The following is a 52,859-nucleotide window of genomic DNA, read 5'->3' as shown; positions in this document are numbered from 1 at the left end:
CATTATCATTTTAGGCACAAGCACTGGCAAACCTATGTCTTAAATTTATCAAATAATCCTATTCGACGAGTTTTTACACAAAACTTATTTATACCTTCCAAATTATCTCTCAACGAATTATCGTAATTATCGCTCAAATCACCTAAAACAGCTTTGCTAGTATCAGTACTGTTATTATTGTCATTGTCATGGAATGTACAGGCGAATGGCAAAAAGTATCGAGCGGGTAATCGTAGTGATGCAATAATATTACTATCCGAACCATTACCAGCGGAGCCAGTTATGCCAGTTATCAAGTATGTAAGGCCGAATCTATATCAGGGTGAGGGAAAACACGCAGGCCCTGCTAACATATGGAATCCTAAGAAGGGCTTTTTAGTTCAATCAACCAATCCAGGATCATATAACCTCAATTTTCCAACTACAGGTGCGGATAATTTATATTTTGATTTACTCATTACAGGAATAGATGTAAGAGAATTGACATGGGCACCTGTCACGCATGAGGGAATTACTGCAAGCGTGATAAATGTTGTACCTAATGATTACTGGATTCCTTATGAAGATAGGGGACAAGTTGTAGCACGTGTTAAGCTAACAGGTCCAGAGGCAAGAAATCAAAGGTTTAACCCTAGCCGAATTACTGTACCAAGGTTACCGCAGACGTTTGAGTTAGTGGGTAGAGATAAAGATGGTTATGAGTTAGTAAAATATGGATTTGTGTTGAAGAAGTGGTTCATCAGTAGTGGGGCCGTAAGAAGATATTATAATGAACAATCTGGATGGTGTAGAGGTTTGGGTTATCACATGCCGGGGACAAGTGATTTAACCAATGCGAAGTGTGGTGTAAGAGGAGATCATTTTTTCCCATGTATAAAAATAAAAGTGGGTAGAGATTATATCATAATGAACGATGGCGCCAAGCCATCGTCAGGACATGGGGAATACCAACGTCAAATAGGCGCTGGATTTTTCACGGAGTGGGGCAGCATGAACAGCTACGCTGATGCGGGTTTCATCGGCAGCGGCTACTGGTTAGGTGGCAGCCGATCAGGTGATAATATGATGCTCGCTGTTAGCTCGAGCAAAGGCTACGTCTATAGGCACAGTGATAACTTCGGCGGTAACGATGGTCTTTGCTTAAGTGGTGGTTAATTAATCCTTATGGCGCGGAAGGTGGTTATGGTGTCTGAAAGAACAATATAAAAAAGAATAAAGCCCCAGTATAAGTTTGGAGCAAACCCCTTAGGGTTGAGCAGTTGCGGTAAAGCCACAATCGCGCCCCCCCGCCACCAACGCTGAAAGTGTCGATGGCGGTGGCACAAGGGTAAAATTAAATAAAGAGGGTCATGCAATGGAAATAGAACAAAGATTAGCATTAAGTGACAACCCGATACATTTTTTGAGAGAAGGACTTTTTTAAAGACCTACAACCAATCGTTTTATGTGATGACTCAATTATTAGAATTCAACATAAAACCGATAATCAAACACATAAAAAACTCGACCAAATGTGCGAGCGCATCAACGTAGCTCAGATTTAGCAACTTAGCATTCACATCAGATAGGAAAAAGCTATGGGGCAACTCAGCTAAAATCCACTTTGTTGTTGATAGTGGTGGTCTACCGATTTGTTTCGAGCTTTAGCAAGGATAACATTATGTTATTGCTGGTATTTATACTTATGTGGTTACCAATGTATTGTTGATTAATATATAAACACAAAAAGTAAAGAGTCCTAATAATTCACTTAAAAAAACATTTAGTTAGCAATACAACAAGCTTTAGAAAAATGGACTATGCCAAAAACTAGAAAAATACAATGAGTCGGTTTATTATAAAATTTTGTGACAAAATTAATTATCACCTTTAATGGGCAAATATACAAATTTAGTATGGATTTATAAAGGGATATATTTTGAATCAGCAAATATTTGCAGATTCACCATATAGAGAATAAAATTTTAGGCGATTTATTAACTTTTATAATATGGTTAAAACGCATCATGAATTTTTAAAGAGTTATTTTAATTATGAAGTGTAAACAATCCAGAGGTTTCTTAGCTGTAAGTTTATTTATTCTACAAAAGGAGCAATTTAAATAGATGAAACAAGTCGGAAAGAAGAAAATGATTTTCTTTTTTAGTCCTGATCATTATCTATCTCAGTGGTATCCTTGTCATTTTGTTATTAATGAAATAGCATTTACTAGTGCAGAACAATGGATGATGTATTCTAAAGCGTTGTTATTTAAAGATATAGAGAGTGCCAATGCTATTCTATCTATTCCGTCATCTAAAATGCAAAAAAAGCTGGGGCAAACTGTGCGTAATTTTGATGAAAATATATGGAATAAGCATAAAAAAGAGATTGTTTTTGAGGGTAATTATGCAAAATTTTCTCAAAATGATGAGCTTAAAAAATATCTATTATCAACCAAAGATAAAGTATTAGCAGAAGCAAGCCCTTATGACAAGATTTGGGGAATTGGTTTAAGTATTGATGACGAAATGAGATTTAATATGGCTAAATGGCGAGGCAAAAATTTACTTGGTGAAGTTTTGATGCAAGTGAGAGAGGCTCTAAAAACGTAATTTAAACTAAATTTATTCATTAAAAAAGATGATGAATATTTGCTTTTTTAGGTCTATTTTTTGCCTAAAAAACAGTTTTTATACTTAAACGTATAGTTACCTGAAACTTTTTGACAAGATTTTTGACTTTGGCTACTCACCCTCTTTTGGTTAATACGTTGCCGTTAAATTCATTTTTTCACTAAAATTCAAAAATATCCCAAGTCAAATCCAACTCGTTCCTAAAATAATAAGTCTTGAAGCGTGTTGAAAAATATGTCGGGATATTGTATTCGTTATTATGGAATAATCGGTGCTTATTCTGTCCAATCAAGCTTGGTTACAAAACTTTAGCAACCTTATTCAGTTGCAACAGTAAAACGTTGCTTAATATGCTTGGCTTTTTCTGCTTCATCAATCATGGCAATGGCATAATCGGCATAACTGATTTGGCTTTTTCCTTGGCTGTTAAATAACACCTCTTCACCGCCCAAGATATAATGCCCAGTTCTTTTCCCATCAGCATTAAACTCAATGGCTGGGCTTAAATAAGTCCATTGCACATCATCGCACGTTCTAAGCGCATCAAGTGCTTTGGCCATATTGGTGGCTAATGGTTTAAATGCCTCAGGAAAATCAGGTGTATCAACCAAACGTAGTGAATGCTGTGGATTAACATATAAACTGCCTGCTCCCCCAACCACTAATAGGCGATTTGTTTTACCGCTCAAGATATCAGTTAAATGTTTTAAACTGGTTTGATGCAATGGCAGTAATTCCTGTGCCCAAGTACCAAATGCATCGATAATCACATCAAAGGGTTTTAAATCAGTATAGGTTAATTCGAACAGATCTTTAATTAGCACATTTGCTTTGGGATCGAGCGGTTGACTCGCTTTGCGCACAATTGCGGTAACATCATGCCCGCGTGAAATCGCCTCTTTTACTAAAAGTTGCCCTGTTTTACCACTAGCACCAATGACTGCAATTTTCATACTTTGCTCCTTTCAAGCGTTTAATGATTAACATGATATAAGAATGGTTTTAGATTAGTCTTTAACGTTTCTACTGTAAAGTAGGTACCAAATAGTGCTATAGTAACTTTTTTGAAACTATTGTTGAATTTTAAGGATTAATGATTAAATTAAATAATGATTTGCCTATTTGCCCTGTTGAAATAACATTAATGTTAATGGGTGATAAGTGGAAAGTCTTAATTGTGCGAGACCTGCTTACGGGAACCAAGCGCTTTGGTGAACTAAAAAAATCGCTGACTGGTATATCACAAAAAGTTTTAACTCAGCACCTGCGAGCTATGGAAAAAAATGGGTTATTAACCCGCAAAGTGTATGCCGAGGTTCCCCCCAGAGTTGAATATACATTAACCGAGGTTGGACAAAGTCTAAAACAGGTGCATGATGCCATGTTAGAGTGGGGAAAGGCTTACAAATTAAAAGCGGATGAGTCATCTTTTCCTCATCCGTCAATCAATCATAATTAACTATCAAATTCTTCGCAGCCAAAATAAAACTCATCTGAGTTGGCATTTTTGTCACGACCGATAAGAATGATACTAGGAAAATGATTTTCTTCTGTGATTGGGGCTGTATATTGATAATATTGTCCTATATCACCCCAAGACATTTCTTCTTTTAAATGGGCAGGGATTGGGATTGCCCCCATTGCTTTGGCAAATGTATCTATATCACCTTTGGCAACAGCATAAAAATATGAACCGCTATCGCCTTGGTATTTAATTTGCGATACAGTCGTATTCATTATTTCCAGCGGTTTGGCAAAGTGATACTCTAAATTAATCAGCCCATCATCTTCTAAGTTTTTTATGGTAATGTTTTGTTGGTTAAGTTGTTTAACCACTTTTGCATCACGACCATCAATTGGAGCAACCTTGCATAATAAAGCCGCTTTAAATTGTGCTTCAATTGTATTATTTGTTTCGGTCGCTAATGCATATCCTGAGAAACCCAAAATGAGCAGTGAACTGCATAAAAATTTGTATGACACCTTTATTTTTTTCCTTTTTAAGGCTTTGTTTAAATTATTTACTATTGTTACAAAAAATAACTGCATTAGATAGTATTTGTCAGAATTTAGTTAAATAAAATTATTTTAATATCAATGGGTAAATGGTCAATTTTATATTAAATCTTAATATAGCTATTAGTTAACAAAACTTATTTACCAACTGGTATAAATAATCTCAAATCGCTATTTTTTATAAAATAGATTAGTATGATTTTATTGATTTTTGTTGGCTAAATTATTATGAGTATATCTTCAAACAACTTAACCATTAAAGATATTGCAAAGCTTTGTTCGGTAAGTAAATCTACCGTGTCTCGAGTGATTAATCATGATCCTATGGTTAAAGAAGCTACGCGTAATAAAGTTTTGGCAATCATTGAACAGTATCACTTTACGCCGTCTAAATCGGCAAGAGCGATGCGTGGTTATGGAAATAAAGTGATTGGGATTATTGTAACTCGCCTTGATTCTCTTTCTGAAAATCAAGCTGTTCAAAGTATGTTGCCTATTTTTTATCGGCATGGTTATGATCCTATCATTATGGAAAGCCAATTTAGTACAGTCAAAGTCAAAGAATATTTATCTCTGCTTAAAGGTAAACAAGCTGATGGCGTAGTTATCTTTGCATTTACTGGACTAGAGCAGTCATTATTATCCACCTGGCAAAATAGTAGTGTAGTAATCGCAAGAAAATTCCAAGATCATACTTGTATTTGTTATGATGATATTGGTGCAGTTAGATTATTGCTTGCTCATTTATATCAATCGCAACAACATCAAAATATTGGTTATATCGGTATTGAGCAACAAGACCAAACTACTGGCGCATTGCGTTATCAAGCCTATTTGGATTTTTGCCAGCAATATCAACTTAGCCCCAATGCAGTTTTAGGTCAATTAAGTTATCGTTCAGGTTATGATCTTGCCCTGTTGGTGTTAACTAAAAATCCATCGGCTATCGTTTGTGCAACTGATGGTATTGCATTAGGATTAAATAAGTATTTACACGAAAAACAGCTTGAACATATTACCGTAGCTAGCATTGGTAATAGTGAGCTACTGAGTTTTCTTTTTCCTAAGACTTGTGCAGTTGAACTCGGTTTTGATCAAGCAGGTAGTTGTGCGGCTCAAGAGTTACTTAATATGTTACAAAATCAGTTTGAACTGAAAAGTATCACCATTCCTTGCCATTTAATAAGCTAACCAGTAGTTATTTTTATTTAATTTGTGCTTATTTTGCTCTAATTTGTGATATTAATCACAAAAAAGGGAACGTTCCCATTTATTAATTTATCAATTCAATCTATGCTTAATCTATATTCAAAATAGCCAGATTATTAGTGAAATACAAAGGCTAATTCTAATTTAAAGGAGACCTTTTATGGCTAAAAATTCCCAATTAACTAGCCAATCGATAATGCAATTAATTGAGTTGATTGGTGGGAAAGAAAATATTGCCAGTGTCACTCACTGTTTAACAAGATTGAGGTTTGCCTTAGTTGATCCTAAGCTAGCTGATGTCCAAGCTATAGAAGAACTGCCTTTTGTGAAAGGTTGTTTTAATAATGCTGGACAGTTTCAAGTTATCATTGGCACCAATGTTGATAGTTATTACAAAGCATTGATCCAGCAATTAAATTTAGATGAAGCAAGCAAAGAGCAAACTAAAGTAGCAGCTAAAAAGAATATGTCTTTTTTTGAAAGGTTTATTTCTAACTTAGCGGAAATTTTTGTGCCATTATTACCAGCTTTAATCGCTGGTGGTTTATTACTTGGGTTACGTAATATTATTGGTGAAATGCCAACTATTGATGATAAGCCGCTGATACAAACCTATCATTGGCTAGCGCCAATTTACAGTATACTTTGGTTACCTTGCGAGGCGATTTTCCACTTTTTACCAGTTGCCATTTGTTGGTCTACCGTGAAAAAGATGGGAGGATCGCCAATTTTAGGTATTGTTTTAGGCATCACTTTGGTTTCACCACAATTGATGAACGCTTATGACCTTGGCAGTAAAATACCTGATGTTTGGGATTTTGGTTGGTTTAGTATCGAAAAAGTCGGCTATCAAGCGCAGGTGATTCCGTCTATTTTTGCAGGTTTAGCGTTGGGTTGGATCGAAACACGATTACGCAAAATTGTACCTGATTACTTGAATCTAGTGATTGTGCCGATTGTTGCGCTTCTTGTTTCTGTGTTTTTAGCACATTTCCTTTTAGGTCCAATTGGAAGAATGTTAGGTAATGGTATTGCTTTTATTGTTAAATATTTAATGACTGGTGATTATGCCTTTATTGGCGCTGCTGTTTTTGGTTTCTTTTATTCACCATTGGTTATTACTGGTATTCACCATACAACCCTTGCAATTGACTTACAAATGACTGAAAGCATGGGCGGTACGCCGATTTGGCCAATTATTGCTTTATCTAATATTGCTCAAGCTTCGGCTGTTGTGGGTATTATTTTAGTTAGTAAAAAACATAATGAGCGTGAAGTGTCGGTTCCTGCTGCCATATCAGGTTATCTTGGGGTAACCGAGCCTGCTATGTATGGTATTAATTTGCGCTATAAATTCCCGATGCTGTGCGCCATGGTTGGTTCAGCTTTAGCCGGGTTAATTTGTGGTTTATTTGGTGTGTTATCTAATGGTATTGGGGTTGGCGGTTTGCCGGGTATTTTATCGATAAAGCCGATATATTGGTCGATTTATGCTTTGGCGATGATTGTGGCAATTGTGGTTCCGATTGTTTTAACTTCGATCGTTTATAAAATTAAACTTAAAAAAGGTACGTTAGATATTCGTTAAACACGAGCTAATAACCATTAACCGTTCTTGTTATTGAGCGGTTAATTTATGAAAAATAAATAATAAATAATAAATAATAAAGAGCAAGCAATGAATAAAATCGATATCCCTTGGTGGCAAAATGGTACTATTTACCAGATCTATCCAAAAAGTTTCCAAGCTAGTGGCGCTGGTTCGACGGGTGATTTATTAGGTATTATTAGCCGATTAGACTATCTTGAAAATTTAGGAGTTAGTGCTATTTGGTTAACGCCGATTTATCCATCCCCACAAATTGATAACGGTTATGATGTGTCGGATTATTATGATATAGATCCGAGCTATGGTTTAATGGCTGATTTCGAACTACTGGTTAAACAAGCGCACGAGCGTGGTATTCGCATTATGATGGATATGGTGTTTAATCATACTTCAACACAGCACCCATGGTTTAAATCAGCCTTAGATAAGTCAAGTCCTTATCGCTCATTTTATATTTGGAAAGACGCTAAAGCCGATGGCTCAGAGCCTAACAATTGGCGGTCAAAATTTGGCGGTAAAGCATGGCAATGGCATGAACAATCAAAACAGTACTATTTGCACTTATTTGCTAAACAGCAAGCCGATCTTAATTGGGAAAACCCAACTGTTCGTCAAGAAATCAAAAAAGTATGTCAATTTTGGGCTGATAAAGGCGTTGATGCATTAAGGCTTGATGTGATTAATTTAGTTTCAAAACAGCAAGATTTTCTGGATGATGAAAATGGCGATGGTCGTCGATTTTATACCGATGGTCCAAAAATTCATGAATTTTTACAAGAGATCAGTCGTGATGTTTTTCAACCCAACCAACTTAAAACGGTTGGCGAAATGTCATCCACCACATTAGAAAACTGCCAAAAATATGCTAGCTTAGATGGTAAAGAATTGACCATGACGTTTAACTTTCATCATCTAAAAATCGATTATCCAAACGGTGATAAATGGACGCTGGCTAAACCTGATTTACTTGAACTTAAAAAAATCCTTGGCTATTGGCAAACAGGCATGCAAGATAAGGCTTGGAATGCAATTTTTTGGTGTAATCATGATCAACCTCGTATCGTTTCACGCCTTGGTAATGAAAACCAATATCACAAACAATCTGCCAAAATGTTAGCCATGCTACTGTATGGTTTACAAGGCACACCTTATCTTTATCAAGGTGAAGAAATCGGTATGACCAATCCTCATTTTACTGATATTTCACAATATAAAGATGTGGAAAGTCTTAACATTTATCAAGAAAAAATAGCAGATGGTATGCCTAAATCAGAAATTTTAGCAATCCTTGCTAGCAAATCCAGAGACAATAGCCGAACGCCGATGCAATGGGATAATTCAGCCAATGCTGGCTTTACTAAAGGTAAGCCTTGGATTGAGGTTGCTAATAATTATCCTCAAATTAATGTCAAAGCGGCACTCGATGATCCTGATTCGATATTTTATTGCTATCAAACCTTAATTAAATTACGCAAAACGTACCCGATTTTTATTTTTGGTGATTATCAAGATTTAACGCCAGATATTGCTGATTATTGGTGCTATATCAGGCGGTGGCATAATCAAAAATTACTAGTGATAGCAAATCTGACCGATAAAACACTGACATGGTCATTACCTAATTCGTTACAACTCTTGAATTGGCAACAATTATTTAGCAATTATCAAGATAACCATCGGCTAGGCTCTGAAATAAGATTAAGACCTTATGAAGCCATATATTGGTTGCAACAGGCGGATTAAGCAAGCGATATGGGCAATCTATAAAAAGATTGTCCATTTTAATGTACGATAATTGTCCCATTTTAAAGCCAACCAGTTGATCGATTTAATTAAAATATCTTTTAAAAAATAGCCTAAAAGTTATAATATTTTGCTTAAAAAATGGGTAAATAAAAAATTAAAGAGGAATGAGGATGGAAGACAAAACGATTTTATTAATGAATCAGTATTTAGATAGAGATTATAGTGTTTTTCCAATGGCTGAAGATAAAATAGTATTGCAAGATATTCGCAATATTGAAAATAGTTTGGCAATTAAATTTCCTGATGAATATGTTGCTCATTTACTTGGTGAAGATTGTGATGCTATTCCCCATAGAGGTATTTATATTGAAGTAAAAGAGGAGATTTGGCGTCGTCCTCAAGCAATGGCAGTGGGACCTTTTTGGACATTTTTATATGGTTTTCATACTTATACAGCCTCTAAATTAAGTGCTGATTGGATGAGGCTTGATTTTATTGGCCATCAATTTATGCAGGAAACAGGGCTTAAAGCAATCCCAATCTTGAAAATTATTAATGATGCTGATATGTATTGTGTTAATGAATTTAGTGATATTGTAAAATTTAATCACGAAATGAATGTTTTGGAACCAACAAATATGGATTTTTGGCAGGTTTGGGAATTTGAATTAAAAGAGCTAAAAGAAAGAAAAGAAACCAAAAAATCTAAATTAAAATAATTTCATACTTAAATTAGAGTATCACAAGGAAGTGAAATAAATTAACATAATGACATGTATTGTAAATAACTCATTGAATTATTTTTATAATTCAATCATGAACTGTTATTGTTTTGCGATATCATTAGTGGTTATATAATAATTCACGCATTTTTACTAACTGTGCAATCGCTTTAGTAAAATTAGGTGCTTCTGGCAACATTGAAGTGATTGATGCGGTTTCAATTTTGCTTAACAATGTTTCTGCGATATGCATAATCTCATCATAGCTTAATTGACCATTTTTAATTGCAAGCAGCTCATCGCGATTAGCGCATTTATTGGTAATGGTGCCTTTAGTCATTATTTCATGCGCCACTTGCAATAAACGAATAGTATGCATCATATTTTTAGCATCAAAATCATTGCCACTTTTAATATTACTTTGATAACGCTGTTCATTACGCTTTTCGACCCATTGCCAATAAGCTTTATAGTCACGGCAATGCGATGAAAAACCATCACGATTAAAACTTAAATAAGCGATAACTGGCGTATTAATAGCAACCGATGATAAACACAGTTCGGTCGAATCTTGCTGTTGTATTATCCCATGATAACCACAGCTTCCTGATGGATCGTAAAACAGCGCATATAAATCTCTCCCATGCCTCACATTCACTAATCCACATAAATGTTGCTTAAAACTATGTTGAGCTAGCCAATCATTTAATGGATAAGCTTGTTGACCTTCGATAATATAACAAAAATCCAGTACAGTTTTACGTGTTACTGCAACGGGATTATTAATCTTTTTATTTAATCCTTTGGCTTTCTTTATTTGCGACATGGCGTAGAGGGCAAAGGTCTGCTTGGTCTGTTTGGATAAAAACAGATCGAGTGTTAAATACTGCATTATTGGATGCTGATAAACAATACAGCTTGGATCCGAGGCTAACACTTCTAAAATATTCGGGTTGTTTTTCAGTAACAGTTCCACAAATCGTCCTAATTCATAATAAACAATATCATTAGTTTCATTATTAATTTGTGGAATATAATCCAATCCATAAAACTTATTTTTAGGTAGATAAAAAACTCCTTTAATATCGGTATCTGATGTTTCAGTAGCCAAACCAAATGCACGGCTACCGCTGATCACTTCAAATAAGATTAAGTTTTGTGCTTTTAAATCGTCGATTGTCATTTAGTTTTCCTTGTCTTATTTTAAGCTCATTAATGTTTGTATAAAAAAATAATCTAACTTATCAGCCTTAAAATGTTGTTCGTCTATAGCCTGTAAACTTTCTTTAATCTCAATCATGGATTGTTCAATAAACAATAAGATTTTTGGATCGATAGTGATAGGTGTTGATTCAGTCATGGTTGCTTTTAAGGCAATAATATCATTGATTTGTTGGCTTAAATCATCAGGTAATAGTGTCAATAATGGCGTAATGGCCATGGGGGCGATTTGCTGTTTTTCTAAACACCATTTGGCACTTAATAAAGGTCTTAATACATAAAACAGTTTTTTGATACCGATCTGCTGCCCTTCACTGCTTTGTAAGGCGCTTTTAGCAATCCCTAAATAGTGATGAATATTGCCACGAGCATTAAAAAAATCAGCACAAAGTTGCCATAATTGGTTAGCAATTGGTGCATTTTGTTGATAAATAATGGGTGATTGCAACCATTCAAACGGGGTAGTATTTGATTTGCGGATCAATTGTAAAGTTTTTTTTAAATCCCAACCATGCAAATCCAGCTCATCATCAATAGGAAAAGTTAAATGTGAAGCAGGGTTATCAATGGCTAAGTATTTCTCAAAACGATGCACATAAATAAAACGCACATCATAATCACTATTCGGCGATGGAAACCCCCACGCCCGACTGCCTGATTCGCAAGCGTAAAGTATATGGATATTATGTTGTTGTGCTAATTCTGCTAACTTTTGTTTTATGCGGTTTTGCATTGCAACTATTCCTTTAGGTTATTTATTTTACTTTATATCTGAATTTTTAACGCATTTAAAGTCTTTTGCCTATTACCATTAACAAATCATTGAGCATGATGATTTAGATCTAAAATGCGATTTGCCTGCAGGTAAAAACGTGTCACCTGTGTGAATGTCTAACCATGTTTGACGGTAACGTTGATATCGCTTTACTTGACAATAGTTAGCCAATGTCACATATCTTTTATCCTCCATCAGATCAATAAAATAGAGTTGCTATTTGGTTAATTAACGCAATATAATCAAGCACATGTTTAAATAAGAAACAGAGGCATCATTATGCGTAAGTGGCAACCAAAAGTCCTATTTTTGTTGGTGTAAAAATGACATATATAACAATTTAACCAATAAAGTAGAAAAAATAGTCAGCAAGATGTCGAAGCTAATTTATTTACTACAAGGATGGACAATTTCACACAGCTAGGTACACATTTTGCATGAATATGGTCTACAAGAACTTTATCGGTTACCTAGCTCTTTGGAAGAAGCGGTAAAAGAGATTGAAGATAATAAGGGCAAACTAATGAAAATAATTAATTTATTAATTATCGTATTGTTTAACTTTATAGGTGCCTATCTAAGTTACCAATGGTGTTATCGAATGATTATCGCAAAACATCGCACACCAGAATTATATTATTTGATATGTTATGGTTTGTGTTATTTCTGTTTTATTCTGATTTCAATCTTTCTTTTAAATAAAATAAAACAACCGATAGTTTTAGTGATTTGCGCAGTGCCAATTGGTTTTATCATTACCTTAATGTCTCCAATTTTATTTATGTTAATTGTGGAAGATACTAATAAATTGATTTTTAATCTAAATTTTATTATGGAGATGTTAGGTGTCACATCAATGATAACCCTTAATTTTATAATATATCCGGCAATTTTATTATGCTGCCATTATTCTATTGGTGGGATACAAAAAATATCAAGTAAGCTTACTTTGAAGCAATAATTAATTGCCTAAATCAGCCAGAAAATCGCTCAACTATTTTATACTTTGAAAAATGTAAATACCCCATAGTTAGTACACAACTCAAGTAGAAAATTATGCTATCTGTTTTAGTGTTTTAAATTTAATGGTTATATCATGTGATTTTTCCTGTTGGTAAACGCTTTTCTAATTTTCAGATTCAAATCCTCTTTTAGTTTTATCATAGAAAATTTTCTACTTTTGGGCTGTACTATTTTAAGGAATAGTTACATTTAACTATTGTGCGAGGCAAGTAGCGTTACTAACCTTTTTTTAATTTCATCATTAGGTTCATTTGCAATAAGTTCTTGCAGGGCAAGCGTTATTTTATCTGTCCAACATTGTCGATCCCAAGCTTCAATGGCATTTAATGCCATGTTTCGGTTGCGTATTACTGGGCTGTTTAGACCAATTAATATAAGATCTTCACCCATACTCGGAAATCGATTGAGCTCTTGTAAAATAGCATCCAATGCACGGTGTGCTTTATATTTGATGCCAAATGCAGATTCTAGCGCTGGCCCAGTTGCGATTTTTGTAAAGTCATATTGTTGCCTAGCTAACTGTATAACTTGTTGTACTCTTTGTATATCATCGGCTTGCATTAAATAATACCACTGTTCACCCTGATGATTTTTTTGATATGCAAAACGCGCATCCCATGCATCAAATCCAAATTGTGTGTAAAGATCAGCAGCTAGGTAAAATTTACTGCTATCATCAGTCATTAAATCATGTTCAATTAATGCTAACCATTTATCTTGATGGATAAACTTATTTGCTTTTTCAATAATTGCGTTTTTTATTTTTTTATTCCAATTAGGATAGCTTTCATTAAGCTGGTTGCTAACAAAATCACGTATAGTCAGTACTGTTCGTAAAGGGGGGAGTTCAGCTAATGAGGGTAGTTTTAGTAAATGTTTTAAATAATTTAAACAAACAATAGCACCTTCTTCATAACAATGCATATCTTCGGCTGGTCCGCCCATGATGAGTGCCTCTAAAATTTCACCCGCAGATTCTAATAAAGGTAAATCAACATAATCTTGTTCTAAAACCTGATTTAATTCACCTGTGGTTGCGCAAGTATAAGCAAGATATTCGTTCATAACGCTATTTTGATAACCCGCTCTTAATAACCAATCTTTAGTTGTTGATGATAATTGATATTCGGCTAATCGTTCAACAATATGGATCCTACCCCAACCATCCACTTTTTTAGCTAAAGTAACTAAGGCATTTTCGACTTGTTCGGGTGATGATAAGGTGTTTTGTAATGCAACTGCTGAATATAAGGTAAACTCTTCATGCATGCCTAATAATAAAAATAAGTCTGTTTGTTCGGTAGTAAAACATCCTAATACAGCAATACTAAACTTAATGATTTCACGATCAGGGCTATTTGTTGCTAACCAATAGGTAAATTCATATAACTTATCAAAATCAATGTCAATTTTTGGTATTGCATCACTTAAATCATCAATAAAACTTAAAGTACCTTCCGTATTTATTAAGGTGTAAAGTTTTTCGATATCGTGTTTATTGGGTTGTGTTGATATTGTGATTAGTAACGTTAAAATTTCTTCAACACATGTGTGTTCCGATGATGCGCCATGATGATTGCTAACCCCATCCATCGCCCCTGCTGCCCATTTTAATTTTGTATCATCAGATGATTCATCAGGAAGTGTTTGGGCTATTTCAGGCAGTTTTTCTGCATGTTGATAAGGCAGTAAAAATTGATAAATACTGATTTTATTGTTATCCCATACCATTGGAAATGGTTGAGTCGTCGCCATATTTGAGGGTTCTGTCGTTGAATTTTGAGTAGTTTCTTTCATCGTTAATCCTTTAAATATTTTATTGTTAGAATGATTAATTAGTTATTTAAATCAAATTGAATAATCATGATAGTAATGCATTATTTTAGATTTATCATTGATATAATTAAGGTTTTTAATATTTTTATTTCCACCAATATTGAGGATTGCTCCTCAATATTTTTTACCCTTTCACACACACAACTTGCCGTAATTGATGGACAATTTCGACCAGTTCATTTTGGGCTGTCATTACCGCATCAATATCTTTGTATGCCATTGGGATTTCATCAATCACGTTGGCATCTTTTCGGCATTCAACGTGTGCTGTTGCTTTAATTTGGTCTTTAATGGTAAATTTCTTTTTAGCTTCTGTTCGGCTCATAACTCGCCCTGCACCGTGCGAGCATGAACAGAAACTTTCTTCATTACCAAGTCCTCGCACAATATAGCTTTTAGCTCCCATTGATCCCGGAATAATCCCTAGTTCACCTTTTCGAGCAGACACTGCACCTTTACGTGTAATGAAAATGTCTTCACCAAAATGTTGCTCTTTTTGCACATAGTTATGGTGACAATTTACCGCCGACATGTGCGTGGTAAATGGTTTAGTAATGACTTTACGCATTGCTAAGATAACATTATTCATCATGGCTTCACGGTTGAGCTTTGCAAATTCTTGCGCCCAATGCACAGCATCAACATAATCATGAAAATGTTCGGTTCCTTCTTCCAAATATGCTAAGTCTTTATCAGGTAGATTTTTGTTATGGACTTCCATATCTTTTCGTGCCATTTCTATAAAAAAGTTACCAATAGCATTACCTACACCTCGTGATCCACTATGCAACATAATCCAAACTCGATCGGCTTCGTCCAAACAAATTTCGATAAAATGGTTGCCAGTGCCAAGTGTGCCTAAATGCCGGTAATTATTGGTTTTTAAAAAATTTGGATATTTTTCTGTTAACTTTTCAAAACCGGGTAATAACTGTTGCCAATACTGGTCAATGAGTAATGGTGGATTTTGCCAGCTACCAATATCTTGTCGACGATTATGAGGCGATCGGCCATGCGGTACTGCTTTTTCAATTTCATTTCGTAACGGTAATAGATTGTCAGGTAAATCACTCGCTATTAAAGACGTTTGCACAGCAATCATGCCACAACCAATATCCACCCCTACAGTTGCCGGTATAATTGCGCCTATCGTTGGGATCACACTACCGATAGTTGATCCTTTACCGACATGCACATCAGGCATGACGGCGATATGTTTAAAAATAAACGGTAATTGTGCCGTTTTGGTTAATTGTGTTTTGGCTTCTTCTTCAACAGGCACGCCTTTTGTCCACATTTTTATTGGTTTGGCATTATCTGTTTGTAATAAGTTATATTGACTCATTTTTAATTCCATCTAAATTTTATGTAACGTTAAGTTTCTAAGTTTACAAGTTCAGTTTTATTTTGGGATGTTATCCCTTTTCTCTTGGGCGATAAAACCTTTTTTCTTATTCATTATTATAATTTGCTAAAAGTGTGCCAAAAATTAAAAAAAGATAAAAACAATTAATATCAATTTGATTTAAAACAAAAAAATAAATTTAAAACAGATGAATCTAAAAATTAGATAGATTTAAATAAGTTTGTTTTTTATAATTTTATCTATTAATTTATAAATTTTTATAAAAATGAAAAAGAATGTAGTGTTTGGTTTTTTAGGAAATGTATTGGATCAACGTGGTAAAGGTAAACGACGATGGTTGCAATGGCGACCGACTATCGATTTATGTCATCAATCTGATCTACCATTAACTCGATTTGAATTACTCTATTATCAAAACGATTATCATCTGCTTTGCGAAGTTGTTAAAGATATTAAAATTTTATCACCACAAACCGAAGTAAGGCCAATCGCAGTAAATATAGATGATCCATGGGATTTTGAACAAGTTTATACCTGCCTTTTTGATATTTCGAAAAACTACTCATTTAATTCAGAACAAGAAGAGTATTATTTGCATATCACAACAGGTACGCATGTCGCACAGATTTGTTTGTTTTTACTAGCAGAATCGCGCTATTATCCAGCTAAATTATTACAAATGTCTCCACCATCCAAAAAGGAGGTAATAGAAAAAAATTATAACTTAGAGGAAGCAGATCTTATTGCGCAAGTACCTTACGGTAATATGAATATCATCGATTTGAATTTGCATCGTTATGATAAAATCTTAACCCGTTTTCAACAATATGCCATTCAAGCAACAGATCTGTTAAAGTCAGGTATCGCTACTCGTAACCAACAATTTAATCAATTAATTGCTGAAATAGAACAGGTTGCTAGCCGATCGCATGCCCCTATTTTATTGTGTGGGCCAACTGGTGCAGGTAAATCATTTTTAGCTAAACAAATTTATTTGCTAAAACACACTAATCATCAAATTAACGGTCAATTTGTCGAAATTAACTGCGCCACCTTACGAGGTGATAGTGCAATGTCAACCTTATTTGGCCATGTGAAAGGAGCATTTACGGGTGCAAATCTCGCTCGTACCGGTTTACTTAAAAATGCTGATGGGGGATTATTATTTTTAGATGAAATTGGTGAACTTGGGCTTGATGAACAAGCAATGTTATTAAAAGCGATCGAAGAGAAACAATTTTATCCATTTGGTAGTGATAAACCGATTCAGAGTGATTTTCAATTAATTGCTGGGACTAATAAAGATCTTAAATTGGCGATTGAGAATGGTGAATTTCGTGAAGATCTGTTTGCCAGAATCAATTTGTGGAGTTATCAACTGCCGAGTTTAGCCGAACGAAAAGAAGATATCGAACCGAATATTGATTATGAATTGGCGCGTTATGCTAAAGAATACGGCATTATGCCACGTTTCAATCAACAATCAAGACGTGCTTATTTAGCTTTTGCTACCTCTCAGGAAGCCTTATGGCAGGGTAACTTTCGTGAATTAAATAGCTCGATTATTCGAATGGCAACGTTAGCACCACAAGCTAATATTACGTTGGAACAAGTAGAAAAAGAGATTCTACGCTTAAAACAAAACTGGGGGAAACACAAATCAGATGACTCTTTAATTCCATTAGAAATAGATGAATTTGATCGCTTCCAATTGGAAAAGGTGATTGAAATCTGCCAAAAAAGTAGCTGTTTATCTGAAGCTGGCAGAAAATTGTTCGCTGTGTCTCGCATAAAAAAACAACGTAGCAATGATGCTGATCGATTAAAAAAATATTTGGCAAAGTTTGGTTTAAGTTGGGATATGGTTAATAAAGCTTAATCAATGTATTGGTAAAATCTATTCCATAAATGAAAAGATTTTTACTGACAACTGTATTTATACATTTAAACTAATTAAACGAGATTGTTCATCAAATTTAGCAACTACTCTTTGCTCACCTTTTATTGCAACAAGCTCTGTTTGAGCTGTCAAATCGCTTTGTTTGACTTGATAATCTTTAGCAATTAGATAGTACTTAAGTGCCTGGTAATGATCCACATCAAAGTTTGAAATAAATTGAGAAAATATTTCAAAAATTTGGGTTTGATTATTTTTCTGCTCATGGTTATCACTTTCAGATGAAGAACTCCCAAACAGATTTGTTATAAATTTTGGCAAAATTTTAGAGATTTTATTCTGGTTATTATTTTTTGAGTTAATATGATCTTTTTTTATGGTTACCAATGCTATTCCTTGCCCAAAATCAGCCAGATAATATCCATCGGTATTAAACATTCCTGTAGCAATTACCCCTATTTTGTATAAATCTTCTTGTGTAGTGTCAAATTGAGCAGAAGTGAATAAATTAATATCATTTTCTTCACCATAGCTTTTTAAATTCAACGCTTGTTCAATAACCGATGTGGGTAACTGCGATGCTTCGTTATTCCAAGACCAAAGCCATGTTTCAGAAGATAAAGAAAAAGTACCTAATAATTGAATAGAAAAGGTTATATTATCACCAAAATAGATAACACCTTGATTGATATCTATTTGCCAATTGCTATCGCCAATTATTTCATAAAAATTGAGCTGTTTTTCAAATCCATAACAACCAAAGTGCTCTAACAATTCTTTTTCTGATTTGCATGGTGTTAGCATAACTTTTTGTATCCCCATACCCATAATAATTCTTTATTTTCTCTTTTAAATTTTATGTTTTGATTTAATACTGATATGTAATCCATAATATTAATATATGGTTTATCAAATCTCAATATCTTTACAGATAAAGATTTTTTGTATAGAATGTGCCCGCTTTCCTGAATAGTGCTGCTGCAGGAAAACAGTAATTATCTTCTCAATATGAGGAGACACTATTTTATTGTTTTCTAGGTGGCTATTATGTCTACATTTACCCGTTTACAAAAACGTTTGTCCCGCCTTGGGATTGAAAGTCATTTTAATAATGATATTTATACTTTTAATAAAGAAAATACTACTGCTCAGGTATTATTGCCTAATCCTTTACCATTAGAGGAAAAAGCCGTAGAACAACTATTAAATTTTGCTTCAGTTAAAATACCTAATAGTTTAGGTAAAGTTTGTACTGCGCGTGCAACACCCGATTTTCATCCGGGTACTATTGCACCAGTAGGTAGTATTGTCGCTACCACGCAGAATTTTATTATTCCAGCTGCAATTGGCACTGATATTAATTGTGGTATGCGGCTTTTTACAACGGGCTTAAGTTATGAGCAAGTGTGTAAACAAAAGTCTTCAATTATTGCGCAATTAAAACGCGTATTATTGCAAGATGAACGTGATGTTCCTGTTACGCCGCGATCTTTTCAAGCATTATTTGATCAAGATATTTCGGCATGGTTATCTGAATTACCTCAGCATGGGCTATGGAATTCGGTTAATTATGAACGGTTACGGGCAGAGCTTGATAAAATATCTGGTAATCATTTAATTGTGGCAGATAGTAAATATGCACCTGAAGCCTTTTTTGAAAAGCGAGATATTATCCGTCCTGCTAGCTTAGGTACTGTCGGTTCTGGTAACCATTTTGTTGAGTTACAAATTGTTGATGAGATAATGGATCGTCATTTAGCTTATCAATTAGGTCTTCAAAAAAATAGTATTGTGGTTATGATCCATACTGGATCACGTGATGTTGGATTTTATATTGGTCAACGTTGGCAAGATAGAGCAAAAGCCCTATGGCCAGCTAATGAAAAACAGCCTAAATCAGGATTGTTTGGCTTGACTGATAATGACGCTAAAGCTTATTTACAAGCAATGGGCGTTGCTGCTCGATATGCTTGGATAAATCGTATTGTCATCACCGAGTTAATACGTAAATCGTTATCAACGATCTTTCATCAAGATGATAGTCAATTAGTGGTTGATATTTCTCATAATATTATTTTACCAGAGCAAGGCATGAATATTCATCGTAAAGGTGCTACGCCTGCATATACAGGTCAAATAACATTAATTCCTGGGTCGATGGGTGATCACTCTTATGTAGCAGTTGGTAAAGGTAATGAAGAGTGGTTATGGTCTTGTTCACATGGTGCAGGAAGAGCAGAAAGAAGGCAAAACATGCGTAATAAAAAGGTAGAGTTTGAAAAGACTACCTTACCATGGCAATGCATTACTCTCAAAGAAGAGCGGCTACGCGAAGAAGCGCCTATAGCATACAAACCAATTACACCAGTAATTGAGGCGCAACAAAAAGCCGATTTGATTCAAACCATAGTTAAACTTAAACCTTGGATTACGTTTAAAGTATAATTAGGAAAATATTTTGTGCTAGAATTTATTATTTAATCAAAATATTAATATAAAATTTTAGCACAAAATACTTATTGTTTAGAAGAATAACATAGAAATGATATTCTTTTATAACATCAACTCCATCCCCCGATACCGTAAATCTGGTTTTTTAATCCACGCTTGAGCATCAATAATTGCCAATTCTCGAGCCTCTTTTTGTTTGGTGACCTCTAGCACGTGATTAGCGGCATTGGCGGCTAATTCAAACGCCATTAATTGGGATTGTCCATTAATTAGATGCGCTGTAAACAAGCTACAAATTAAATCACCCACACCTAATGGACGATGTGGAAAGTCATATAGTGGGCGGGCAAGATGATAGTTTTGGGTTGGCGTTGCTAACACCATTTCAAATAGGTCGGTTGTTTTGCCAGCGTGCACCAAATTTTTTACTAATATAGCTTTAATAGACTGTTTTTGTAGTGTTTTTATTGCATTTAGTACATCGTTAAATGTTTTAATTTCGATATCAGAAAGTATTTGTAATTCTAATAAATTTGGTGTGATATAGTCGGCTTGTTTAACCGCTTGCTTAGTGAAGAAATCAATAATACCTTGTGGCAGTGAACTACCTTTATTAATATCGCCCCCCATAACAGGATCACAAACATAGATAGCATTAGGATTATAGTATTTAATTTTGTTGACTGCTTCTAAGATTTCTTCGCCTTGTTCAGCAAGACCAATATAGCCCGAAATAATGGCGTCAATAGACTTTAAGATCCCAATTTTTTCTAGACTATTAACTATTCGTGTAATTTGTTTAGCACCAAGCACTATGCCATCATAATGAGGATAAACCGTATTACTGGATAATTGCACGGTATGGATCGGCATAACTTCAACGCCTTGTAGCTGCATGGCTAATGTCGATACCTTGTTACCGGCATAACCATAAACAACATTTGATTGAATTGATAATACTGTTTTCATATGTTTGCCTTATTATTCGTCATAGTAATGATAGCGGTTTAGGAGATAGATACAGATGATAGATATCAATGCTAAACAACAATAAAACAAGGCTAATGGTATCCAAAAAGCTTTGTAAGTATAAATAATATATGCCCCTATCATCGGAATTAGGCTACCAAAAATGGCAGCGCAACCTTGATAGCTGATAGATAACCCTGTGTAACGTATTCTGGTAGGAAAAACTCGACTTAAATAGCCCGCTATTACGCCATAAAAGCCACTGTAGCAAATTACGTTGAGCGAAATACCAATAATAAAGCTATTTTTTGTGCCTAGCTGAATGATTGGGAATAATAAAAATACCGATCCCATTGCTAAGATTGCCGAACAAATTAAAAATCGTGTTGCCGAGTATTTTTCTGAAAAATAGGCAATAAAAGGTTGCACAACAAAATGCACAATCGCAATCCAAAATAGAGCATCAACAATTATCTTGTCTTCAATACCTAGTGCAATAGTGGTATAGCCAATCATTAATGTATTAGAAAATATTCCACTAAATGACAATACATTAGCGCCAATGCTTAAAATTAATAGTGGTGTTGATTTTTTTAAAACTTCAATAATCGGTATTGAGTCTTGCTTTAAGTTTGCTTGCTTTTTGCATGATTCGATAAAGACAGGTGACTCGGTTAAGGTGACTCTAGCAATAATGCCAATAATTAATAAAATAGAACTGGCTAAAAATGGAATACGCCAGTAGCCACTATTAATAAGCTCAGCTATAGGTGAACGGATAATATAAGAAAAGACCAATAATGCTAAAATATTTCCTGCTGGGCTTCCCCACTGTGCAAAGGAAGAAAAGAAGTTTTTTAACCCTTTTGGGGCATGTTCATTGGTCATAAGCACTGCACCGCCCCATTCACCACCAACCGCAATCCCTTGTAATATGCGTAATGTAACTAATAATATTGGTGATAAAATGCCTGCTTGTTGATAAGAGGGTAATAAACCAACACAGGTGGTGGCACACCCCATTAAAATCAACGTAGTAATTAACGATTTTTTACGCCCCAAACGATCACCAATATGACCAAATAGTAACGCTCCTAAAGGACGTGATAAAAATCCCACGGCAAAGGTGGCAAAAGATCCTAAGATTTGCACAAATTGATTATCATCAGGAAAAAAAAGCTGACCAAATATTAATACTGATGCCAAGGCATAGATATAAAAATCATACCATTCAATGGTTGTACCAATAAAGGCGGCAAAAGCGACTTTTTTAGCTGATGAATTGGACATAAGTAATCTTAGGGCTATCGAGGTTGTAAGTTAATAATGAGTACGAAACTAGCACAAAACTATTAATATGACAATTTGTTATCTTCTAAGAAAAGAAAAATGCAATGGATAGATTTAGTATCTAATTTAGTGACAGAATTAACTGTCACCTTTATTATTTTCCTCTATACAGAAACACGCAATTTTATGTTCATTATAATTAATAAGCTGTGGTTGTTCTGTTGTACAACGTGAAAATGCTAAACGGCATCGAGCATTAAACGCACAACCCATAGGTGGATTTAGCGGACTTGGTAATTCACCTTCTAATTTAATTCTATCTCGTCTAAGATCAGGATTTAATCTTGGGGTTGCTGATAATAGTGCCTGAGTATATGGATGTTTAGGGTTACGATAGATTTCATCTTTTCGTCCTTGTTCAACGCAACGACCCAAATACATTACCATTACGTCATCAGCAATGTGTTCAACGACGGAAAGGTCATGAGAAATAAAAATATAAGATAAACCTAGGTCTTGCTGTAGATCCATCATCAAATTTAGCACTTGTGCCCGTACAGAAACGTCTAATGCTGAAACAGGTTCATCAGCAACTACTATTTCGGGATCAAGCATTAAACCTCTTGCGATAGCAATGCGTTGACGTTGTCCTCCTGAAAACATATGGGGATAACGGTTATAAAACTCTTCTTTTAATCCAACTTTTTGCATCATTGATAGTACTTTTGCTTTACGATCATTTGCTGTTAGATCAGTATTAATAATTAGTGGTTCTTCTAATATGGCACCAATTTTTTTGCGTGGGTTTAATGATGAGTATGGATTTTGGAAAACAATTTGGATTTTTTGGCGTCGCAATTTTTGCGCTTGTTGATCATCATCCAATAGGTTCTGATTTTTGAAATAGAGTTCGCCTGATGTGGGTTTTTCAATCATTGTTAATAATCTTGCTAATGATGATTTTCCACAGCCTGATTCTCCAACAATTGCAAGTGTTTTGGCTTTTTCTAATGTGAAAGATACACCGTCAACAGCTTTAACTTGTTTAGCTTCAGAAAAAAAACCGCTTTTTACATGATAATATTTTGTCAGTTTTCGGGCATCAAGCAGTAATTCGTTATTTTCCATATTATTGTTCATATTGTGGTATCCCTTCGCTTGATAGTGGATAATGACATTTTACTTTTCTAGTTTCACCATAGCTAACTAGTGCTGGTTCTTGGGTATAACAATGTTCAGTAGCATAAGGACAACGAGGGTTGAGTAAACAGCCTGTTGGTCGATCATATTTTCCTGGTACAACGCCTGATAATGATGCTAATCGCTCTTTGTCTTGAGTGAACTCAGGCAGTGATCGTAATAGTGCCTGTGTGTAAGGGTGTAATGGTTTTTTAAAGATAATTTCAGCATCTCCTATTTCAACCACCTGTCCAGCATACATTACAATAATTTTTTGTGCAGCCTCAGAAACTAACGCTAAGTCATGAGTAATAAGAATTAATGCCATATTATTTTTGCGTTGCAACTCAAGTAATAACTCAATAATTTGCCCTTGAATTGTGACATCTAGTGCTGTTGTTGGTTCATCAGCAATTAAGAGTTTTGGATTGCATGCAATGGCTATTGCAATCATTACTCGTTGGCTCATTCCGCCAGATAACTGGTGCGGATAAACCTTTAATCGATTTTCAGCATCAGGAATTCCGACTAATTTAAGCAATTCAATCGCTCTTGCTTTGAGCTCTTTTTTACTGCCACCTTGGTGGATTTTTAATGTTTCAATGATTTGGTAACCTATGGTAAAACATGGGTTTAAGCTAGTCATCGGATCTTGAAAGATCATTGCCACATCTGCACCTACAATTTTACGGCGCATTTTAGTTGAGATTTGTTGAAGATCTTTGCCATCAAAGTGTAATGCATTTGCATTGACTTTACCGGGAAAATCAATTAATCCCATTATGGCGAGTGAACTAACTGATTTTCCTGAACCTGATTCACCAACAATACCAACAACTTGCCCTTGCTCAACGTCATAACTAATGTGATCTACTGCTTTAAATCCACCAAATTGAACAGATAATTCTTTTACTTCTAATAGTGCCATGACTGTATCTCCATTACTGTTTCAATTTAGGATCAAGTGCGTCTCGCAAACCATCTCCCATTAAGTTGAAAGCTAACACTGTCATTAAAATTACTAAACCAGGAAAGGTAACGACCCACCATGCTGATTGTGCAAATTGCAATACGTCAGCAAGCATTGTTCCCCATTCTGGTGTTGGTGGTTGTGCACCCATGCCTAAAAAACCTAATGCAGCCATGTCTAAAATTGCGTTCGAAAATCCTAATGAAGCTTGAACAATTAATGGTGCTAAACAGTTTGGCAGAATATTTATAAACATCTGCCGTAAGGCTCCCGCTCCAGCAACTCGTGAGGCGATCACATAATCTTTATTAATTTCAGCAATCGTTGCTCCGCGTGTTAAGCGGACATAATGTGGTAATGCAACAAAAGCTAATGCTATTGAAGCGTTAATAATTGATGGACCAAATATTGCAACTAATACAAGTGCAAGTAGTAAACTCGGTAATGCAAGCATGATATCCACTGCACGCATAATTACATTGTCTAAAAAACCGCCTGCATAACCAGCAATTAATCCTAATGTAATCCCTAAAATTAATGAGATAATAACTACTAAGCAACCGACTAATAAGGATAAACGGGCACCATAAATGAGTCTGGATAGGATATCTCGTCCTACATCGTCAGTCCCTAAAATAAATTGCCAGCTGCCATCTTTCATCCAAACGGGTGGTGCTAGTAATGCATCTCTAAATTGTTCAGAAGGGGAATGTGGTGCAACAAAATTAGCAAAGATAGCGAGTAATGTAACAATAATAATAAAGACCAGTCCAACGACTGCGCCTTTATTTTTTGAAAAATAGAACCAGAACTCACGCATAGGCGTTAATGGTTTAGGTACGACTAAACTGGTGTCTTGCGTATTGGTTGGTTCAGTAATAACCTGTTTATTCATCTGTAAAAACACTCTTATTTATGTCTAATACGTGGGTTAATAACCCCGTACAACATATCAACTAATAAATTCACTAAAATAATTATGACCGCAACAATTAAAACGCCACTTTGTACAACGGGGTAATCTCGACGCTGTAGCGCTTCAATTAACCAACGACCAATTCCTGGCCATGAAAAGACAGTTTCGGTCAATATGGCGCCGGCAAGCATTGTACCAACTTGTAAGCCGATAACGGTTACAACAGGGATCATTGCATTACGCAATGCATGAACAAGGACGATTCGCATTCTACTAACGCCTTTAGCTCGTGCTGTTCGAATATAATCTTCACTCAATACTTCTAACATAGAAGAACGAGTCATGCGGACAATTACTGCTAATGGAATGGTTCCTAACACAATTGCAGGTAAAATTAAGTGAGTAACTGCATCGATAAAATCTTCTGTTTCACCCCATAATAAAGTATCTATTAACATCAATCCGGTTAAAGGATTACTTTCATCTAAGAAAAGCATATCACTAACACGACCAGATACTGGGGTTAAATTTAAGTGTACTGAGACTAACATTATCAGCATCATCCCCCACCAAAAAATTGGCATGGAGTAACCTGTTAAAGATAGTCCTATTGCTGTGTGATCAAATATTGAACCACGTTTCACTGCGGCAAGAACACCGATTGGGATTCCAAAACTAACAGCAAACAACATTGCACAAAATCCAAGTTCAAACGTTGCTTTAAATCGGGGTACAAATTCATCCCATACTGGAATTTGGCTTTTAAAAGAGGTTCCTAAATCGCCATGAAGCATGTTTATAATATATTGAAAATATTGTTGATACAGTGGTTTATCTAAACCCAGTTGAGTCATTAATTCAGCATGGCGTTCAGGGGTTAAACCTCGCTCTCCTGCAAGCACCATAATGGGATCACCCGGAATAAGGTGAACAAAAATAAAAGTAAGCAGTGTGATACAAATAAACGTTGGAATAAGTACACCTAACCGCTTTAGAATAAATTGAAACATGTAGTAGCTCTTAAATATTGCTTTTAAACTATCGTTTATAAAATAGATAAAATTTTATTGTTATTAAAAAATAGACTTATAGCTCTAAATTTAGCAAAACCCAACGTAGCGATTAACCACACCTAGGTGGTTAATCGTTAGGAATACTATTTTTCAAGCGTAACTTGGTTAAAGTCATGTAATGACAGAGGCGCTATAATATAGCCTTTAACTTCTTTGCGTAATGGCATATAAACCATTGAATGCGCAATCATCAATGCAGGTGCTTGATTATGCATTTCAACTTGTGCTTGTTTATATAGCTCAACTCTTTTTTCGTGATTTGACTCAATACGCGCTTGTTGCAATAAATCATCAAATGGTTTGTAACACCAGCGTGAATAGTTTGAACCTGCTTTAACCGCATCACAGCTCATCAAGACAGAATAAAAGTTATCAGGGTCGCCATTATCTCCAGTCCAGCCCATTAATACAGCATCATGTTCACCATCACGAATACGAGATAGATATTCTCCCCATTCATAACTCACAATTTTAGCTGTTACGCCAATTTTAGCCCAATCCGCTTGAATCATTTCGGCCATACGGCGTGCATTTGGGTTATATGGGCGTTGTACTGGCATTGCCCATAAATTGATAGTAAACCCGTTCTCTAATCCCGCTGATTTTAATAACTCTTTTGCTTGCGCTGGATCATAAGGATAATCTTTCACTTCATCGTTATAACTCCACATTGATGGAGGAATAAAGTTTTTAGCTGGTTCAGCTGCACCTTGAAAAACAGCTTTTATAATCGCATCTTTGTTCACGGCCATATTTAATGCTTGACGAACTTGCAATTTATCAAGTGGCGGCTTATCCATATTGTAGGCTAAATAGCCAATGTTAACGCCAGCCATTTCTTTAACAACAATATTTTTGTCTGATTTCATTCGTTCAACATCGGCTACATTTGGGTATGGCATAGCATGACACTCGCCTTTTTGTAACTTAGCATAACGAATTGCGGCATCTGGTGTAATAGAAAACACTAAGCGATCAAGTTTGGCTTTTGGACCAAAATAATCGGGATTTGCTTTATAAAGAATTCTGGAGTCTTTTTGGTATTGTACAAAAGTAAATGGGCCCGTACCAACAGGAACTAAGTCTAATTTTTCTGGTGTGTTTTTCTTAAGCATAGCATCAGCATATTCAGCTGATAAAATTGATGCAAATGACATTGCTAAATCTGCTAAAAAAGGGGCTTCTGGATGGTTTAATTCAAATACAACAGTATGGTCATCAATCTTTTTAATTTCTTTGATTAAATCTGGGAATCCCATACTTTCAAAGTATTCATATTGTCCACCAGAAACTTTGTTATAAGGATGATTTTTATCTTTTTGTCGCATAAATGTAAAAATAACATCATCAGCATTTAGGTTTCGTGTTGGTTTGAATTCTTTATTGCTATGCCACTTAACATCATCGCGTAAATGAAAAGTATAGGTTAAACCATCTTGGCTGATATCCCAAGATTTGGCTAAAGAAGGTTCAATTTCGGTAGTACCTAATTTAAATTCTACCAAACGATTATAAACAGGAACTGCACTCGCATCCATTGAAATACCACTTGTTGCTAACTGTGGATTAAATATTTCAGGTGAAGCTTCTGCACAATAAACTAACGTTCCTGCAGCATGAAGTTGTGCACTCGCAAGCATTGTTATTAGTCCTGCACTCAATAAGAATTTACGTTTATATTTCCTTAGATTACTCATAAAACCACTCCAATTATTTAACTGTAAACCGATTTTGTAACATTTAAACACAGGTAAGAATGTCGTATTTTTAATATTTTTTAAATATAGATTTAGTAAAACGTTCTAATTTTTATATTAATTAACTTTTATTTGGTTTAAATTCATATTTTTTATTTTTTGCACATATACAGTGCAAAGCGTACTATAATTAAAATTGCGATATAGCATAAAAGTTACAATAAAATTCCATTTTAGATTAAAAATAACTTTTAACAACAATATAACGACAGTTAAGTACTATGTAACAGATAAAATAAGCAAAAATAGTGCCATTTTTAATTTACAAATTCATATTAAAAAAGAACAGGTATATTTTATTTTCGTAGTTCTTAATTTATATCTAGTTCTAGATTTATTATATAACTTATCACTTACTAATTGATTTTTATAGAATGTATTATAGTCAGTGTAAGTAAAATAATCATTAAATTAATGATGTAAAATTAACTTATTACTGGATTTAGCTTAATTTTAGTTGAACACTGTTGAGTAGTGAAACAAGGTGAAAGGCTTATTTGAAAAGGCTTTAGGCATAAAAAAACCTGCTAGAAGCAGGTCTTAGAATTTGGTGATTGGTGCCCGGACGCGGAATCGAACATACTGCTTAAAGCATTGGTATTATTGAGTTGGAGGAATTGAGGTTGAGGAATGTATCCGAAGTTGTATCCGTAGGAACTTAATCTCTTTATCTGTCATCATCTTTTTTTACTGATAGCTCACTGAGATAAACACAATTTATTTCAGGAAACTCTAAAAGCGATAATAAAGCTCATGTCAGGAATGGATGAATATGAGGATTCTGCTCAATAAATAGTGTCATCAAATTTGAAATAGAATTTTCATATAAACTATGAGAACCAATTGCAAAAAAATTAGGTTCAACCTTGGCTTACAGTATAAATTTTTATAATCGGTTAATGAGAAGGAAAAGGAGTTTATAATTTTTATTCATAAACATTCCTTATGTTATTTATATCCTGGGAAAGGTCATTTTTAAGTTTTGATAATATAAACATAAAATGTATATCTTTCTTTGTCAAAAGTTCGCTTGCTTTTAATGTTATATTCAATTATTTTGGAGGTTTGAGTGTAAAAATTAAATTATAGTTATATACCTGCTTTGCATTAATAACTTGATAATTATATATGAAAAAAATTAACAAATTAATAAATCAAGATCATTTATATATAGAAAGTGATAATTTGTTTGCATTAGAACATTTGATTGATAAGTATAAAAATAGAATCAATTTAATCTATATAGATCCTCCTTATAATACTGGCAATTCTTATGTATATAATGATTGTTTTTCTGATTATAAAGGATTCACATGGTCTGAGATGATGTCACCAAGATTAGAGTTAGCCAAAAGTTTATTAGCTGAAGATGGAGCAATATTTATTAGTATTGATGATAATGAATTAGTTAATTTACGTTTAATTTGCGATAACATTTTTGGCAAAGAAAATTTTATAGCTAACATTATTTGGCAAAAAAAATATTCTCAATCCAATGATTCTTATACGATGTCCACTGTTCATGAATATATTATTGTTTATCAAAAAACAAGTAATTTCAGAATCAACTTATTGCCTAGGAATGAAAATCTTAATAAACCTTATAAAAACGATGATGGCGATGGTAAAGGTGTTTGGCGACAAGATAATTTATTAGTAAAAAAATTTTCTCTTAGTAGGGTATATCCAATTGTTAATCCTAATACTGGTAAAGAGTATTATCCTCCAAATGGAAATAGTTGGAGAGCATCTAAAGAAACAATGAATAAATGGCTTCAAGAAAATCGAATTTATTTTGGTCAAAAAGGTACTGGTGCACCACAATTAAAAAGATATTTGAATGAGGTTAAACAAGGAGTACTACCCACAACGTTTTGGTCATACGATGAAGTCGGTCACACACAACAGGCTAATAAAGAAATAACATCTTTATTTAACAATGAACTAGTTTTTGATACACCAAAACCTGTTTCATTAATAAAAAAAATATTACAGATAGCATCAAAACATAATGATATTATTCTCGATTTTTTTGCTGGTTCAGCAACCACTGCACATGCTACATTGGAATTGAATTCGGAAGATGGTGGAAATAGAAAATTTATAATGATTCAATCACCAGAGCATTGCAATTTTAAGAACAAAAAATTTAAAAATAGATTTAAATATATCAGTGATATAGGTAAAGAAAGAATAAATAGAGCAGGGAAATTATTATTACAAAAAACATCATATCATCCCAACTGGGATAAAAATGTTTCTTTTAAATTTATAAAAATGCAAGGATGATATCTTATTTTAAATATTATTTATTGACAGTAGGACATCCCATTCATTTTTAAATAAACAGCAAGACAACAATTAATTTCAAAGCCTAGAAAAATCTAATGAAATTTACTATCTCTAGTTTTGATAAGTATTGTCTAGTTACGAATTGCCCATTGTTTAGGCCTAGTGGTTTCCAAAGTATTTACCTAGAATTGAACTATTTTCTTGTACAGTAATTTAACGTTGTCTTGTTCTAAACGCAATATTAGGCGTTTTCTATCATCATATGATATTTCAAAAAGCTCATCACTTGATGGGGAAAAACTAGTTCTTACTATGTTTACAGGTACAAGAATGTAAGCTTGGTTTGGTCCTCTATTTTTCTATGTCACCAATTTAAAACAAAACTTAAATGTGTTTTCCCGGTTTTTGAGCTCAATAGAGATAAATTTATGGTGCCTATAATTGACACAATTATTCCCTCTAAAAATACATGCTACCAATAATCATTTATTAAAAAAACTAAAAAAACAATGTTATAATAATTTATAAAATATTTATAAAAATAAAAGATAAAATAATAAACTAACTCATAAATCAGCTTGTAATACTCTTCTATTAAGACTAAATATATCTCTAATTCGTTGTTGTGTATAAGGATTACTTGTATGCTCATAAACTAGATTTATCATTGTAGATATATTAATAGCACTTCCATTAATACCGGTTTCGTTAACAACTCTATTTAGTTGTATATTTATATTGGAGCCAAATCCCCCGGCTATATAAGAAAAGAAGCTAAGTGGATAAGTACCATTATAATAATTGTTAAGCTGACCAATATAATTATAGACCATCCTGTTATGATGATCATTAGTTATACTATATTTACTATATGCTTTATTATCTAAAATAGCCGAATAACCTTCATCATCAGAAAGTAATAACACATCAGGTGTCAAACCTTTTGGTCCTACATGCCTAGCTGTAAAACCAAAAACATTTTGAAATAAATCTACCGTTGCTAATTCAAAATCAGTGGCTTGCTCTCTACCTTTGAAAGCCATTTCAAAATATTCTGACAAAAAAGCACCAATAGCTCCTTGTGGATATAATTCTTGTAGGCAATCTTCGACTAGATCAGGTAAAAATCCTGTTTTTTCACAAATTTTGTCTATGAGAGTACTAGTAATTTTACTTATTGGCATTTTTACTGATTCAGTAATAAATGCCTGTTTGATTTTATTAATTGCAATAACTCTCGTTGAAATTCCATGTATATTTAACAAATTACGTGTATCTTTTCGATGTTTTGGATCCACACCAAATTTTCTTTGAAAATATTCATGTTGTTCAGGACGGTCAATGAATGGAGAATCAGACAACAGTTGATTAATCTCATCTATTTTATCCTCAATAATTCTTACCCTATGGTCTTCAGTATCCCTTTTGACTAATTGAGTATATTCCAACCAGTTAATTATAGTGTTAGCAATGTCTAATAGGTGATCAAAACTATTTTTTGAGCCTCGGCTTGAAGAATATTTTTCAAAAAAATTTTTAGCTAAAATTGCATCACCATCATTTCTAAATTTAATTATTTGCTGAACAATATATTCAAAACATTTAGCACTTTCATTTTCTGCTTCAACAACGACAATTTTTGCAATTTCCTCTTCTGATAAACTTTCAATTCTAGAATCTGATAATAATTTTAACAAAAACTTGAAAGGTCTTATTTTAAAACGAACCGAAACATTTACTCCGCTACTTAATGAATAAGAAGAAGGGAACTGGTATTTGATAATTTGATTTTTTAATACTTCAACTGGAGAATCACCATTCATTATTGCTTCCCCAGCTAAGGTTAATTTTATTTTTTTAGTATTTTCTTGTACAAAAATTAAACCTAAACTTACTAACCAAGCTTTATAGGTTCTACCTCCACCACCTGTTTGATCTCGCCGATCTCCAGTACGTTTTAATCCAGCTTCTTCGAGGGCGTCTTCTAATGACATATGAATTTCTCGTTGTCCAATCCATTCTTGATTTAATGAAATATCAGAAAAAGTTGCCAATACTTCTGGAACTGAATTCAAACGTCTTTTAGGTCGTGTTACCCACCAATAATTTAGCACTTATATTTCTCCGTCAAATTTGATTATTAATGCGGTGAAAAATCCATATAAAATTGTTCTTCATCTAATTTATAAAAAGTTACATCCGTTCTTCCATAATCTTCTAAGTGTTGTCTGGTTACGAACTGTCCATTGTTAAGGCCTAGACGATTTCTAAAGTATTCTCCTATCAACGAATTGTTCATTGGTGTTGTTATCGCTTTATCACCTTGTTGCTGGACTCTTAAAACCAAATTTTTATGATCATCAGTTAAAACTGAAAAATGTCTTTTTTCTAGGGGAAAAAATCCAGATCTTGCTATTCTTGAAGGAACAGGAATGTAAGCTTGGTTTGGCTCTCTACCATTTCTTTGTCCCCAATTTAGGCCAGAATGCCTGTGTGTTTCACCAGTTTTTGAGTCCAAGAGAGAAAGGGTTACATTTTCAATGCTGTCATCAAAAATAATAGCTGAATTTTCGATTTCATTCTCTAAAACAGGATGAGATGCTCTTAACATAATATAATCTTCGATTTCATTATGATTACAAAACATCACATCACAAATCAAACCATTATAATATTGAAAAGCCAGATAAGGCTCACAAGGTGTCATATATTCTCTTCTCCCTAAACTGAAACCTGCTTGAGAATAATTAGCTGACCCTGTATATGCTTCTATTGGTAAATCATTATCTAGCCAAATATAAATTTTACTGTGAACGGGAGCGTGTTCAATTATGTACTGACATTGAAAATTAGAATAGATATCATCATTATTTTCATGAATATCTTTGAAACCTTGATGAATATCTTCTTTTAATCCATCATATAAGGCCATACCAACAATCAATTCTATATCAATTGTTGGTAAACCTAATTCTTTAATTCTTTTTAAATGCCAAGATGCCATCGTATGAGAAGCGTAGCCTGAAACTATTAATAACCTATTGGCTCCTTTACGAATTGGCTCTATCAATATCCTATTAATTAAATCCTGATTAAACATTTACCTATTCACTTATATTAGGTTCAACAGAATCATAATCAATTTTAGCAAAACTATTCAAAATAGCATCAAATATTATTTTTGCGCCTTGACAAGGAACAGCCATACCAATTTGTTTTCGCACACTTTCTTTGGAACCTAAAAATTCATAAGAATCAGGAAATGTTTGTAATCTTGCTCGTTCCCTATTTGTCAAAGCCCGTGGCTCTTCCCAATGATATATATGAGTACCTCCACCACCACTACCTGTAACAGTGTATGCAGGTTTGGAAGGATCAAGTCTTTTATAAATCTGGCTCATCCTAGCCCCTTTAACATTCAATTGCAATGCTTTCGGTAAATCTGCTGTAAAAGCATTTTGTCCAGGTAAAATATGTTTCAATCTTTCAACAACAACTTTAGACTGCTTTGTCATTTCATTGTTAAATGCATCAGTAGGAATTGGGGGGGTTTCTATAGCATTTTTACAAGTATTATCTACTTTTAAATAAGGACGAGGGGATGGTACTCTGAAAGATATGGTTTTACTTAAATCCAACCTAATTCCAACAATAATTATTCGATGTCTAGCTTGGGGAATGCCATATTCTTCAAATTTATATAAATGTGGAACAACTACATAACCAGCATCTTTTAATTCAGATAAAATCTGCGTAAAAGCTTTTCCATCATTTGCATTTCTTAGACCACCTACATTTTCAGCCAAAAACCAATCAGGTTGAAAATGTTTTAATGCTTTAACTCCATAGGAATACAAAGGTCCATAGACTCCATCAATCCCCTTTTGTTCTCCTACAATACTATAGTCATTACACGGAAAACCAAATGCTAATGCATCAATAGGTGTTAAATTTTCCATATTTAACTTTCTTATATCTTCATGAAATACCGACTTACTTTTACCATCACAAATATTGTGAGCATAGGTAGCACAAGTATCTCTGTCATAATCATTTGCCCATTCATGAACTATAGTAAGTTTTTCGTCTAAACTACTTGCATTTATTGCCCCATAAGCTAATCCACCTGGACCACAAAATAGCTCACCTAATTTATACTGCATTTTAACTCCATTAGTTTCATGCCTATCTTTTTTAGCAAAAAGATTTATTATATTTTGAATCGAATTTATTTTTTCTCACCCAATAATTCACAATTATAAAAAGGATTCTGATTTTTAGATATACATAAGCTACTATCAATTTATTCTGAAAGTTCATATAATTCTAGTAAATTTATTTTATAACGAGCCTATAGCTTTTTTAATACCTCGGGCGATGGTTCTTTCACTTTATCTAATTCTATTCTATTTAACATAGTGGATTAATATCTGTTACATAAGAAACGTTATTTAAATCGAAGTTAAATTTATACCTTTGGTTTCTTAGGAAACGACCTAATACTCCGCCACTGTAAGTAAATACAGTATCATTTTTGCGGCGATTTCGCAATAAATATACAAATATTGTAATGATTTCACCACAATACTCTTCTGGTACACATTTTTCATCATAATCATTACAAAAACTTTTACCAGTGTAATAAATATAATTATCCGAATAAAATGTACTATTTTTTTAGCGTGTAATATCATGACTGTAACGTTCATAATCAAAGTAGTTACTTAAATTACCTAGTTCTTTTAAACTATACAGCCACTTTCTGCAATCTAAGTTATCAGATAAATTAATTAAGACAGTAATAGAATTAACATTGTCCCCAACATCAATAACTGTTTTATAAATTTCTAATTCAGCATAATTTAACTCTTCAAGTTTTTATGCCGAATGATTTTATTTATTAAGGTTAATAAATATGATGATAAATTATGGTTTACTTTATCATAGGATTAATATTACATGGAATTAGGTATTGATTTATCGTATTAGTTAAAAATATCGTCGAGAAGTTCATATGTTTAAAGCTATTGTTCACTTGATTTTGAGGTAATTAAGTTGAAATTGGTTGAATGGTTAAGGTGCAAGGTTTACTGGAAAAGGCTTTAGACATAAAAAAAACCTGCTAGAAGCAGGTCTTAAAATTTGGTGATTGGTGCCTCGGACGCGGAATCGAAGATACCGCTTAAAGTATTGGAAGAAGAGGATTGAGGGATTTTAGGTGAGGGAATGTACCCGGTGTTGTATCCGGCGCCAATTTGTAGTCAGAAAATTTCCATGTATACACCAAAGTTGTTGAATTCCCATAATATTGGTTATTGCCTCTCGATGTGTAAAACAGAAATTTCATTTTGATTAAAGGCAATACAGTTTTTATCGTCAATAAAAATAGGTTTATTGTCAGCAAAATCATACTTCAAAGAATCTAAAAATGTTTGTTTAAAATCTTTTTTACAAATTAAATAAATATCGCCTAAGTGAAATCCTATTGTCCCTTTTACTAAAAATAGATTATTTGCGTCATCTTCAAAATCCCATTTATTTTGTTGTAATTTCAATTTATTAACATTATTTTTAATAATTCCATATTCATAAACAGAAGATAAATCTGTTATTCCTAATAACTGTAACGTTAAGTAACTTGCAAAAATAAATGTTTTTTGAAAAATAATGAAGACAGTAAATAATGCAATAATACTTGTATAAAAACTACCTTTTATTGTGCGAACTAGAAGATCATTTTTATCTGAAAATTTTTTGTTATGGATATTATAAAAATAAAAAATTAAAGGTATAAGAGAAACAATCGCAAGAAAAAAAATGAGCCAACTAACTAGTCCAATGTTTTGCCAAGAAAGAGAGCCAGTAACAAATTTAAAAAATAACAATAAAACTGTCGTATAAAAGATTAAAAGAGGTAAAAAAGATAACCATATAGAGTATGAAAATATTTTCCAGTTATTGGTTTTATTCTCTAATTTAACCGTTCTTAAAATAACAAAACAACATAAAGTAGTGAAAATAGCTATTCCAAAACTAATTAAGAGCAAAAGTTCCCCATTTAACTTTTCTTGTTCAGGAAAAAAATAAGACCAACATAAAGCAAATGTTACAGGGAATGTCGATGCTAATGCTGAAATTATAATCAGTAAAACATAACGAAGAAATGAAATTTGATAATTATAAAATTCCAATTCATTTAAATATATCACGGTATTAAATCCTGAAGAACTCAGTAGAATTAGAGATAAAAAACAAACAAAAGTAAAAGGGAAAATAAAGATAATAAGATCTGTTTTACTTTCTCTTATAAGGTCAATAAAAAGATGTTGCCTATTTAGATGATTCAAATATGACCACAAAATTAACGCACAAATAACAACTAACATGATAAAAATCATCTGCCAGTTTTTTTTCAAAATTAATAAAATATCTATTTTCTTAGTTTTATTCTTCTGTAGATTTTTGGGTATACGTTTAAAATTGGACATATCAATTCATTCCTGAATAAAAAATTTTGCAAATATCCCATTGTTAGTACCAAAACCAAGTAGAAAATCACACTATTCGTTTCATGGTTCTATATTCAATTGGTGGCATATTATTTAATGCTTCATGTGGTCTTTCTGTGTTATACATTTCTAACCACTCTTCTGTTGTTTTTCTTAGTTGTTTCAGATTGTTAAATATATAAATTTTATACTTTCGTTCAATTTGTTTAATTAGATCATTCTATATAACCGTTTTGATAAGGACTACCTGATTTAATATAAGTAATATCGGTTAACCATGCCGTATTCAGCTTATCAGGGTTAAATTACCTAAAATATAGGAACAATAGATGGAACCCCAAAACATAGAATATTTAATAAAAATCAAACGTATATTATTTAATGTGTTGGCTATTATCTATTAGTTCCATTTTATTCTAGGTTGTTTATTAACATAAACTTTGTCATATTTCTATTTGTAAGCTGTTTTATATATTTACACATAAAATGTACTTTACAGAAAATGCAATAATATTTAAATTAACATACAAATTGAATAAGCTAATCATATTGCATGGCTAAATTATTTTCACCTCTAGCAACGAAATGTACTAAAAAAAAATGCCAAAAACCCATCTGTTATTCTGCGCTATTTAAATATAAAAAAGGGTTATGTAGTGAACATCTTGCTGAATTTGAACATCAATTATCGATAAAAAAACAGAAAAAACGATTAATACCTAAAAAATGCCCTGTATGTAAAAACATCATCAAAATAAGAAGAAATCAACGATATTGTAGTGCAAACTGTCGTCGGATCGCAATGCGTTTTGTTGAACATCCTATTGTGTGTGAAGTAACAAAAACAGCAATATGGCAACGTGTAGAGCGCTTATTGCGAAGCAGTCCATGGGGATTGGCATCTGTTAATAATTGGGGGGACATTTATCACCTATACGCCTTGCTTTCTATGAAAAAATATTATGAAGTGCTTTTAAAAAAAGATGCTCCTTTGCTTAAATTAAAGTTGGTCCATCTGCATCATCTTGATATTGGTGGAACCAATACGATGCAAAATATTTTATTAGTACCTAAAATGAACACCAATTATAAAAAAGATATGAATAAAAAATGCACTGAGTTAATCTATAATGGTGAGCAAATATATAATGATAAAGCATTACCGATCACTACTTCATTATATAAAAGTCTAATTTTTCTTGATGGAAACTCCAAAAAGTGCAAACAAAAAAATAAAAACGATTTAATTGAATTATGTTTGAAAATAAAACAAGAAATTATCCAGCCTATAATAAAAATTAATGATTATACTCTTTCTTACCTACCAGCAGATATGCTCTATGCCAACCATTTTATGGTGTTCAATTCTTTATCACAGAGAAAAGAGATTAAAAGCGTTATTTATTTTCATTTGATGAACCAATTTGCTCGTATATCATTATCTAATGAGTTTATTTCTCCTTTAAAAACTACAGACAATCACTTTGATAAGTTTTTAAGAGATTCATTAAAACATCTTGAGTTTTCTGATGAAAAGCTAACCTTTCAATTTTTTGAGTTACTGGCTTTAGCCATTTACCACAATTTAGTCAATGGCGATCAATCATTTACTAAAGATATCATTAAAATAACGTATGATGTATTAAGCATGATAGAAAAAAATCCAAATGATGTAAGCTCAAAGAAAGAATATTTATTTCAAAAAATCGTCGACTATATTAATCATTATTTTGAGTTATCTCTTTCAACAAAAATTGAGGGGCATGAGAAATTTATAACATTTTATAATCGATTTTTTCAACGGGTAGGCGAATAGAAACTGGAAATCATAATGAACAAATCACTAAAATCTAAATGTAAAAGACTAAAATGTGATGAACTCATTGCAAAAACACCACTTGCAAGACAATATCGTTTATGTAAAATGCATTTTAATGAAAAAGTCAACAAAATACAAAAGCACAAAAATTCTGTTAGAAAACAGTGTAAATTTTGTGGTAAAACAATAGCAAATAAAAGGAATAACGCATTCTGTAATTATAATTGTTGGCAACTAAGTTTTTGGTGTACGGAAAAAATCACTAAAGAAATCGTGGATAATTTCTTTGCGAAAATTAATCATCTTTTTTCAGAAAAAAAACAATTTAATTATGAAAAAGCCGAACTATTATTAAATCTTGAAAGAATATTATTAAATAAAGAATTAATTAATGTTATGCCCATATTCGAATCACGTTATTCTATCAAAATTGAGAAATTTTTAAGACAACCTTATCTGTATATAAGGGTAGAATCATACTTTCTTAGTAATGGTTTATTAAAATATTATAAAATACTATTTTCATTTAGAGATACTTATCCTTATGATTGTGTTGAGACCATGAACCCTCAAAATCCAGATAAAGAAAATACAGATAATAATGGTATATACTTGATAAAAATGTTTTGTACTTTCGAAGTTATAGCAATATCAATGTGTTATTCATTACTATTCAAACATATTAAAGTTTTTAAAAAAATTTTTGCATTAATCTCCAAACATCGAAAGCGTATTAATAAAGAAAATTTAACATATTTAGATAAGGTTGAGGAATATCTTGAATTACTAAAATATTGCATCAATTATTTAAATGATAATTTCAACACACAGCTACCAAATTACTTTAACTCTAAAGAAAATATACTAATATTTCTTAATTTTTACAAAAAAATAAATAATATTAACTCATGTGTAATGTAAAGTAACTCTGTAAGTTTCATGGAAATTTATAGAGTTACTAAGTGCTCATTCTAAAGATCTTGTATAGTTCAAAACGTTGTACTCTTCAGGAACGCTTTTACCATCGTAATCGGAACTAAAAATTTCACCTGTATAATAGATATAATTACCAGAATAAAATGTGCCACTTTGTTCAAGTGCAATATCATGGCCATATCGTTCGTAATCAAAGTAATTAGTTAAGTTACCGAGTTCTTTTAAACTATAACAACCACTTTCGGCAATCCAGTAGAAACCTAAATCATATTCATTGCTGATGTTATATAGACATTGAAAACAATCTAAGTTATCCGTTAGATTAATTAAGTCTGTAATTGAATTAATATTTACGCCAATGTCAATTGCTGCTTCATAGATTTCCATTTCATCGTGATTCAATTCATCAAGTTTACAGGCTAAATAATTTAGTTCATTAAGATTGCTATTTTCAGAGATATAATTTGTTATGCCATATATAGACGATTTGTAACCACTTAAAAAGAACTCTTTGTAATTAACACTATCAATGCCAATTTGTTTAAAGCATTGTATTACTTTTTCTGGTGTTGTTGGTAGCTCTAGCCATTCACCAATCAATTGTCCTTCGTTATATTTTCCTAAATGGGTGATAAATACTGAGATCATACCAGAACCCACCGCAGTGGATTTTAGGCATGATGATACACTAGGTAATGTTTGCATAAACAATTCCTTAATTTTTTGATATTAATTGATATTGAGAAATGAATTAAATAGTAAGGTATTTTTTAATTTGTTTTGAACTCATAAGGCATAATAAACTTAGTGCGGATTGAATCTAAGTAATCAGCCCACCATTGAACCATTTTAGTTCGTTCGATAATGTGTTGTGCTTTATGGATATAAGCGGCTCTAACGCCATTACGTTCTTGATGACTCATCTGGCGTTCAACTGCATCTCGTGACCAGAGATTCGATTCAACTAATGCACTACAAGCCATAGTTCTAAAACCATGACCGCAAAGTTCTGTCTTGGTGTCATAACCCATTGTTCGAAGTGCTTTATTAACCGTATTTTCGCTCATTGGTTTGCTAGCTGAATGATCACCAATAAATACCAGCTCATACATTCCACTAATTTCATATATTTGTTTTAAAATCTCAATTGCTTGATCGCTTAGCGGAACTAAATGAGGCGTTTTCATTTTTGAACCTCGGTGAGAATGAGGTACACCATCAATTTCCTCCCTTTCAGCTGGAATAGTCCAAATCTTTTTATCGAAATCAATTTCTGACCAACGAGCAAATCGTAGTTCACTAGAACGAATAAATATAAGTAGAGAAAGTTTAATTGCTAATTTGGTTAACTCTCGTCCTTTAAAATTATCAATGCGTTCTAAAAGTTCAGGTATTTGTTCGAGTTCAAGTGCAGGGCGATGATTCACTTTTACTTTACTCACTACCCCTTTTAAATCTTGAGCAGGGTTATAAGAAATATAACCATTTTGTACTGCATAGCGCATTATTGCTGAAGTACGTTGTTGTAATCGGCTAGCGACTTCAAAACGCCCCTGCTCTTCAACAGCTTTAATTGGAACAATTAACTGACGAGTAGTTAATGCTGAAATAGAATAAGCGCCAATTTTTGGGAATAAATACAATTCTAATGTTCGTAGTACTTTTGCTCTATGTGGCTCAGACCAAGTTTTATTATTGGTACACCATTTACGAGCAACTTGTTCAAAAGTAACTTGTATTTCATCTTCAAATTGTTTTGCTTTCTTTTCTACCTGTGGGTCAATATTTCTAGCTAGTAATGATTTGGCTTCGTCTCGTAGCCTTCTAGCTTCGCTTAATAAGACATTAGGATATTGGCCTATCGACATTAATTTTTCTTTAGCATTAAAATAATAGCGAAAGCGCCAATATTTAGAACCGTTGGAGTGAACAAGCAAAAATAAACCATCACCATCAGAAAGTTTATATTGTTTATCGTGTGGTTTGGCTGATTTTATTTTTAAATCAGTTAAGGACATAACGAAATTCCTCAATTATAGAAATTTAGACATAAAAAAAGCCACATATTTGACTATGTGGCTATTGGTTAATAGAAATTTAACTGTTAATTAGTTTTGGTATTTATCCATGCTTCAACCTCTTTTAGACGCCAACGCGAGGATCTTCCTAGTTTAATAGGAGGTGGAAATTTATTTTGTTTTATCAAGGCATAAAACCATTTATCTGTCATGCCTGTGAGTGTGGTGATATATTTCATATCAATTAGGTAATCTGGATGTGTTTGTGCATCCAAAGGGGATAAGAATGTTGACATTGTTGTACCTCTATTGAGTGATGTGGGTTAATTACATTCAATAGATAGGTAACAACAATATTTTTTTACTATTTAACAATAAGAATATCTATTAATGGTTTTAATTGATCTCCAAAATAGGAACACATTATCTATCAATAAATAGTAGAATTGTAGTTATAATAAGTTTTTTCATGGTCACTTAGTCCTTATTTAAAAATTAGTTAAGATTATTGATTAATAGTCACTTATGAGTTTTTCATCTGGATATAAGTTAGGATCGGTAATAGTGAATTTTTCGTAAGATACTAAAATAGGTTGAAAACTAATTACATAGGCGGGTATGTTATTACTATTAAAGTATTTTTTAGCGTCTTTAGTATAGTTGTAAACCATTTCACGTGTTTTGCTGTAGTCAACTGATATATCAGTATCGCCTTCCACGTCAAATCTTCCTGTAATATTATTTGTTAAACCATCGATGACTTCAGACTCCCAAGCTTTAAGTGAGCCATCTTTTGATTTTTCTTCCCAAAACTTATCTTTTTGTTCTTTATTTAAAAAGCCATAACGTAATTCAAATATAACTGTAACAATATCAGCATTATTATAATAGTCACGTATCCCATTAAACTTAACAGGAACAAGTATAGTATCAACTCCATTTTTGATAACCGCTAAATGTCGATTTAATCTTTCTTGTTTAATATCATCGTTGTTTTGTGCATTTGCTATACTAATTGAAAATACAATAGATAAAAATAATACAATTAAATGCTTCATAGTTTTGTTTCCTACTGCTTTTTATTAAATTAATAGATATACTTTATTTAAAGTATTAAGGTTAAAAAGGACTTTTATTGTATTGGTTTGCATCATCTACTCTAGATAACCCTGGTTCAGTATATTTATAAGTGATATATTCAACTTTTGTTGGTTGTAGACCAACAACGTAAAATGGAGCATCTTTAAACCATTTCCTAGCTTCTAAAGTTAAGGCAAATACATGATCACGACTTGAACGAATTGGAAGCCCATGAGTGTTTAACCAGCTATCAAGATCGTCTTCAATAATATCAATAAATGCATCTCGTCTATCAGTATTATCCATATCCCATAGTCGAACATCTTTTTCAGTTTTACCATCAATAAGAACATAGCTAAGATCGAACTCCAATCTAACAACTACTTTTTGAGGTTCACATAATCCTCCTTCCTTAACATCAATACATTGAACTTGGTCTAAAGTAATTTTTTTATGTTGTATTTCCTTTTTAAGTAATTCATTAAAAGTTTTTAAACGTTCAGGATAGACTGGAACATAATTATATTGTGGTATTGGTTCCATTTGACTTAATTGAGATTCATTTGTATGTATTTGGCTATCTTGGTAAGGATTGTTATTTGCAAATGAGCCTCCCGCAAATAATAGAGATATAGCTATGAGTAAATTAGAGGTTATTTTAAACATTTTGTTATTCCTTTCATCTTATGTAGATTTTAATCAGCTAAGTAATACTTTTGAAAATTAGTATTGGCATTTTGATTCTAAATTTTTTTCTGTTATTTTTGAAAAAATTTCTTGAACGTGTATAAGATCTTGTTGTGTAAATTTATTTGTTGCTTTATTAAATATTTCAATTTCTTTTTCGTTTAATTGAGAAACTGAATGCTCAGCAATACATTCACAATATTTAATTGAACGATTTGAATAATCGGTTGCAAGAATACAACCATCTTTCATATTTTTGATAGCATCTGATTTTGGATCAGAGCATCCTTGCAATAGCAAACAGGATAAAATGATTATTAGAATTATTTTTTTCATGTTATACCTTTAGAACAATCTGAATAACCACGAAATTCCTTTTGCTGATGCAACTCCAAGCATATAAGGAGTATTACCATTTGAAGGAAGGGTAAAGTAGTTATAAGTGGCAACTAAGAAAGCAATAACAAGATAAGCGAAAATAATTTTTTTAAACATTTTTCATTCCTTATTTTAAAAATTAATGATAATTAAAAGTGTTAAATATTTGACTAACAAAATTTGAAATTTGATTAGTCAATTGATTAAATAGACTGCTAAATTCTGGATCAAGATTTGAAGACAAAGTAATAATGCTCTTTTCGATTTCAGTATCTGTATAATGTTCTCTAATGCTTGATAAATCAGAAAGTGATTTTTCTAGCAAATTAGTAAGAGTTAAACGGATAATAAATTTTAAAATAATTTCTTCTTCTCCATTGATATCGTCATATGTTTGGATAATAGATAAAAGGTGTTGTGAGTATCGATTATTATTTATACTTGGCAATGATCTTATGCTTTCATTGGCTATTTGTTGACATAGCCTTTCATCAACGCCTCGATATCGAATATTAAATATAATTAAAAAACAAGCAAAAGCTTGCATTTCAACGGTAGCAATATCATTTTTTAATTCTCTAACTTGTTTTTTTTCTATAATTTTATTTCTGAATTGTTTTACAAATGAAACAACAATATTTATAAATTCATTACAAATGTAAGTATGAGGGCTTTCTCTTTTGTCTAAAAAAAAGATTGTAGAAATTGAGCTGACTAATTTTATCTTACATAATAAATTATAAATTTCATCGGATGGAATATACTTGAATGCTACACCTTTATCTATTTGATTTAATGAATCGTTAGTGGCTTGCTCAATCTCATTAGATTCAACGGTAGAGTTTGTATGGCTTTTGTTATTTATAAATTGGCAGTTTTTATCGGAAAAAATTGTTGTTTGTGAGGTGTCTAGTGATTCTTCTTGTTTTTCATTTTGTTGTTCAATAAATAATTGTAATAGTAAACATAAACGGTAAATATCGGGTGCATTAGGCATTGATAAAGCGATTAATTTAGAACCATTAATAAATATATTAGATTTTTCTGAGTGAATTTTTTTTATATCAGAAAAATTTATTCTAATAGGAGATTCAAAAGGTTCTTTAAAAATCATTTCATTATTTGTAATTAATACACCATCTTTAGCCCCACCAAATACAGTATTATCAATTAATATATAAATTTCTTCAGGCCTTAATCCTTGACCATAACAAGATAGTGCATTTGATAACTTTGTATTCGGTATTGTTGGTGCTAAATAAATTTTTTCACTACCATAAAAATTATTTTTAGTTAAAAACTCCAGCAAGGTATTTTTCATAATAAAAATACTCTCCATTATTAATTTTTATTCAAGGATATTTCAATTTTGTTTTTTAATTCTCACTGATCGTTACAGTAAAGTCATATCGTTTAAACAGATCAATAAGATCTTATTGATCGTTAAAAACGATCAATATATTTACTTTTAATACATTTGAAAATTAGAGCCAACTTCGCTCTGCAAAAGAAAAATACGATTGTTGACCAATCACAATATGATCTAATACGCGGATATTAACGATATCTAGTATTTCTGTTAATTTTTGATTGATATTGCGATCTGCACTACTAGGTTGTGCCTCACCTGATGGATGATTATGGGCAAAAATAATGGCTGCTGCGTTATGTTTAAGCGCTTGCTTAATTATTTCTCTGGGATGGATTTCCACAGAGTTAATTGTACCCATAAAAAGTGTTTCTACTTTAATTAACTGATGTTGATTATTTAGGTACATAGCAACAAAATGCTCTCTTTCTTTTTGTTCTAATTTTAGTCTAAGGTAGTCAATGACTTGATTAGGTTTTGTGAATTGGTTATTTTCTATTTTCATCTGCTTTTCGAGCAATTTTAACGCTATTGTCACAATGCGCTTTGTTGAATAGGAATTTTTCATTTTTTCTCCTGTTAAGACTGAGCAAAGCATAATGTCTTTCATGTAAAAACTGAAATTAATGAGATAAATTTATAAATAGGTGAATTTTTAGATAATTGAATTATTAGTATTATTCAGCTAATAGATTTGATTAAATTGTTTTTTAGCAAATTGGCCAATGCGATAAGTAATAATGCGATCAACAACAGCTCCCATCACACCTCCAAAAATCGGGATCACTTTAATTAACTTTAAGCTATGCTTTGCACTTATAATACTAATAAGCTGTTTAATGACCGATAGACTTATTTTACGAATTACTTCATTTGGCTGTTTCACCAATGTAGCTAAACAAAACTGCTGTAATCTTAACTTGCTTGTCATCACACATAATGATAAGAAAATTAAGATTTTAATTCTTTCATCATACACATCATGACCTTGCAAGATAGCAATGGTTGTAACGAGCCTCAATTGAATAAACAAGACACTTAAGGCGTTTGTTGGCAAAGTTATAGGTAAACTTGCAATCCCGCCTAACCCTGTGATAAAACCTGTAGCTGTTGCTTTGTCTGTTTCATGTTTGATTAGTTTATCAAGATTATCTGAATGTAAAGGGAAATTGGCTTTATGTTGCTCGGCTAATGTATAAGCAGAGGAAAAACCATAACCACCAGTCAAACAAAGCTGATAGAGTTTATCAAGTAGTAAAGGTAATTTATCTGACATATCATGCTTCCTTATTTGTCGACTTAAATAAAGAATGAAAATGATTGTAAGAAGGCTCTAATAAATAAAATAAGGTGTTTCGTAATATTTGATGATTTAACATGGCACACTCCTTATAAAAATGTTAATTGAACGGACATATTGGTATGTTCAACTAATGATATCTATTTAAAATTATTTATAATAAGAGTGTAGTTAATATATTGGAGAAATATGAAGCAAACAGGATAAATGAGTTTGCTTCACGAATAAACTTAATGATTATTGCTAATACTATTTAGTTCTACTGAAAATCGTTTTTTTACTGGATCATTCCAATAAATAGTGTAAGTTATGACATGATTTTTAGAGTCCCCTACCATCGTGTACAAAAAACGAGTACGGCATTGGTATTCTTCTGCTTCTTTGTTTGCGCTAAGTGTTTGAGTGCCTGTAAATCGGCGATTCTTTCCTATCCAAAATGGATCAATATATTTACGTGCCAACGACAGTAAGACTTTTTCCGTTTCTTTACTATCACAGGCTGGAGGCATACTTGCTTCACAAATACCACTAAATGCGCTCGATATACTAATTAATATAAATAATATATATTTAATAAAAATCTTATTACATTCGCCACAATCAGATTTAACCATTTTATCTCCTTAAATTATTATTGAATTAAAATACATTATTATTATTAGAAATATATTGTGCACTGTCATATCGTTTATAACGATCAGTTAAGATCTAATTGATCGTTATAAACGATCAATTAATTTGGTTGAGAGTATGCATGCTGTTAATATACAAAGCATGAAGAGGATCATGTTTCTTCCACGAAAGTTGTGCTAACTCAGATAAAGCATTCTTAGTTAGTTTTTTTTCAACATTAATACCATATCCATCAGTTTCATTCTTCCAAAGATTGGTAACGGAATTCATAATAACGTTATAATTTGCATATTGTTCTGAGCTAAAGTACAACATGGTTGGAAAATAAAAGCCGTATTGTTTATTAAAAGCCATTACCCAAACAATGCTAAGAATATGATTAGAAAGTAATGTTAAATCAGACAAGTTCAACATATCCATATACGCATCTATTCCATATTGCCTTTGATAGGCATCGTCATGATAGGCAAAATCCATTCTGACTGGATATAACTTTCCATAACTTGTAAGTAACGATCTATGATGAACTTTTAGCTTATTTAGTATTAGGTCATAATGGTTGTCCATTTTTTATTCCTTTATATGAATTGTATCTATAGCAATTAGTCTGTTTTGTTGACTTATTTGTATAAACATACTTTTAAAGATTTATAGTGATTTTCCAAAATGAAGGAAATGTTTTTTTTGAGGTTATTAAATACGGGAAGAAATTAAAAATTTATTCAAACCAAGTGTTCTAGGTTTTCCTCGATGACTTGGAGGCGGGACTTTACTTAAAAATAGACAATCACTATGACACTCTTTAAAAAATGATTTCTGTTCTGTTTTAGCTAAATAACTAAGCATATAACAAACAGAACGAAATGCTTCATCATCGTGATGATTTATTATCCTTAGCCCATTAATATGATAATTATTCCGCTGACAATCATACAAATAACCTTTAGTCAGTTCATACCATGCACGTTCCAGTGCAACGTAAATAGGATAGTATTTTTGTCTTTTTTGACCATTTACATAAAAAACAGAATGAAAATGGATATGTTCATTCTGATTAAATTCCATAACAACAGCATACCCTACAATATCAAGTTCAAGTTGCATAGCTTGATAGAGGAAGTACATTATTTCTTTTTTGGTTGTTTCAATATCAGTATTGAACTCATCATCCTTAGCATAATGAATGTCGATTCGGATTGGTAAAATTTTTGAGTATCTATCTTGTAGCTTATTTAGGTGTGTAATTAGTTTCTGATTGAGCTGTTTATTAATAGTAAAGTTTTTATTTTGCATGTAGTTGCCCTTATCAAATTAGAGTTATTTGATAAGGAGCAAGATTATTTTTTTACTGTTTTAGTAACTGATGGTTTACTCAGATAGTCTGTTATTGGTGTTATTTATCTAATAATTTTCTTTTATATAATAATATTAATTAACCTTTAATGATTATTTTTTTATCTTGTCTTTAGTCTCAATAAAACATCGAAAACATTCGATAAAAATTAATATTTGACTTTGTAAAATAGTGAAATGCTAACGTAAGAATCTTATTCTCATAAAACGATCAATTCATCAGAATATGAATGGTTAGAGATGAATACTACATAATTATCTTATGATCAAATAACCAGCGTTGTGTAAATAAATGTTTACAAAAAATAAAATAATAACGGTATTAATTGAAAGCAACAGTACAAATAAGGAACATATAATTACTTGGCAAGCAATTCTCTATAACCCTTGCAAACAAAGGCTTTAAAGCCATTTTATGGATACACGCCATTATCGAACCAAATGTATCCGGGTTTGTATCCGATTTTCCGCTTGATTTGGGGTAATTCCAGTTGAATTCGGTTGAGTAGTGAAACAAGCTGAAAGGCTTATTTGAAAAGGCTTTAGGCATAAAAAAACCTGCTAGAAGCAGGTCTTAGAATTTGGTGATTGGTGCCCGGACGCGGAATCGAACCACGGACACGGGGATTTTCAATCCCCTGCTCTACCGACTGAGCTATCCGGGCAACAATGGATGCACATTAAACACGATTCGTGATTATCAGTCAATCCCTTTTGTAATATTTTTTTTAAAATATATATTGTTTGGTTGAAAAATAGCTAATCATCTTCATATTAAAAGATAATTTTTAATAATATGTTTTTATCCTTATAGGAATTATATATGCGATTTGTTGGCTTTATTATCTTTTTTATTTATGTTTATTTTGAACTCACCTTTTTCATAGCTGTTGCCAATTCAATTGGTATTTTTCTTGCTTTAATTTGTATTATTGCAACATCTATTCTTGGTTTCTCGTTAGTTAAAACTCAGGGTTTGAAAAACCTTAGTATTATGCAACAAAAAATAGCTAACAATCAAAGCTATAAAAATGAAGTAATTAGAAGTGTAGCTTTGCTTTTTGCCGGTTTTTTCTTGCTTATTCCAGGTTTTTTAACTGATATTTTAGGTGCAATCTTATTAATACCCCATGTACAAGATCATATCGTGGAATTTATTGTTCGAAAAATGCCAATAAGATCAAAATTTTCTTCATCACAAATGCATTATCAAGAGGGTGATATTATTGAGGGTGAATTCAAACAGAAAGATGATGAATAAATAATCAGTTGGATTTTTTTTAAATTTGTTCTCTTGAAGAATTTAAAATAATCCCCATATATTATGCACTACATTAAAAAATCATAATTCTATGATTTCTATTAATAATTATCTTAATTAAAAATTAGTGCTAGGAGATAACTAATGAAAATTCGTCCATTGCATGATCGTGTGATCATTAAACGTAAAGAAGTAGAATCAAAATCAGCTGGTGGTATTGTTTTAACTGGTTCGGCAGCAGGTAAATCAACTCGCGGAGAAGTTTTAGCTGTTGGTAATGGTCGCATTTTAGAAAATGGTCAAGTACAGCCGCTAGATGTTAAAGTGGGAGATATCGTAATTTTTAATGAAGGATACGGCGTTAAAACAGAGAAAATCGATAATGAAGAAGTGCTTATCTTATCTGAAAGCGATATTTTAGCGATTGTACAAGCATAACTGACAACTAATTTAATTTATATACAGAATTTAGGAGAAATACGAAGATGGCAGCTAAAGATGTGAAATTTGGTAATGACGCTCGCGCCAAAATGCTTAAAGGCGTTAATGTATTAGCCGATGCAGTTAAAGTAACATTAGGTCCAAAAGGACGTAATGTAGTATTAGATAAATCTTTTGGCGCACCAACCATTACTAAAGATGGTGTTTCTGTTGCTCGTGAAATCGAATTAGAAGATAAATTCGAAAATATGGGTGCGCAAATGGTTAAAGAGGTCGCATCTAAAGCAAATGATGCAGCAGGTGATGGTACAACTACTGCAACTGTTCTTGCTCAAGCGATTGTTAATGAAGGTTTAAAAGCTGTTGCTGCTGGTATGAATCCAATGGATTTAAAACGTGGTATTGATAAAGCAGTTGTTGCAGCTGTTGAAGAGCTTAAAAAATTATCTGCACCATGCGCTGATTCTAAAGCCATTGCTCAAGTAGGTACAATTTCAGCTAATTCTGATGAAACTGTTGGTACTTTAATTGCTCAGGCAATGGAAAAAGTAGGTAAAGAAGGTGTTATTACAGTTGAAGATGGCACTGGTTTACAAGATGAGCTTGATGTTGTTGAGGGTATGCAGTTTGATCGTGGTTACCTATCACCATACTTTATCAATAAACCTGAAACTGCAACTGTTGAATTAGATAGCCCATATATTTTATTAGCCGATAAAAAAATCTCTAACATCCGCGAATTATTACCAGTGCTTGAAGCTGTAGCTAAAGCAGGTAAATCTTTATTGATTATCGCAGAAGATGTTGAAGGCGAAGCACTTGCAACATTAGTTGTGAATACTATGCGTGGCATTGTTAAAGTTGCAGCTGTTAAAGCTCCTGGCTTTGGTGATCGTCGTAAAGCAATGTTACAAGATATTGCAATCTTAACTGCGGGTACTGTAATTTCAGAAGAAATTGGTTTAGAACTTGAAAAAACAACTCTTGAAGATTTAGGTCAAGCAAAACGTGTTGTAATCAATAAAGACAACACAACTATCATTGATGGTGTTGGTGAGGAGTCATTAATTAATGCTCGCGTTGAACAAATTCGTAAACAAATCGAAGAATCAACTTCTGACTATGATAAAGAGAAACTTCAAGAACGCGTTGCGAAACTTGCTGGCGGTGTTGCTGTAATTAAAGTTGGTGCGGCAACTGAAGTTGAAATGAAAGAGAAAAAAGCTCGTGTTGAAGACGCATTACATGCAACTCGTGCAGCTGTTGAAGAAGGTGTTGTAGCTGGTGGTGGTGTTGCTCTTGTCCGTGCCGCAACTACTATTTCAGAACTTAAGGGTGCAAACGAAGATCAAAACGTTGGTATCAAAGTTGCACTTCGTGCGATGGAAGCTCCATTACGTCAAATCGTTACTAACTGTGGTGAAGAAGCATCTGTTGTTGTTAATGCCGTTAAAGGTGGTAAAGGTAACTATGGTTACAATGCCGCAACTGAAGAATATGGTGATATGATTGCAATGGGTATTTTAGATCCAACTAAAGTAACACGTAGTGCATTACAATATGCCGCTTCAGTTGCCGGCCTTATGATTACAACTGAATGTATGGTAACTGATTTACCTAAAGATGATAAGACTGACTTAAGTGCTGCTGGTGGTATGGGTGGCATGGGTGGTATGGGCGGAATGATGTAATTCTTTTCGTCAGTACGAAATAAGCTTATCAATACAAACCACTCGTTTATGCGAGTGGTTTTTTTATGAATTTTTTCTTTAGTTATATCTTCTCTTTATAAAATAACTGCAAAATAATAATATACAATTAATTAAAAATACCAATAATAATTTAAAGTTTTAATCGATTAAACAAAGTATAGATAATAATCTGTTATACTAGCAAAAAGCTTGCTCTATACTTGATGATTATCATTTATTCTTTAATTTTTTGATTTTGGATGACTGTTTTACTTGTCAAAATCAGATGTTAAATAGATAATAACATGATGAAAAGATGAAATTTATCTGTAACTATCCCCTAAAATAGTACAGCAAAAAAGTAGAAAATTCTCTATGATAAAAAAAAGGGGGATTTAATTATGAAAAAAATGACTGAACATCAAATCGTGGCTATTTTAAAAGAAGCTGAA

Annotated in this window: 48 protein-coding genes, 1 tRNA gene and 2 pseudogenes; 17 read left to right on the top strand and 34 right to left on the bottom strand. The window is 32.7% G+C overall.

Annotated features, from left to right (window positions below; genetic code table 11):
- Positions 1-177 precede the first annotated feature (177 nt).
- From B9N71_RS10325 to ybiA, 3 genes and pseudogenes are all read left to right on the top strand, one after another.
- Positions 178-1,155 (top strand): hypothetical protein, encoded by a 978-nt coding sequence (locus B9N71_RS10325; RefSeq protein WP_143422115.1) that lies wholly within the window; start codon positions 178-180, stop codon positions 1,153-1,155.
- 358 nt (positions 1,156-1,513) lie between these two features.
- Positions 1,514-1,644, top strand: a pseudogene (locus tag B9N71_RS13365) (IS5/IS1182 family transposase); the annotation flags it as partial.
- A 461-nt stretch (positions 1,645-2,105) separates the two neighbouring features.
- The gene (ybiA, locus tag B9N71_RS10315) at positions 2,106-2,594 is read left to right on the top strand and encodes a riboflavin biosynthesis intermediates N-glycosidase (protein ID WP_065590770.1); all 489 of its coding nucleotides are present in this window, start codon (positions 2,106-2,108) and stop codon (positions 2,592-2,594) included.
- 338 nt (positions 2,595-2,932) lie between these two features.
- On the opposite strand, the gene B9N71_RS10310 is transcribed toward ybiA, so the two are convergent.
- Positions 2,933-3,568, bottom strand: a complete 636-nt coding sequence (locus B9N71_RS10310; RefSeq protein ID WP_085165872.1) for an NAD(P)-dependent oxidoreductase — start codon at positions 3,566-3,568, stop codon at positions 2,933-2,935.
- A 140-nt stretch (positions 3,569-3,708) separates the two neighbouring features.
- On the opposite strand from B9N71_RS10310, the gene B9N71_RS10305 reads away from it, so the two are divergent.
- Complete coding sequence (locus B9N71_RS10305) at positions 3,709-4,074, top strand: winged helix-turn-helix transcriptional regulator (protein ID WP_065590768.1); 366 nt, start codon at positions 3,709-3,711, stop codon at positions 4,072-4,074.
- Here B9N71_RS10305 and B9N71_RS10300 read toward each other — a convergent pair.
- Complete coding sequence (locus B9N71_RS10300; protein ID WP_143422114.1) at positions 4,071-4,598, bottom strand: hypothetical protein; 528 nt, start codon at positions 4,596-4,598, stop codon at positions 4,071-4,073. The two genes, B9N71_RS10305 and B9N71_RS10300, sit on opposite strands and share 4 nt — an antisense overlap.
- A gap of 261 nt (positions 4,599-4,859) precedes the next feature.
- On the opposite strand from B9N71_RS10300, the gene treR reads away from it, so the two are divergent.
- The 4 genes from treR (at position 4,860) to B9N71_RS10280 (ending at position 9,914) form a co-directional block, all read left to right on the top strand.
- The gene (gene treR, locus B9N71_RS10295; RefSeq protein WP_085165871.1) at positions 4,860-5,822 is read left to right on the top strand and encodes a trehalose operon repressor TreR; all 963 of its coding nucleotides are present in this window, start codon (positions 4,860-4,862) and stop codon (positions 5,820-5,822) included.
- 178 nt (positions 5,823-6,000) lie between these two features.
- Positions 6,001-7,428 (top strand): PTS trehalose transporter subunit IIBC, encoded by a 1,428-nt coding sequence (gene treB, locus B9N71_RS10290; protein ID WP_085165870.1) that lies wholly within the window; start codon positions 6,001-6,003, stop codon positions 7,426-7,428.
- Between the two features lie 90 nt (positions 7,429-7,518).
- On the top strand, positions 7,519-9,192 hold the full coding sequence (gene treC / locus B9N71_RS10285; protein ID WP_085165869.1) for an alpha,alpha-phosphotrehalase: 1,674 nt from the start codon (positions 7,519-7,521) through the stop codon (positions 9,190-9,192).
- Positions 9,193-9,365: 173 nt separating this feature from the next.
- The gene (locus B9N71_RS10280) at positions 9,366-9,914 is read left to right on the top strand and encodes a hypothetical protein (protein ID WP_085165868.1); all 549 of its coding nucleotides are present in this window, start codon (positions 9,366-9,368) and stop codon (positions 9,912-9,914) included.
- Between the two features lie 124 nt (positions 9,915-10,038).
- Here B9N71_RS10280 and B9N71_RS10275 read toward each other — a convergent pair whose 3' ends face one another.
- Together B9N71_RS10275 and B9N71_RS10270 are read right to left on the bottom strand one after the other, a co-directional pair.
- The gene (locus tag B9N71_RS10275) at positions 10,039-11,100 is read right to left on the bottom strand and encodes a nucleotidyltransferase domain-containing protein (protein ID WP_085165867.1); all 1,062 of its coding nucleotides are present in this window, start codon (positions 11,098-11,100) and stop codon (positions 10,039-10,041) included.
- A gap of 15 nt (positions 11,101-11,115) precedes the next feature.
- Entirely contained in the window at positions 11,116-11,871 is a 756-nt protein-coding gene (locus B9N71_RS10270; protein ID WP_085165866.1) for a nucleotidyltransferase domain-containing protein, read from the bottom strand.
- Positions 11,872-12,346: 475 nt separating this feature from the next.
- Here B9N71_RS10270 and B9N71_RS10265 point away from each other — a divergent pair, with 475 nt between their 5' ends.
- Positions 12,347-12,874, top strand: a complete 528-nt coding sequence (locus B9N71_RS10265; protein WP_085165865.1) for a hypothetical protein — start codon at positions 12,347-12,349, stop codon at positions 12,872-12,874.
- A gap of 251 nt (positions 12,875-13,125) precedes the next feature.
- Here B9N71_RS10265 and B9N71_RS10260 read toward each other — a convergent pair whose 3' ends face one another.
- On the bottom strand, positions 13,126-14,733 hold the full coding sequence (locus B9N71_RS10260) for a hypothetical protein (RefSeq protein ID WP_085165864.1): 1,608 nt from the start codon (positions 14,731-14,733) through the stop codon (positions 13,126-13,128).
- A 163-nt stretch (positions 14,734-14,896) separates the two neighbouring features.
- A complete protein-coding gene (locus B9N71_RS10255) occupies positions 14,897-16,117 on the bottom strand; it encodes an RtcB family protein (protein ID WP_208610488.1) in 1,221 nt (406 codons plus the stop codon).
- A 286-nt stretch (positions 16,118-16,403) separates the two neighbouring features.
- Here B9N71_RS10255 and rtcR point away from each other — a divergent pair, with 286 nt between their 5' ends.
- Positions 16,404-18,017 (top strand): RNA repair transcriptional activator RtcR, encoded by a 1,614-nt coding sequence (gene rtcR, locus B9N71_RS10250; protein ID WP_085165862.1) that lies wholly within the window; start codon positions 16,404-16,406, stop codon positions 18,015-18,017.
- 57 nt (positions 18,018-18,074) lie between these two features.
- Here the strand turns inward: rtcR and B9N71_RS10245 are convergent, their stop codons facing one another.
- Positions 18,075-18,839: a DUF6882 domain-containing protein gene (locus B9N71_RS10245; protein ID WP_143422113.1), complete on the bottom strand. Its 765-nt coding sequence runs from the start codon at positions 18,837-18,839 to the stop codon at positions 18,075-18,077.
- Between the two features lie 243 nt (positions 18,840-19,082).
- Here B9N71_RS10245 and B9N71_RS10240 point away from each other — a divergent pair, with 243 nt between their 5' ends.
- Positions 19,083-20,480: an RtcB family protein gene (locus B9N71_RS10240; RefSeq protein ID WP_085165860.1), complete on the top strand. Its 1,398-nt coding sequence runs from the start codon at positions 19,083-19,085 to the stop codon at positions 20,478-20,480.
- 108 nt (positions 20,481-20,588) lie between these two features.
- Here B9N71_RS10240 and pdxY read toward each other — a convergent pair whose 3' ends face one another.
- The 7 genes from pdxY to B9N71_RS10205 all read right to left on the bottom strand — a co-directional run bounded on the left by pdxY (position 20,589) and on the right by B9N71_RS10205 (position 28,580).
- Entirely contained in the window at positions 20,589-21,455 is an 867-nt protein-coding gene (gene pdxY, locus B9N71_RS10235; protein WP_085165859.1) for a pyridoxal kinase PdxY, read from the bottom strand.
- 12 nt (positions 21,456-21,467) lie between these two features.
- Positions 21,468-22,745 (bottom strand): MFS transporter, encoded by a 1,278-nt coding sequence (locus B9N71_RS10230; protein ID WP_085165858.1) that lies wholly within the window; start codon positions 22,743-22,745, stop codon positions 21,468-21,470.
- A 138-nt stretch (positions 22,746-22,883) separates the two neighbouring features.
- Positions 22,884-23,885 carry a peptide ABC transporter ATP-binding protein gene (locus tag B9N71_RS10225; RefSeq protein WP_085165857.1) on the bottom strand — a complete coding sequence of 334 codons (1,002 nt, stop codon included), beginning with the start codon at positions 23,883-23,885 and terminating at the stop codon, positions 22,884-22,886.
- The gene (dppD, locus tag B9N71_RS10220; RefSeq protein ID WP_065574665.1) at positions 23,875-24,852 is read right to left on the bottom strand and encodes a dipeptide ABC transporter ATP-binding protein; all 978 of its coding nucleotides are present in this window, start codon (positions 24,850-24,852) and stop codon (positions 23,875-23,877) included. The genes B9N71_RS10225 and dppD overlap by 11 nt, the downstream gene beginning before the upstream one ends.
- Before the next feature lie 13 nt (positions 24,853-24,865).
- Complete coding sequence (gene dppC, locus B9N71_RS10215) at positions 24,866-25,789, bottom strand: dipeptide ABC transporter permease DppC (RefSeq protein WP_085165856.1); 924 nt, start codon at positions 25,787-25,789, stop codon at positions 24,866-24,868.
- 14 nt (positions 25,790-25,803) lie between these two features.
- Complete coding sequence (gene dppB / locus B9N71_RS10210) at positions 25,804-26,820, bottom strand: dipeptide ABC transporter permease DppB (RefSeq protein WP_085165855.1); 1,017 nt, start codon at positions 26,818-26,820, stop codon at positions 25,804-25,806.
- A gap of 146 nt (positions 26,821-26,966) precedes the next feature.
- Complete coding sequence (locus B9N71_RS10205) at positions 26,967-28,580, bottom strand: ABC transporter substrate-binding protein (RefSeq protein ID WP_085165854.1); 1,614 nt, start codon at positions 28,578-28,580, stop codon at positions 26,967-26,969.
- Positions 28,581-29,768: 1,188 nt separating this feature from the next.
- Here B9N71_RS10205 and B9N71_RS10200 point away from each other — a divergent pair.
- Positions 29,769-30,929 (top strand): site-specific DNA-methyltransferase, encoded by a 1,161-nt coding sequence (locus B9N71_RS10200; RefSeq protein ID WP_085165853.1) that lies wholly within the window; start codon positions 29,769-29,771, stop codon positions 30,927-30,929.
- A 185-nt stretch (positions 30,930-31,114) separates the two neighbouring features.
- Here B9N71_RS10200 and B9N71_RS13575 read toward each other — a convergent pair.
- From B9N71_RS13575 to B9N71_RS13570, 6 genes and pseudogenes are all read right to left on the bottom strand, one after another.
- Positions 31,115-31,276 (bottom strand): annotated as a pseudogene (locus B9N71_RS13575) (hypothetical protein); the annotation flags it as partial.
- A 222-nt stretch (positions 31,277-31,498) separates the two neighbouring features.
- Complete coding sequence (locus B9N71_RS10195; RefSeq protein ID WP_085165852.1) at positions 31,499-33,046, bottom strand: restriction endonuclease FokI C-terminal domain-containing protein; 1,548 nt, start codon at positions 33,044-33,046, stop codon at positions 31,499-31,501.
- A gap of 26 nt (positions 33,047-33,072) precedes the next feature.
- Entirely contained in the window at positions 33,073-34,032 is a 960-nt protein-coding gene (locus B9N71_RS10190) for a restriction endonuclease PLD domain-containing protein (RefSeq protein WP_085165851.1), read from the bottom strand.
- Between the two features lie 4 nt (positions 34,033-34,036).
- On the bottom strand, positions 34,037-35,095 hold the full coding sequence (locus B9N71_RS10185) for a DNA cytosine methyltransferase (protein ID WP_085165850.1): 1,059 nt from the start codon (positions 35,093-35,095) through the stop codon (positions 34,037-34,039).
- A gap of 1,149 nt (positions 35,096-36,244) precedes the next feature.
- Complete coding sequence (locus B9N71_RS10175; RefSeq protein ID WP_085165848.1) at positions 36,245-37,420, bottom strand: hypothetical protein; 1,176 nt, start codon at positions 37,418-37,420, stop codon at positions 36,245-36,247.
- Between the two features lie 67 nt (positions 37,421-37,487).
- Positions 37,488-37,619: an integrase core domain-containing protein gene (locus tag B9N71_RS13570; RefSeq protein ID WP_370738312.1), complete on the bottom strand. Its 132-nt coding sequence runs from the start codon at positions 37,617-37,619 to the stop codon at positions 37,488-37,490.
- A gap of 375 nt (positions 37,620-37,994) precedes the next feature.
- On the opposite strand from B9N71_RS13570, the gene B9N71_RS10165 reads away from it, so the two are divergent.
- Positions 37,995-39,257 (top strand): hypothetical protein, encoded by a 1,263-nt coding sequence (locus B9N71_RS10165; protein ID WP_085165846.1) that lies wholly within the window; start codon positions 37,995-37,997, stop codon positions 39,255-39,257.
- Between the two features lie 15 nt (positions 39,258-39,272).
- Positions 39,273-40,181 carry a hypothetical protein gene (locus tag B9N71_RS10160; protein WP_085165845.1) on the top strand — a complete coding sequence of 303 codons (909 nt, stop codon included), beginning with the start codon at positions 39,273-39,275 and terminating at the stop codon, positions 40,179-40,181.
- Between the two features lie 45 nt (positions 40,182-40,226).
- Here B9N71_RS10160 and B9N71_RS10155 read toward each other — a convergent pair whose 3' ends face one another.
- The 14 genes from B9N71_RS10155 to B9N71_RS10095 all read right to left on the bottom strand — a co-directional run bounded on the left by B9N71_RS10155 (position 40,227) and on the right by B9N71_RS10095 (position 49,679).
- Entirely contained in the window at positions 40,227-40,901 is a 675-nt protein-coding gene (locus B9N71_RS10155; protein ID WP_085165844.1) for an antirestriction protein ArdA, read from the bottom strand.
- A gap of 65 nt (positions 40,902-40,966) precedes the next feature.
- Entirely contained in the window at positions 40,967-42,214 is a 1,248-nt protein-coding gene (locus B9N71_RS10150; protein ID WP_085165843.1) for a tyrosine-type recombinase/integrase, read from the bottom strand.
- A gap of 86 nt (positions 42,215-42,300) precedes the next feature.
- Complete coding sequence (locus B9N71_RS10145) at positions 42,301-42,510, bottom strand: helix-turn-helix transcriptional regulator (RefSeq protein WP_085165842.1); 210 nt, start codon at positions 42,508-42,510, stop codon at positions 42,301-42,303.
- A 216-nt stretch (positions 42,511-42,726) separates the two neighbouring features.
- The gene (locus tag B9N71_RS10140) at positions 42,727-43,272 is read right to left on the bottom strand and encodes a hypothetical protein (RefSeq protein WP_085165841.1); all 546 of its coding nucleotides are present in this window, start codon (positions 43,270-43,272) and stop codon (positions 42,727-42,729) included.
- Between the two features lie 61 nt (positions 43,273-43,333).
- The gene (locus tag B9N71_RS10135) at positions 43,334-43,960 is read right to left on the bottom strand and encodes a hypothetical protein (protein WP_085165840.1); all 627 of its coding nucleotides are present in this window, start codon (positions 43,958-43,960) and stop codon (positions 43,334-43,336) included.
- 57 nt (positions 43,961-44,017) lie between these two features.
- On the bottom strand, positions 44,018-44,317 hold the full coding sequence (locus B9N71_RS10130) for a hypothetical protein (protein WP_065610211.1): 300 nt from the start codon (positions 44,315-44,317) through the stop codon (positions 44,018-44,020).
- A gap of 9 nt (positions 44,318-44,326) precedes the next feature.
- A complete protein-coding gene (locus tag B9N71_RS13070; protein ID WP_160401672.1) occupies positions 44,327-44,476 on the bottom strand; it encodes a hypothetical protein in 150 nt (49 codons plus the stop codon).
- 22 nt (positions 44,477-44,498) lie between these two features.
- The gene (locus B9N71_RS10125) at positions 44,499-45,680 is read right to left on the bottom strand and encodes a tudor domain-containing protein (RefSeq protein ID WP_085165839.1); all 1,182 of its coding nucleotides are present in this window, start codon (positions 45,678-45,680) and stop codon (positions 44,499-44,501) included.
- Positions 45,681-45,843: 163 nt separating this feature from the next.
- The gene (gene radC / locus B9N71_RS10120) at positions 45,844-46,296 is read right to left on the bottom strand and encodes a RadC family protein (RefSeq protein ID WP_143422111.1); all 453 of its coding nucleotides are present in this window, start codon (positions 46,294-46,296) and stop codon (positions 45,844-45,846) included.
- A gap of 117 nt (positions 46,297-46,413) precedes the next feature.
- On the bottom strand, positions 46,414-47,004 hold the full coding sequence (locus B9N71_RS10115; RefSeq protein WP_085165838.1) for an EcsC family protein: 591 nt from the start codon (positions 47,002-47,004) through the stop codon (positions 46,414-46,416).
- Between the two features lie 254 nt (positions 47,005-47,258).
- The gene (locus B9N71_RS10110; protein ID WP_065625511.1) at positions 47,259-47,642 is read right to left on the bottom strand and encodes a hypothetical protein; all 384 of its coding nucleotides are present in this window, start codon (positions 47,640-47,642) and stop codon (positions 47,259-47,261) included.
- Positions 47,643-47,757: 115 nt separating this feature from the next.
- Complete coding sequence (locus B9N71_RS10105; protein ID WP_065625512.1) at positions 47,758-48,228, bottom strand: hypothetical protein; 471 nt, start codon at positions 48,226-48,228, stop codon at positions 47,758-47,760.
- A 126-nt stretch (positions 48,229-48,354) separates the two neighbouring features.
- Positions 48,355-48,954: a YagK/YfjJ domain-containing protein gene (locus B9N71_RS10100; RefSeq protein ID WP_085165837.1), complete on the bottom strand. Its 600-nt coding sequence runs from the start codon at positions 48,952-48,954 to the stop codon at positions 48,355-48,357.
- A gap of 649 nt (positions 48,955-49,603) precedes the next feature.
- Positions 49,604-49,679, bottom strand: a tRNA-Phe gene (locus B9N71_RS10095).
- 158 nt (positions 49,680-49,837) lie between these two features.
- Between B9N71_RS10095 and B9N71_RS10090 the strand changes: the two genes are divergently transcribed.
- From B9N71_RS10090 to groL, 3 genes are all read left to right on the top strand, one after another.
- Positions 49,838-50,275, top strand: a complete 438-nt coding sequence (locus tag B9N71_RS10090) for an FxsA family protein (protein ID WP_065590760.1) — start codon at positions 49,838-49,840, stop codon at positions 50,273-50,275.
- A gap of 144 nt (positions 50,276-50,419) precedes the next feature.
- Positions 50,420-50,713, top strand: a complete 294-nt coding sequence (locus B9N71_RS10085; RefSeq protein WP_034915350.1) for a co-chaperone GroES — start codon at positions 50,420-50,422, stop codon at positions 50,711-50,713.
- A 47-nt stretch (positions 50,714-50,760) separates the two neighbouring features.
- Positions 50,761-52,407, top strand: a complete 1,647-nt coding sequence (groL, locus tag B9N71_RS10080; protein WP_085165836.1) for a chaperonin GroEL — start codon at positions 50,761-50,763, stop codon at positions 52,405-52,407.
- Positions 52,408-52,859 lie beyond the last annotated feature (452 nt).

The sequence above is a fragment of the Gilliamella bombi genome, assembly GCF_900103255.1.
In the GTDB taxonomy this organism is placed as follows: Bacteria; Pseudomonadota; Gammaproteobacteria; order Enterobacterales; family Orbaceae; genus Gilliamella; species Gilliamella bombi.
This window is presented reverse-complemented; position numbering and strand designations above follow the sequence as displayed.

Excerpts from the sequence above, each read along its gene's own strand:
- B9N71_RS10175 (WP_085165848.1), bottom strand. The coding sequence starts at position 37,420 with ATGTCCAATTTTAAACGTATACCCAAAAATCTACAGAAGAATAAAACT.
- B9N71_RS10160 (WP_085165845.1), top strand. The coding sequence starts at position 39,273 with ATGAACAAATCACTAAAATCTAAATGTAAAAGACTAAAATGTGATGAA.
- B9N71_RS10255 (WP_208610488.1), bottom strand. The coding sequence starts at position 16,117 with ATGAGTCAATATAACTTATTACAAACAGATAATGCCAAACCAATAAAA.
- rtcR (WP_085165862.1), top strand. The coding sequence starts at position 16,404 with ATGAAAAAGAATGTAGTGTTTGGTTTTTTAGGAAATGTATTGGATCAA.
- B9N71_RS10185 (WP_085165850.1), bottom strand. The coding sequence starts at position 35,095 with ATGCAGTATAAATTAGGTGAGCTATTTTGTGGTCCAGGTGGATTAGCT.
- B9N71_RS10155 (WP_085165844.1), bottom strand. The coding sequence starts at position 40,901 with ATGCAAACATTACCTAGTGTATCATCATGCCTAAAATCCACTGCGGTG.
- B9N71_RS10275 (WP_085165867.1), bottom strand. The coding sequence starts at position 11,100 with ATGACAATCGACGATTTAAAAGCACAAAACTTAATCTTATTTGAAGTG.
- B9N71_RS13070 (WP_160401672.1), bottom strand. The coding sequence starts at position 44,476 with ATGTTTAAAAAAATTATTTTCGCTTATCTTGTTATTGCTTTCTTAGTT.
- B9N71_RS10240 (WP_085165860.1), top strand. The coding sequence starts at position 19,083 with ATGTCTACATTTACCCGTTTACAAAAACGTTTGTCCCGCCTTGGGATT.
- B9N71_RS10165 (WP_085165846.1), top strand. The coding sequence starts at position 37,995 with ATGGCTAAATTATTTTCACCTCTAGCAACGAAATGTACTAAAAAAAAA.
- dppC (WP_085165856.1), bottom strand. The coding sequence starts at position 25,789 with ATGAATAAACAGGTTATTACTGAACCAACCAATACGCAAGACACCAGT.
- B9N71_RS10140 (WP_085165841.1), bottom strand. The coding sequence starts at position 43,272 with ATGAAGCATTTAATTGTATTATTTTTATCTATTGTATTTTCAATTAGT.
- B9N71_RS10190 (WP_085165851.1), bottom strand. The coding sequence starts at position 34,032 with ATGTTTAATCAGGATTTAATTAATAGGATATTGATAGAGCCAATTCGT.
- B9N71_RS10130 (WP_065610211.1), bottom strand. The coding sequence starts at position 44,317 with ATGAAAAAAATAATTCTAATAATCATTTTATCCTGTTTGCTATTGCAA.
- B9N71_RS10100 (WP_085165837.1), bottom strand. The coding sequence starts at position 48,954 with ATGCAAAATAAAAACTTTACTATTAATAAACAGCTCAATCAGAAACTA.
- pdxY (WP_085165859.1), bottom strand. The coding sequence starts at position 21,455 with ATGAAAACAGTATTATCAATTCAATCAAATGTTGTTTATGGTTATGCC.
- B9N71_RS10105 (WP_065625512.1), bottom strand. The coding sequence starts at position 48,228 with ATGGACAACCATTATGACCTAATACTAAATAAGCTAAAAGTTCATCAT.
- B9N71_RS10110 (WP_065625511.1), bottom strand. The coding sequence starts at position 47,642 with ATGGTTAAATCTGATTGTGGCGAATGTAATAAGATTTTTATTAAATAT.
- B9N71_RS10115 (WP_085165838.1), bottom strand. The coding sequence starts at position 47,004 with ATGTCAGATAAATTACCTTTACTACTTGATAAACTCTATCAGCTTTGT.
- dppB (WP_085165855.1), bottom strand. The coding sequence starts at position 26,820 with ATGTTTCAATTTATTCTAAAGCGGTTAGGTGTACTTATTCCAACGTTT.
- B9N71_RS10260 (WP_085165864.1), bottom strand. The coding sequence starts at position 14,733 with ATGAAAGAAACTACTCAAAATTCAACGACAGAACCCTCAAATATGGCG.
- B9N71_RS10205 (WP_085165854.1), bottom strand. The coding sequence starts at position 28,580 with ATGAGTAATCTAAGGAAATATAAACGTAAATTCTTATTGAGTGCAGGA.
- B9N71_RS10125 (WP_085165839.1), bottom strand. The coding sequence starts at position 45,680 with ATGAAAAATACCTTGCTGGAGTTTTTAACTAAAAATAATTTTTATGGT.
- B9N71_RS10200 (WP_085165853.1), top strand. The coding sequence starts at position 29,769 with ATGAAAAAAATTAACAAATTAATAAATCAAGATCATTTATATATAGAA.
- B9N71_RS10135 (WP_085165840.1), bottom strand. The coding sequence starts at position 43,960 with ATGTTTAAAATAACCTCTAATTTACTCATAGCTATATCTCTATTATTT.
- treC (WP_085165869.1), top strand. The coding sequence starts at position 7,519 with ATGAATAAAATCGATATCCCTTGGTGGCAAAATGGTACTATTTACCAG.
- B9N71_RS10245 (WP_143422113.1), bottom strand. The coding sequence starts at position 18,839 with ATGCTAACACCATGCAAATCAGAAAAAGAATTGTTAGAGCACTTTGGT.
- groL (WP_085165836.1), top strand. The coding sequence starts at position 50,761 with ATGGCAGCTAAAGATGTGAAATTTGGTAATGACGCTCGCGCCAAAATG.
- treB (WP_085165870.1), top strand. The coding sequence starts at position 6,001 with ATGGCTAAAAATTCCCAATTAACTAGCCAATCGATAATGCAATTAATT.
- ybiA (WP_065590770.1), top strand. The coding sequence starts at position 2,106 with ATGAAACAAGTCGGAAAGAAGAAAATGATTTTCTTTTTTAGTCCTGAT.
- B9N71_RS10085 (WP_034915350.1), top strand. The coding sequence starts at position 50,420 with ATGAAAATTCGTCCATTGCATGATCGTGTGATCATTAAACGTAAAGAA.
- B9N71_RS10090 (WP_065590760.1), top strand. The coding sequence starts at position 49,838 with ATGCGATTTGTTGGCTTTATTATCTTTTTTATTTATGTTTATTTTGAA.
- treR (WP_085165871.1), top strand. The coding sequence starts at position 4,860 with ATGAGTATATCTTCAAACAACTTAACCATTAAAGATATTGCAAAGCTT.
- B9N71_RS10305 (WP_065590768.1), top strand. The coding sequence starts at position 3,709 with ATGATTAAATTAAATAATGATTTGCCTATTTGCCCTGTTGAAATAACA.
- B9N71_RS10230 (WP_085165858.1), bottom strand. The coding sequence starts at position 22,745 with ATGTCCAATTCATCAGCTAAAAAAGTCGCTTTTGCCGCCTTTATTGGT.
- B9N71_RS10145 (WP_085165842.1), bottom strand. The coding sequence starts at position 42,510 with ATGTCAACATTCTTATCCCCTTTGGATGCACAAACACATCCAGATTAC.
- B9N71_RS10310 (WP_085165872.1), bottom strand. The coding sequence starts at position 3,568 with ATGAAAATTGCAGTCATTGGTGCTAGTGGTAAAACAGGGCAACTTTTA.
- B9N71_RS10270 (WP_085165866.1), bottom strand. The coding sequence starts at position 11,871 with ATGCAAAACCGCATAAAACAAAAGTTAGCAGAATTAGCACAACAACAT.
- B9N71_RS10150 (WP_085165843.1), bottom strand. The coding sequence starts at position 42,214 with ATGTCCTTAACTGATTTAAAAATAAAATCAGCCAAACCACACGATAAA.
- radC (WP_143422111.1), bottom strand. The coding sequence starts at position 46,296 with ATGAAAAATTCCTATTCAACAAAGCGCATTGTGACAATAGCGTTAAAA.
- B9N71_RS10225 (WP_085165857.1), bottom strand. The coding sequence starts at position 23,885 with ATGAACAATAATATGGAAAATAACGAATTACTGCTTGATGCCCGAAAA.
- B9N71_RS10280 (WP_085165868.1), top strand. The coding sequence starts at position 9,366 with ATGGAAGACAAAACGATTTTATTAATGAATCAGTATTTAGATAGAGAT.
- dppD (WP_065574665.1), bottom strand. The coding sequence starts at position 24,852 with ATGGCACTATTAGAAGTAAAAGAATTATCTGTTCAATTTGGTGGATTT.